The sequence below is a fragment of the Kribbella sp. NPDC056345 genome (assembly GCF_042262745.1).
Taxonomy (GTDB): Bacteria; Actinomycetota; Actinomycetes; order Propionibacteriales; family Kribbellaceae; genus Kribbella.
Genome location: NZ_JBHJQQ010000003.1, coordinates 745563 through 803233, shown reverse-complemented (window position 1 = coordinate 803233; position 57671 = coordinate 745563). Strand labels below are relative to the sequence as shown.

The 57671-nt window shown below is 69.2% G+C and carries 49 protein-coding genes (2 of these 49 cut by a window edge); 37 read left to right on the top strand and 12 right to left on the bottom strand.

Features of this window, described 5'->3' with window-relative positions; all coding sequences use genetic code 11:
- From ACFCV3_RS14455 to ACFCV3_RS14435, 5 genes are all read left to right on the top strand, one after another.
- Positions 1 to 644 carry the 3' portion of a DUF2330 domain-containing protein gene (locus ACFCV3_RS14455; RefSeq protein ID WP_376030231.1) on the top strand. It extends 400 nt beyond the left edge of the window, so the window shows 644 of its 1044 coding nt (coding positions 401-1044); its start codon lies beyond the left edge, outside the window; it ends in the stop codon at positions 642 to 644.
- Positions 634 to 1344 carry a prepilin peptidase gene (locus tag ACFCV3_RS14450; protein WP_376030229.1) on the top strand — a complete coding sequence of 237 codons (711 nt, stop codon included), beginning with the start codon at positions 634 to 636 and terminating at the stop codon, positions 1342 to 1344. Before ACFCV3_RS14455 ends, ACFCV3_RS14450 begins: the two co-directional genes overlap by 11 nt.
- Before the next feature lie 89 nt (positions 1345 to 1433).
- The gene (locus tag ACFCV3_RS14445) at positions 1434 to 3029 is read left to right on the top strand and encodes an FAD-binding protein (RefSeq protein ID WP_376030228.1); all 1596 of its coding nucleotides are present in this window, start codon (positions 1434 to 1436) and stop codon (positions 3027 to 3029) included.
- A gap of 80 nt (positions 3030 to 3109) precedes the next feature.
- Positions 3110 to 3583 (top strand): hypothetical protein, encoded by a 474-nt coding sequence (locus ACFCV3_RS14440; RefSeq protein WP_376030226.1) that lies wholly within the window; start codon positions 3110 to 3112, stop codon positions 3581 to 3583.
- A gap of 3 nt (positions 3584 to 3586) precedes the next feature.
- Positions 3587 to 4216 carry a hypothetical protein gene (locus tag ACFCV3_RS14435; protein WP_376030224.1) on the top strand — a complete coding sequence of 210 codons (630 nt, stop codon included), beginning with the start codon at positions 3587 to 3589 and terminating at the stop codon, positions 4214 to 4216.
- Between the two features lie 3 nt (positions 4217 to 4219).
- Here ACFCV3_RS14435 and ACFCV3_RS14430 read toward each other — a convergent pair whose 3' ends face one another.
- Positions 4220 to 5293, bottom strand: a complete 1074-nt coding sequence (locus ACFCV3_RS14430; protein ID WP_376030222.1) for an ADP-ribosylglycohydrolase family protein — start codon at positions 5291 to 5293, stop codon at positions 4220 to 4222.
- Positions 5294 to 5415: 122 nt separating this feature from the next.
- Here ACFCV3_RS14430 and ACFCV3_RS14425 point away from each other — a divergent pair, with 122 nt between their 5' ends.
- The 6 genes from ACFCV3_RS14425 to aroB are packed head-to-tail and all read left to right on the top strand — an operon-like array spanning position 5416 to position 9215.
- Positions 5416 to 5628: a hypothetical protein gene (locus tag ACFCV3_RS14425; protein WP_376030221.1), complete on the top strand. Its 213-nt coding sequence runs from the start codon at positions 5416 to 5418 to the stop codon at positions 5626 to 5628.
- Positions 5629 to 5680: 52 nt separating this feature from the next.
- Complete coding sequence (locus tag ACFCV3_RS14420) at positions 5681 to 5959, top strand: type II toxin-antitoxin system Phd/YefM family antitoxin (protein ID WP_376030219.1); 279 nt, start codon at positions 5681 to 5683, stop codon at positions 5957 to 5959.
- On the top strand, positions 5956 to 6375 hold the full coding sequence (locus ACFCV3_RS14415; protein ID WP_376030217.1) for a type II toxin-antitoxin system VapC family toxin: 420 nt from the start codon (positions 5956 to 5958) through the stop codon (positions 6373 to 6375). The genes ACFCV3_RS14420 and ACFCV3_RS14415 overlap by 4 nt, the downstream gene beginning before the upstream one ends.
- A gap of 43 nt (positions 6376 to 6418) precedes the next feature.
- The gene (gene aroC, locus ACFCV3_RS14410) at positions 6419 to 7624 is read left to right on the top strand and encodes a chorismate synthase (protein WP_376030216.1); all 1206 of its coding nucleotides are present in this window, start codon (positions 6419 to 6421) and stop codon (positions 7622 to 7624) included.
- Positions 7621 to 8121 (top strand): shikimate kinase, encoded by a 501-nt coding sequence (locus ACFCV3_RS14405; RefSeq protein WP_376030214.1) that lies wholly within the window; start codon positions 7621 to 7623, stop codon positions 8119 to 8121. The genes aroC and ACFCV3_RS14405 overlap by 4 nt, the downstream gene beginning before the upstream one ends.
- Entirely contained in the window at positions 8118 to 9215 is a 1098-nt protein-coding gene (gene aroB, locus ACFCV3_RS14400) for a 3-dehydroquinate synthase (protein ID WP_376030212.1), read from the top strand. Before ACFCV3_RS14405 ends, aroB begins: the two co-directional genes overlap by 4 nt.
- 13 nt (positions 9216 to 9228) lie before the next feature.
- Here aroB and ACFCV3_RS14395 read toward each other — a convergent pair whose 3' ends face one another.
- Positions 9229 to 10080, bottom strand: coding sequence for an NAD(P)H-binding protein (locus ACFCV3_RS14395; protein WP_376030210.1), 852 nt, complete (start codon positions 10078 to 10080; stop codon positions 9229 to 9231).
- A 27-nt stretch (positions 10081 to 10107) separates the two neighbouring features.
- Positions 10108 to 11343, bottom strand: coding sequence for an SGNH/GDSL hydrolase family protein (locus tag ACFCV3_RS14390; protein WP_376030208.1), 1236 nt, complete (start codon positions 11341 to 11343; stop codon positions 10108 to 10110).
- Positions 11344 to 11461: 118 nt separating this feature from the next.
- Here ACFCV3_RS14390 and ACFCV3_RS14385 point away from each other — a divergent pair, with 118 nt between their 5' ends.
- The 3 genes from ACFCV3_RS14385 to ACFCV3_RS14375 all read left to right on the top strand — a co-directional run bounded on the left by ACFCV3_RS14385 (position 11462) and on the right by ACFCV3_RS14375 (position 15829).
- Positions 11462 to 14317 (top strand): helix-turn-helix transcriptional regulator, encoded by a 2856-nt coding sequence (locus tag ACFCV3_RS14385; RefSeq protein WP_376030207.1) that lies wholly within the window; start codon positions 11462 to 11464, stop codon positions 14315 to 14317.
- Positions 14318 to 14409: 92 nt separating this feature from the next.
- Positions 14410 to 14847 (top strand): type II 3-dehydroquinate dehydratase, encoded by a 438-nt coding sequence (gene aroQ, locus ACFCV3_RS14380; RefSeq protein ID WP_376030205.1) that lies wholly within the window; start codon positions 14410 to 14412, stop codon positions 14845 to 14847.
- A 316-nt stretch (positions 14848 to 15163) separates the two neighbouring features.
- Complete coding sequence (locus tag ACFCV3_RS14375) at positions 15164 to 15829, top strand: response regulator transcription factor (RefSeq protein ID WP_344146331.1); 666 nt, start codon at positions 15164 to 15166, stop codon at positions 15827 to 15829.
- A 68-nt stretch (positions 15830 to 15897) separates the two neighbouring features.
- Here the strand turns inward: ACFCV3_RS14375 and ACFCV3_RS14370 are convergent, their stop codons facing one another.
- Positions 15898 to 21618: a choice-of-anchor D domain-containing protein gene (locus ACFCV3_RS14370; RefSeq protein WP_376030204.1), complete on the bottom strand. Its 5721-nt coding sequence runs from the start codon at positions 21616 to 21618 to the stop codon at positions 15898 to 15900.
- Positions 21619 to 21789: 171 nt separating this feature from the next.
- On the opposite strand from ACFCV3_RS14370, the gene ACFCV3_RS14365 reads away from it, so the two are divergent.
- The 3 genes from ACFCV3_RS14365 to ACFCV3_RS14355 are packed head-to-tail and all read left to right on the top strand — an operon-like array spanning position 21790 to position 27589.
- On the top strand, positions 21790 to 22485 hold the full coding sequence (locus ACFCV3_RS14365) for a DUF4255 domain-containing protein (protein ID WP_376030202.1): 696 nt from the start codon (positions 21790 to 21792) through the stop codon (positions 22483 to 22485).
- Positions 22482 to 24482 (top strand): ATP-binding protein, encoded by a 2001-nt coding sequence (locus ACFCV3_RS14360; RefSeq protein ID WP_376030200.1) that lies wholly within the window; start codon positions 22482 to 22484, stop codon positions 24480 to 24482. Before ACFCV3_RS14365 ends, ACFCV3_RS14360 begins: the two co-directional genes overlap by 4 nt.
- Positions 24482 to 27589 (top strand): hypothetical protein, encoded by a 3108-nt coding sequence (locus ACFCV3_RS14355; RefSeq protein ID WP_376030198.1) that lies wholly within the window; start codon positions 24482 to 24484, stop codon positions 27587 to 27589. Before ACFCV3_RS14360 ends, ACFCV3_RS14355 begins: the two co-directional genes overlap by 1 nt.
- Before the next feature lie 19 nt (positions 27590 to 27608).
- Here ACFCV3_RS14355 and ACFCV3_RS14350 read toward each other — a convergent pair whose 3' ends face one another.
- Entirely contained in the window at positions 27609 to 27965 is a 357-nt protein-coding gene (locus ACFCV3_RS14350; protein ID WP_376030196.1) for a cupin domain-containing protein, read from the bottom strand.
- A gap of 279 nt (positions 27966 to 28244) precedes the next feature.
- Between ACFCV3_RS14350 and ACFCV3_RS14345 the strand changes: the two genes are divergently transcribed.
- From ACFCV3_RS14345 to ACFCV3_RS14315, 7 genes are all read left to right on the top strand, one after another.
- The gene (locus tag ACFCV3_RS14345) at positions 28245 to 29801 is read left to right on the top strand and encodes a phage tail sheath family protein (RefSeq protein ID WP_376030195.1); all 1557 of its coding nucleotides are present in this window, start codon (positions 28245 to 28247) and stop codon (positions 29799 to 29801) included.
- Positions 29802 to 29826: 25 nt separating this feature from the next.
- The gene (locus ACFCV3_RS14340; protein WP_376030193.1) at positions 29827 to 30276 is read left to right on the top strand and encodes a phage tail protein; all 450 of its coding nucleotides are present in this window, start codon (positions 29827 to 29829) and stop codon (positions 30274 to 30276) included.
- Complete coding sequence (locus ACFCV3_RS14335) at positions 30276 to 30737, top strand: hypothetical protein (protein ID WP_376030365.1); 462 nt, start codon at positions 30276 to 30278, stop codon at positions 30735 to 30737. Before ACFCV3_RS14340 ends, ACFCV3_RS14335 begins: the two co-directional genes overlap by 1 nt.
- Complete coding sequence (locus ACFCV3_RS14330) at positions 30683 to 30892, top strand: DUF6760 family protein (protein WP_376030191.1); 210 nt, start codon at positions 30683 to 30685, stop codon at positions 30890 to 30892. The genes ACFCV3_RS14335 and ACFCV3_RS14330 overlap by 55 nt, the downstream gene beginning before the upstream one ends.
- Complete coding sequence (locus ACFCV3_RS14325) at positions 30892 to 33285, top strand: hypothetical protein (RefSeq protein WP_376030190.1); 2394 nt, start codon at positions 30892 to 30894, stop codon at positions 33283 to 33285. Before ACFCV3_RS14330 ends, ACFCV3_RS14325 begins: the two co-directional genes overlap by 1 nt.
- A gap of 4 nt (positions 33286 to 33289) precedes the next feature.
- On the top strand, positions 33290 to 33727 hold the full coding sequence (locus ACFCV3_RS14320) for a phage tail protein (protein ID WP_132401921.1): 438 nt from the start codon (positions 33290 to 33292) through the stop codon (positions 33725 to 33727).
- A 183-nt stretch (positions 33728 to 33910) separates the two neighbouring features.
- Positions 33911 to 34549, top strand: a complete 639-nt coding sequence (locus ACFCV3_RS14315; protein ID WP_376030188.1) for a tetratricopeptide repeat protein — start codon at positions 33911 to 33913, stop codon at positions 34547 to 34549.
- 88 nt (positions 34550 to 34637) lie between these two features.
- Here ACFCV3_RS14315 and ACFCV3_RS14310 read toward each other — a convergent pair whose 3' ends face one another.
- Positions 34638 to 37295, bottom strand: a complete 2658-nt coding sequence (locus ACFCV3_RS14310; RefSeq protein ID WP_376030186.1) for a BTAD domain-containing putative transcriptional regulator — start codon at positions 37293 to 37295, stop codon at positions 34638 to 34640.
- Positions 37296 to 37375: 80 nt separating this feature from the next.
- On the bottom strand, positions 37376 to 40126 hold the full coding sequence (locus tag ACFCV3_RS14305) for a BTAD domain-containing putative transcriptional regulator (RefSeq protein WP_376030183.1): 2751 nt from the start codon (positions 40124 to 40126) through the stop codon (positions 37376 to 37378).
- A gap of 169 nt (positions 40127 to 40295) precedes the next feature.
- Here ACFCV3_RS14305 and ACFCV3_RS14300 point away from each other — a divergent pair, with 169 nt between their 5' ends.
- Genes ACFCV3_RS14300 through hrpB form a run of 8 tightly spaced genes read left to right on the top strand, consistent with a single transcriptional unit; the run spans position 40296 to position 49744 of the window.
- Entirely contained in the window at positions 40296 to 41000 is a 705-nt protein-coding gene (locus ACFCV3_RS14300) for a LysM peptidoglycan-binding domain-containing protein (protein WP_132401903.1), read from the top strand.
- Position 41001: 1 nt separating this feature from the next.
- Complete coding sequence (locus tag ACFCV3_RS14295) at positions 41002 to 42834, top strand: VgrG-related protein (protein ID WP_376030182.1); 1833 nt, start codon at positions 41002 to 41004, stop codon at positions 42832 to 42834.
- Between the two features lie 10 nt (positions 42835 to 42844).
- A complete protein-coding gene (locus ACFCV3_RS14290; protein WP_376030180.1) occupies positions 42845 to 43120 on the top strand; it encodes a PAAR domain-containing protein in 276 nt (91 codons plus the stop codon).
- Position 43121: 1 nt separating this feature from the next.
- Entirely contained in the window at positions 43122 to 43547 is a 426-nt protein-coding gene (locus tag ACFCV3_RS14285) for a GPW/gp25 family protein (RefSeq protein ID WP_376030178.1), read from the top strand.
- On the top strand, positions 43544 to 45490 hold the full coding sequence (locus tag ACFCV3_RS14280; protein ID WP_376030176.1) for a putative baseplate assembly protein: 1947 nt from the start codon (positions 43544 to 43546) through the stop codon (positions 45488 to 45490). The genes ACFCV3_RS14285 and ACFCV3_RS14280 overlap by 4 nt, the downstream gene beginning before the upstream one ends.
- Positions 45491 to 45495: 5 nt before the next feature.
- Positions 45496 to 46041 (top strand): phage tail protein, encoded by a 546-nt coding sequence (locus ACFCV3_RS14275; protein WP_376030174.1) that lies wholly within the window; start codon positions 45496 to 45498, stop codon positions 46039 to 46041.
- Positions 46025 to 47146 carry a zinc ribbon domain-containing protein gene (locus ACFCV3_RS14270; RefSeq protein WP_376030172.1) on the top strand — a complete coding sequence of 374 codons (1122 nt, stop codon included), beginning with the start codon at positions 46025 to 46027 and terminating at the stop codon, positions 47144 to 47146. The genes ACFCV3_RS14275 and ACFCV3_RS14270 overlap by 17 nt, the downstream gene beginning before the upstream one ends.
- 24 nt (positions 47147 to 47170) lie before the next feature.
- Positions 47171 to 49744 carry an ATP-dependent helicase HrpB gene (hrpB, locus tag ACFCV3_RS14265; RefSeq protein WP_376030170.1) on the top strand — a complete coding sequence of 858 codons (2574 nt, stop codon included), beginning with the start codon at positions 47171 to 47173 and terminating at the stop codon, positions 49742 to 49744.
- A 90-nt stretch (positions 49745 to 49834) separates the two neighbouring features.
- On the opposite strand, the gene ACFCV3_RS14260 is transcribed toward hrpB, so the two are convergent.
- The 3 genes from ACFCV3_RS14260 to ACFCV3_RS14250 form a co-directional block, all read right to left on the bottom strand.
- Positions 49835 to 51169 (bottom strand): hypothetical protein, encoded by a 1335-nt coding sequence (locus tag ACFCV3_RS14260; protein ID WP_376030168.1) that lies wholly within the window; start codon positions 51167 to 51169, stop codon positions 49835 to 49837.
- A 73-nt stretch (positions 51170 to 51242) separates the two neighbouring features.
- Complete coding sequence (locus ACFCV3_RS14255; protein ID WP_376030167.1) at positions 51243 to 51878, bottom strand: NAD(P)-dependent oxidoreductase; 636 nt, start codon at positions 51876 to 51878, stop codon at positions 51243 to 51245.
- A 2-nt stretch (positions 51879 to 51880) separates the two neighbouring features.
- The gene (locus ACFCV3_RS14250) at positions 51881 to 52789 is read right to left on the bottom strand and encodes an EamA family transporter (RefSeq protein WP_376030165.1); all 909 of its coding nucleotides are present in this window, start codon (positions 52787 to 52789) and stop codon (positions 51881 to 51883) included.
- An 86-nt stretch (positions 52790 to 52875) separates the two neighbouring features.
- Between ACFCV3_RS14250 and ACFCV3_RS14245 the strand changes: the two genes are divergently transcribed.
- Both ACFCV3_RS14245 and fxlM read left to right on the top strand, forming a co-directional pair.
- Positions 52876 to 53373, top strand: a complete 498-nt coding sequence (locus ACFCV3_RS14245) for a MarR family winged helix-turn-helix transcriptional regulator (RefSeq protein WP_376030164.1) — start codon at positions 52876 to 52878, stop codon at positions 53371 to 53373.
- Between the two features lie 2 nt (positions 53374 to 53375).
- Complete coding sequence (gene fxlM / locus ACFCV3_RS14240; protein ID WP_376030162.1) at positions 53376 to 54209, top strand: methyltransferase, FxLD system; 834 nt, start codon at positions 53376 to 53378, stop codon at positions 54207 to 54209.
- Here fxlM and ACFCV3_RS14235 read toward each other — a convergent pair.
- Positions 54175 to 55008, bottom strand: a complete 834-nt coding sequence (locus ACFCV3_RS14235; RefSeq protein ID WP_376030161.1) for a hypothetical protein — start codon at positions 55006 to 55008, stop codon at positions 54175 to 54177. The two genes, fxlM and ACFCV3_RS14235, sit on opposite strands and share 35 nt — an antisense overlap.
- 129 nt (positions 55009 to 55137) lie before the next feature.
- Between ACFCV3_RS14235 and efp the strand changes: the two genes are divergently transcribed.
- Positions 55138 to 55701, top strand: a complete 564-nt coding sequence (efp, locus tag ACFCV3_RS14230; RefSeq protein ID WP_344146243.1) for an elongation factor P — start codon at positions 55138 to 55140, stop codon at positions 55699 to 55701.
- A 6-nt stretch (positions 55702 to 55707) separates the two neighbouring features.
- Positions 55708 to 56118, top strand: coding sequence for a transcription antitermination factor NusB (gene nusB / locus ACFCV3_RS14225; protein WP_376030158.1), 411 nt, complete (start codon positions 55708 to 55710; stop codon positions 56116 to 56118).
- A 264-nt stretch (positions 56119 to 56382) separates the two neighbouring features.
- Here the strand turns inward: nusB and ACFCV3_RS14220 are convergent, their stop codons facing one another.
- Positions 56383 to 56898: a transcriptional regulator gene (locus ACFCV3_RS14220; protein ID WP_132412303.1), complete on the bottom strand. Its 516-nt coding sequence runs from the start codon at positions 56896 to 56898 to the stop codon at positions 56383 to 56385.
- A gap of 207 nt (positions 56899 to 57105) precedes the next feature.
- Here ACFCV3_RS14220 and pyrR point away from each other — a divergent pair, with 207 nt between their 5' ends.
- Positions 57106 to 57671, top strand: the 5' portion of a protein-coding gene (pyrR, locus tag ACFCV3_RS14215; RefSeq protein WP_132412306.1) for a bifunctional pyr operon transcriptional regulator/uracil phosphoribosyltransferase PyrR. The gene runs 1 nt beyond the window's last position; 566 of the gene's 567 nt are visible here — the first part of the coding sequence; it begins with the start codon at positions 57106 to 57108; only part of the stop codon is in view: it crosses the right edge, with 2 bases visible at positions 57670 to 57671.

The window sequence follows — 57671 nt, the reverse complement described above, 5'->3', positions numbered from 1 at the left end:
TCAGCGTTCGTGAGCAGATGACGCTCGGCCCGTTCGAGATCGCCCGCCTGGGTGGCAACAGCGCGACCGCGGTGACGGACTGGCTGCGGACGAACGAGTACGTCGTACCGGCGACGCTCGGTGCCAACCTGACGCCGTACCTGCGGGAGGGCTGGGAGATCGTCGCGGTGAAGCTGGCCCCGAAGTCGGCCGGTGAGAGCCTGACCGGCGCGACGCCGCCGTTGCGGCTGACGTTCGCGTCGGACAAGATCGTCTACCCGATGCGGTTGAGCAAAGGCGCGACCACAACGCAGTCGGTGACCGTGTACGTCGCGGCTCCGCATCGCGTCGACACCACCGCGCTGCCGGTCGCGGGCCTGCAGCCCGAGCTTCTGTACGCCGGTCGCGCCAACGACCCGGCGCTGCTGGCTCCGGCCGACTACCTGACCGCCTTCACGGTGATCTACCACGAGCCCGGCCAGATCACCTCGGACTTCACCTTCGCCAAGGCCGCGACCGACGAGCCGTTCCAGCGGGTCGTGTACGTCACCCGCAACGAGGCCGAGTTGAGCACGATCGGCATCCTGGTCGCCGTGGCGCTGCTGATCGGTGGCGGTTTTGTGCTGTTCCGTCGGCGGTCTAGGCTCCAGGACCGTGCCGGCTGACAACGCGTTGCTCGCCGCAGGGGCCGGGGTAGTCCTCTGTGGGCCGGCGGCGTTCGTCCTCGGCCCCTGGCTGATGCGGCGGATCCCCGAGCCCGCGCTGGAGGAGGGCGACGATCCCAAGATCCAGTACGCCGACCTCGCGGGCCCGCGCGCGGCGTACTGGTGTGGTGGCCTGGCCGCCGTCTCCGGCGGACTGCTCGGCTGGGCGCTTGGCACTTCCGAGGGGCTTGTGGCCTGGTTGCTGCTCGCGGTGGCCGGTGCGGTGCTCGGGTACATCGACGCGCGGACGCGGTATCTGCCGTCGGCGATCATCTGGCCGTCGTACGGCGTGGTTGGGGCGGCGCTGGTCGCGGCGGCGCTCGTGTCGGGGGAGTGGGGCTCGTTGCGGCGGGCTGCGATCGCGGGACTGATCGGGTTCGGGGTGTTCTACCTGCTGTGGTTCGTGTTTCCGCGCGGGGTCGGATTCGGCGATGTGCGGTTGTCCGGGTTGCTGGGGATCGCGCTCGGGTGGCTCGGCTGGGGTGAGTTCGCCAGCGGTCTGTACGGCGGGTTCTTCCTCGGCGCGGTGGTCGGGATCGTGCTGATCGTGGCCAGGGTGATGACGCGGAAACAGATGGTGCCGTTCGGCCCGTTCATGCTGATCGGCGCGCTGGCCGGGGTGTTCGTGGGGGCTCCGCTGGAGCGGCTGTACACCGGATAGGGGATGGCACTGCTCCACCGGATGGCTGATGTGGGCGGACCTTGAATCTTCGTAGGTTCTAACCAGCCGAACGAAGTGGGGAGAACGTCATGCCAATCAGCCGCCGAGGCTTACTGGCCGGCACCGCCGCAACCGGAGCCGGACTCGCGGTCCCGATCACCAGCGCTTCCACCGCATCTGCTGCTCGGAGTGCTGTTGCTGCGGGAGAGAAGATCCGGCCGGGCGACGTGCGCTACGCCGACCTGGTGCAGCGCGGCCAGAACAAGCGGTTCACCGCCAAGCCGGAGTACGCCCGGGTGATCCAGTCGACCGAGGACGCGGTCCGCGCTGTCCAGGACGCCGTACGGGCAGGGAAGCGGATCGCGGTCCGCAGTGGCGGGCATTGCTTCGAGGACTTTGTCGACTCCAGCGAGGTCCAGGTGCTGCTCGACATGTCGACGTACGACGACGTCAGCTTCGACGAGCGCTATCGCGCCTTCTCGATCGGAGTCGGCGCGACGCTGGAGAAGGTCTACAAGGATCTGTTCTACGGCTGGGGTGTGACGCTTCCGGCCGGAGGTTGTCTCGGCGTGGGAGTCGGCGGTCACTTCGCCGGGGGCGGGTACGGGCCGTTGTCGCGGAAGTACGGCTCGGTGGTCGACCACCTGTACGGCGTCGAGGTGGTTGTCGTCGACAAGCACGGCCGCGCTCGCTCGGTGGTCGCGACCCGCGACAACGCCTACCAGGACCTGTGGTGGGCGCACACCGGCGGCGGTGGCGGGAACTTCGGTCTGGTCACCCGCTACCTGATGCGGTCGGCCGGCGCGACCGGCCGGGACCCGTCGGAGTCGTTGCCCAAGGCCCCTTCCGAGCTGCTGTCGAACCTCATCGTCTACGACTGGAAGACGATCGGAAAGGCCGGGTTCGTCCGCGCGGTCCGGAACTTCTTCGACTTCTTCGAGGCCAACAACGGCGCCGATTCGCCGTACGCGACGTTGTACAGCCCGTTCATCCTGTCGACGGCGTCGACCGGTGGCTTCCTGATGTCGAACCAGATGGACGCCTCGGTCCCGAACGCGGCCGGCCTGCTGAAGAAGTTCACCGACGCGATGATCGCCGGCCTGGACCCGGCACCACAGGTGTACGGCGGCGCGGCCGGACCGTTCATGCTCACCACGATCCAGCGTTCGATCGCGGCCGGGCCCAGCACGACCCGCAACAAGTGGAAGGCCGGCTACCTGCGCAAGGGTTACACCGACGCGCAGATCGAGACCATGCACGCGCGGCTCAACGACGCGAACAACACCGCCGCGGAAACCTCGATCCTGCTGATCCCGTACGGCGGCAAGGTGAACACGGTCGAGCCGGACGCGACCGCCACCGCGCAGCGCGACGTGATGGCCAAGATGGTGATGACCGTCAGCTGGAACGACGCGGCCGAGGACGCCAAGCACCTGGCGTGGGCCCGGAAGACGTACGCCGACATCTACGCCGGGACCGGGGGAGTGCCGGTGCCGAACGCGACCAACGCCGGGTCGTACATCAACTATCCCGATGTCGATCTGGCCGATCCGGCGTACAACAAGTCGGGCGTGCCGTGGCACGACCTCTACTACCTGGGCAACTACCCGCGGCTGCAGCAGGTCAAGGCCACCTGGGATCCGCGGAACGTCTTCCGGCACAAACTTGGGATCCAGCCCGCGTGAAATGGTCGTGAGAGACCGGTGAGATGTCTCCCCCGGAGAGTGGCAGGACGCGAAGACCACCCTCGGGGGAGACAACTCTCATGACGTTTCGACGTATCCATCCGGCCGCCGGCGCGGTGCTGGCCGGCCTGGCTCTGACACTGAGCGGCTGCTCGGATTCCGGTCCGGCCGCTGCCGGCAAGCAGCCGACCATCCAGCAGCCGACCACCCAGCAGTCCGCGCCGAAGGCACCGACCGGTGACGGATCGGCGGAGGGCTTCTGCGCGGCCGTCGAGACCGGTGGCGGGGTCGATCTGGGCCAATGGAATCAGCCGCAGAACGACCCGGAGCTGCGGGCCAAGCTGATCAAGCGATTCGAGGCGCTGGCGGACGCGGCCCCGGCCGACCTGAAGCCCGCCATGCAGGACGTCGCCGCGGGCTACGGGCTGGTCTCGTCGGGCAAGGTGTCGGAGGGCGACCAGGCGACGATCACCAAGTTCGCCACCGCGATCCAGACGCTGAACAAGTGGCTGCAGACGAACTGCCCGAACCTCAAGCTGCCGACGGCGGGCTGAGCGATGCGGATCAGAGCGCTGCTACTGGCCGGGTTCGAGCTCGGCCTGCTGGTCCCGATCCTGGCCGCCTGCTCAGGCACGACGGCCCCGACCGGGAATCCGGCCCTCTCGACCAGACCGCCCACTCCGACCACCGGTTCGGCGACCGCCTCCACCACCTCCAGCGGCCCATCACAGGGGAACGGGCCGTTGCCGGCGGCGTGTGCGGCGCAGTCGGTGCCGGCGCTGTGCGTGACCTTCAACCTGACAGGGGCGACCACGGTGACAGGGTCGAACTGGGTGTACGCCGAGATCCCGGACGCGAATCTGCCCGATTCGACCTGCCCGGAGTACGGCGCCAGCACGCTGGAGTCGGACGAGCCCGGGCTGCCGAAGGTCACCAAGGTGATCGGCAGCCAGTCGGTGGAGGCGACATTCGGCGCAGACAAGGCCGGTGACGGCGCCGGCCTGACCGGCGCCGCGGCCGGCGGATCGATCGTGGTCGACGACGTGACCTACGAGGCCGAGGACGGTACGGCGAAGATCGACCTCAACCGGGACGGCTCCGGCAAGCTCGTACTGCCTCGGCTGGTCGGCGGCTCCGGCAGCCTCTCCGGCAGCATCAGCTGGCGCTGCATCGACCCGAAGGAGTAGTCCCTACGAGCTCGGGTAGCGAGCCGCGAACCCTGGGTGCGGCTCCGTCCGGCTGAATTCCTCCACGAAGTCGTCAGCCAGCTGGAGGATCACCGCACGGCCCTCGACGGTGGAGGCGAGCTCCGCGGGCAGCGCCGCCTCACCGTGCAGGGCACCCAGGATGTTCCCGCAGATGGCTCCCGTGGAGTCGCTGTCCCCACTATGCGTGACCGCCAACGCCAGTGCGTCCAGGAACTGCTCCGGCGCCGGGTAGGCGAGGGCGACGTAGACCGCGATCGCCAGTGCCTCCTCGGCCACCCAGCCGCCACCCAGGTCCTCCAGCCGCACCGGCCCACGCCGAGCCGCGGCGAGCGCCGTACTGGTCTCCTCATGCCCTTCGTGGCGAGTCAACAGGTCGGCAGCCGTATCAAGCGCCGCATCCAGCTCGGCACCACCGCAAATCTGATGGATGATCGCGGCCAGTGCGCCGGACGCCAACTTCCCGGTCGGATGACCATGCGTGTACCCCGCCGCCTCGGCCGCCGCATCGAACACCCACTCAGTGCTGAACGTCTCCGGCAGCAGCCCGAACGGCGCCACCCGCATCACGCCGCCGCAGCCCTTCGAGTTGTTCACCGCCTGGACGCCGTACTGCGTGATCCGCGGCCCGCCATGACGCGCTCCGCGCAGTGCGCCGAGGCAGGTGTTACCCGGGGCGCGGCGGGCGTACAACCACTGCTCCGCCTGCAACCAGCCGTCGCGCTCGCCACTCGGTGCGGATCGCTGCTGGGTGTCCAGCCAGCGGTCGTAGGCGTGGTGGACGGGAGCCAGAGTCAGCCCCAAACCGCGGTCTTTCCGGACGCCGGCCCGAATCAGCCCTTCGATCGTGAACAGCGTCATCTGGGTGTCGTCGGTCACGGTCCCGGGTGGCCAACCGGCGTCTCCGGTCACGAACGTCCGCAACAGCTGTGGATGCTTCTTGAGGATCTTCCGCCCGCTCTCGAACTCCACCGGAGCCCCCAGTGCGTCCCCGATCGCCCCGCCCAGCAGAGACCCCCGCACCCGGCCCCGCCACGTCTCCAGCGCCTCACGATTCATGTCAGGACCCTATCGATGGTGGTGCCAGCGCTACCCCCAAGACGGGTTTCAGCGCCAGTTCGCAACCATTCGCGCGCTCCTAGGGTCGTTAGTACCAACAGACGACCGGCAAGGAGCGCACGATGACCACCAGATTCCGTCGGAACGCCGCCCGCGTGGCCGCCGCGGCACTGGCCACCACCGCGCTCACCGGCGCCGCTCTCGCCGGCGCCTCCGCCGCCACCGCCACCACCGACTGCGCCGCGTCCCCGATCGTGAAGACCTTCGACACCGTGCTGAAGTTCCGCAACGGCTTCACCTCGGACTCCACCACCGGCACCACCACCTGCCCCTGATTTGCGGATATCTGTCCAGTCTGTCTAGACTGCTGTCTCGAGGTGATGGGTGATGGGGTTCGGGATCGGGAGACTGCGCCAGAGTCACTGGCAACTGCAGGAAGCGAAACAACAGTTCAGTGAGTTGATCCGGGCCGTCCGAGCCGATGGCCCGCAGTTCGTGACGAAACACGGCGAGGAGGTTGCTGTCGTGCTGGACATCGCCGAATACCGGCGGTTACTCGGGGAGGACCAGATGAGTTTCAAGGATTTTCTGCTGACAGGGCCTGACCTGAGCGTGCTCGAGATCGACCGCTCCGACGCTCCGGCGCGGCAGGTCGACTTCGAATGAGTTGCTTCCTCCTCGACACGAACATCGTGTCCGAGCTCCGCCGTCCACGGCCGGACACCGGGGTGGTCGACTGGATCGACGCGGTCCGGTCGAGCGATCTGCGCCTCAGTGTGCTGACCGTTGGTGAGATCACGCAGGGGATCGAGCGCCTCGCCCTGCGGGACGTGCGGCAGGCGAAGGCGATCGCCGAGTGGCGCGACCGCCTGGTGAACGGGTACGGCGATCGCATCGCCCCGGTGTCCCGCGAGGTCGCGGAGGCCTGGGGCCGGCTGAATGCCTACCGCCCGTTGCCGGTGATCGACGGGTTGCTGGCGGCGACGGCCGTCGTCCATGGCTGGACTCTCGTCACCCGCGACTCCGACGCCGTGACCGGCATCGGCGTGAAACTGCTGAATCCGTTCTCCGCGCCCAGCTGAGACCGGCGTCCGGCGGGCGGGGCGGGCGTGGGAGGATGGCGGCATGCTGCGCTGGCTCACCGCCGGCGAGTCGCACGGACAAGCGCTCGTCGCCGTACTCGAAGGTCTTCCCGCCGGGGTTCAGGTCACCACCGATGATGTGGCCGATGCTCTGGCCCGTCGTCGGCTGGGTTATGGCCGTGGTGCCCGGATGAAGTTCGAGCGGGACGAGGTGACGTTCCTCGGCGGATTCCGGCACGGGGTGACCATGGGTAGCCCCTGTGCGATCCAGGTCGGGAACACCGAGTGGCCGAAGTGGCAGCAGGTGATGAGCGCGGATCCGGTGGATCCGGCGACGCTTGCCGACCTCGCCCGGAACGCGCCGCTGACCCGGCCGCGGCCCGGTCACGCCGACCTGGCGGGCATGCAGAAGTACGGGTTCGACGAGGCCCGGCCGGTGCTCGAGCGGGCCAGCGCGCGGGAGACCGCGGCACGCGTCGCACTCGGCGAGGTCGCGGCCCGCTTCCTGCGCCAGGCGTACGGCGTCACGATCGTCAGCCACGTCGTCGAGCTCGGCACGGTGAAGGCGCCGTACGGCGTGATCCCGTCGTACGCCGATGTCGCCAAGCTGGACGAGGATCCGGTGCGCTGCCTCGACCCCGACGCGAGTAAGCAGATGGTGGCCGAGATCGACGCCGCCCAGAAGGCCGGTGACACCCTCGGTGGTGTCGTCGAGGTCGTCGTGGACGGTCTGCCGCCGGGGCTCGGCAGCTACGTGCATTGGGACCGGCGGCTGGATTCGAAGCTGGCCGGCGCGCTGATGGGCATCCAGGCGATCAAGGGTGTCGAGCTCGGCGACGGGTTCGAGCTGGCCCGCACCCCGGGATCGAAGGCGCACGACGAGATCGTCGCCGAGGACGGTGTGGTCCGGCGCACCAGCGGCCGCTCCGGCGGGACCGAGGGCGGGATGAGTACCGGTGAGACGCTGCGGGTCCGGGCCGCGATGAAGCCGATCGCGACCGTGCCGCGGGCGCTGCGCACTATCGACACCAGCACCGGCGCGGCCGCGGCTGCGCATCACCAGCGCTCCGACGTGTGCGCCGTACCGGCGGCCGGGATCGTCGCCGAGGCGATGGTGGCGCTGGTGCTCGCCGAGGTGTCGCTGGAGAAGTTCGGCGGGGACTCGGTGACCGAGACCGCGCGCAACCACCAGTCGTACCTGGCAGCGCTGCCGACCACGATCACGCCGCGGGAGTGGACCGAGCAGTGAGCCCTGTCGTTGTTCTTGTCGGTCCGCCCGGTTCGGGCAAGTCGACCATCGCCGCTCTGCTGGCCGAGCGGCTGCAGGTCGCGCACCGCGACACCGACACCGATGTCGAGACCGCTGCGGGCAAGCCGATCTCGGACATCTTCGTCGACTCCGGTGAAGAGCATTTCCGTGCCTTGGAGCGCGCGGCGATCGTCGCCGCGCTGACCGGTGACGGTGAGGTGCTGTCGCTGGGCGGCGGCGCGATCCTGGACCCGGCAACCCGCGCGGACCTGGCCGGGCACACCGTGGTCTTCCTCGACGTCAGCCTCGGTGAGGCAGCCAAGCGGGTCGGGCTGAGCGTCGCCCGCCCGTTGCTGCTCGGCAACGTCCGCACGCAACTCCGCACCTTGATGGAAGCTCGCCGTCCCCTGTACGCGGAGGCCGCCAAGCTGACCGTGCTCACCGACGGCAAGACCCCCGAGCAGATCGCAACTGAGATCCTGGAGCACCTCGGATGACCGATCACACCCGGATCCGCGTTGCGGCGGCGGCGCCGTACGACGTTGTCATCGGCAACAATCTGCTCGGTGAACTGCCCGGGCTGCTGGGCGAGGGGGTCCAGCGGGTCGCGGTGATCCACCCGCGCGCGCTGCGGACCAGTGGTGACGCGATCCGCGACGACCTGGTCGGTTCCGGGTTCACCGCGCACGCGATCGAGATCCCGGACGCCGAAGAGGCGAAGTCCGCCGAGGTGCTGGCGTACTGCTGGACGGTCCTCGGGCAGGCCGGGTTCACCCGGTCGGACGCGATCGTGTCGATCGGCGGCGGGACGACCACCGACCTGGCCGGGTTCGTTGCCGCGACCTGGCTGCGCGGCGTCAAGGTCGTGCACATCCCGACCACTCTGCTGGGCATGGTGGACGCGGCCGTCGGCGGCAAGACCGGCATCAACACGGCCGAGGGCAAGAACCTGGTCGGTGCCTTCTGGGAGCCGGCCGGTGTCCTCTGCGACCTCGCCGCCCTGGAAACCCTGCCCCGCAACGACTACGTGAGCGGTCTGGCCGAGGTCGTGAAATGCGGCTTCATCGCCGACCCGGTCATCCTCGACCTCGTCGAGAAGGACCCCGCCGGTGCCTCCACCCCGGCGTACGACGCGACCGCCGAGCTGATCGCCCGCTCCATCCAGGTCAAGGCCGACTCCGTCGGCGCCGACCTCCGCGAGCGCACCACCACAGCCGGCGGCGCGATCGGCCGCGAGGCCCTCAACTACGGCCACACCCTCGGCCACGCCATCGAGCGCGCCGAACGCTACAAGTGGCGCCACGGCGCCGCCATCAGCATCGGCATGGTCTTCGTCGCCGAACTGGCCCGAGCCGCCGGCCGCCTCGACGACCCCACCGCCGACCGCCACCGCGCCGTACTGGAGTCCCTCGGCCTCCCCACCAGCTACCGGGCCGATGCCTGGCCGCACCTCCAGGACGCGATGAAGCTCGACAAGAAGACGCGCGCCGACCGCCTCCGCTTCGTCATCCTCGACGCCCTGGCCAAACCCGCCATCCTCGAGGCCCCCGACCCCAGCCTCCTGATCGCGGCGTACGGCGAAATCAGCTGACGCACCGGACCGCCTACTGGCCGGCGACGAAGTCCGCCTGGTAGTCGCGCGCCCACTGCAGGTACGAACGGCTGGGCCGGCCGGTGAGCTTCTCGACGGTGTCGTTCACTGGCGCTGGATCGTCGATATGCCGGGCCCAGTCGTCGAGGAGCGCGTCTGCCGGTGCGTACGGACCCATTGCCTCCCGGGCCGCGTCGATGGACAACTCCTGGTACCGCAACGGCCTTCCCAGCGCTTCGCCGAGCAGCTTGATCTGCTCCGCGTGAGTCAGGGATTCCGGGCCGGTGATCCGGTAGATCTCGCCGGCGTGCCGCTCGTCGCTCAGTGCCTCGATGGCGACGGCAGCGAAGTCGGCCGGGTGGATCGGCGCGTCGGCGGCATCGGCGTACGGGCCCCGGACGACGTCACCGGTCTTGACCTGCGCCGGTACGTCGAAGGCCCACTGGAGCGCGTTGGACGCGGACAGCTCCAGCCGCAGGAACGTCCACTCCAGCCCGGACTCGCGGAGCTGCTGCTCGATGGCGTGATGGAACTCGGCGACGGCATGCGGCTGCTCCGGCGCCTCGTCGCTGACCGATCCGGACGACTGGAAGACGATCCGGCCGACGCCGGCGTCCTTGGCGGCGGCGATGAAAGCCGGCGCGAACCCCGGGACGACCGCCAGCAGGAAGATTGCCGACACGCCCGCCATCGCCGATCGCAGCGCGGCGGGATCGCCGAGGTCGCCCGCGACGACGTCGGCGGCGGCCGGGAGCCCGGACTTCTCCGGGTCGCGGGTGAGGGCACGGACGGGCCGGCCCGCGGCGACGAGTTGCTCGACGATCGAGCGGCCGACGGGAGCGGTGGCGGCGGTGACCAGAATCATGATGTCTCCTTGGCTTGCAGCGGTGGCTTACAGGGAGGTGAGATCGATCGCGGCGGCCAGCGCCGCGAGGCCGGCGTCGTTGGGGTGCAGGGCGTCCCCGGCGTCGTAGCCGGCCCGGAGCGCGGTGGGGTCGGCCGGGTCGGCTAGGACGGCGGCGAAGTCGACGACCGCGTCGTACTCACCACTGGTGCGGATCCACCGGTTGACCTGCTGGCGGACGAGCTCGCCGCGCGCCGAGTCGAGCATGGAGCCCTTCATCGGCGTGATGGTGCCGCCGACGATCCGGACTCCGTGCCGGTGCGCGGCGGTGATCAGTTGGCGATGCCCGGCGATCAACTGGGCCGCGGTCACGTCGGGGTTGAAGCCGAGATCGTTGAGCCCCTGGCTCACGATCACCGTGCGAACGCCGGGCTGGCTGAGCACGTCGTGGCGGAACCTGTGCAGCGCGCTGACGCCGCAGCAGTCCGAGTCCGCGAGCAGCCGATTGCCGGAGAGCCCGGCGTTGACCACGCTGAGCCGCCGCCCGGAGGCCGCCAGCCGCTCGGCGAGCTGATCCGGGTAGCGGTTGTCGGCGTTCCGGGTGGAGCTGACCCCGTCGGTGATCGAGTCGCCGAACGCGACGACGGCCGATCTGGTGGAGGTCCCGGCGACGTCGACACCCGTCAGGTAGTACGACGAGTGGCTCTCGTCCTGGAAGGCCCCGGCACTCGGGTCCGCCCGGTGATCACCTGACGCCCGGTACGTCGTCGCGGCGGCGGACTCGTGGAAGGTGGCGGGCCCGGTGGGCGTCGCGAAGTACAGGGTGATCGTGAGGCGTTCGAGCGCGGTGGTCCGCAGCGGGGTGGCGTCGCTGACGGCGTCCTGGCCGGCCGGTACGGCGACCGAGGGCACGTGCCGGAACGTCAGATTGCGCGTCGTGCCCGGCACAGTCGAGGCGCCTGGCCCGGCCTTGGCGACGGTCGCGCCGGTTAGCCGCAGCGGGCCCGTTCCGTACCGGTTCGACAGGCGGACGCGGAGTTGGGAACCACCGGCGCTGATCCGGACGACCTGCCGGAGCGAGGAGTTCGCGAAGCCGTCGAGCGACCAGTTGCCGCCCTGCCAGGTCGCTCCCATCGGGCGCTGGACCGCGCTGGCCCAGGTGCCGGTCCAGCGGTCGGTCCGGGCCGCGCCGTCGGTGGCGGTGGCGGTGGCGGTGGCGGGAGCGGACAGGGCGGCGAGGATGCCGGTTGCGAGGAGGGAGCCGGTCAGACGGTGGATTCTCATACCGGCAAATCTGCCGTGCTCCGGGCCGCCGGACATCGACAGAACTGTCAGGTTCGGCCGCCCTGCCCTTTACTTTGCCGGCCGCTGCTCTTTACGCCCGGGCTGGCATCATGACTGCGTGACCACCCGCGCAACGAGCCCCGTCCTCATCGGGCGGCACACCGAATCGGCGGCGCTGGCGGCGGCATACCGGGTCGCGGTGGCGGAGGCGGCCACCTTCGTCGTCGTCGCCGGGGACGCGGGGATCGGGAAGTCCCGGCTGGTCCGCGAGTTCGCCGCCGGTCTGGAGGGCGCCCGCCGGGTCACCGGCGAATGCTTGGAGCTCGGGGCGGACCAGTTGCCGTTCGCACCGTTCCTCGCCGTACTGCGGCGACTGCGCCGCGACCTCGGCGTGGGGGCGATGCGGGAACTCCTCCCGCCGGGTGATCTGAGCCTGGCGCGATGGCTCCCGGACCTGGGACGGGCGGCGGTCGACCTGGATCCGCTCGAGGGCAGGACGCGGCTGTTCGAGGAGCTGCTCACGCTGCTCGAGCGACTGGCGGCGGACCGGCCGCTGGTCGTCGTACTGGAGGACCTGCACTGGGCGGACCCGGCCAGCGTCGATCTCCTCGCGTTCCTGGTCCGCAATCTCGACCAGGCCGGCCTGCTCGTCATCTGCACCTATCGGTCCGCCGACGTCGGGGCGACCGACCCGCTGCGCCCCGTCCTCGCCGACCTCGCCCGGCGGCCAGGTCATCACTTCATCAATCCCGGGCCGTTGAGCGCGGCCGAGACTGCCGAGCTGCTGACCGGCCTGCTGGGCAGTGAACCCGACCGGGGCCTGGTGGCGCGGATCCACGATCGGAGCGACGGGAACCCCTTCTTCATCGAGGCACTGGCGGCGGACCCCGCCGGCGGCACTCCCGCTCCGTTGCGAGACTGGGTGGCTGCGGAGCTGGCGAAGCTCCCCGACTCCGCCCGCTCGGTACTGCGCGCCGCCGCGGTGGCCGGTCACCTCGTCCCGCATGCCCTGCTGATGGCCGTGGCTGGGCTGACCGTCACGGACCTGGAGCCGGCCCTGCGCGAGCTGGCCGAAAAGCAACTTCTGGTGGTCGGAAGCGACGGGTACGCCTTCCGCCACTCGCTGCTCCGGGAGGCGGTGGTGGACGACGTACTGCCCGGCGAATGGCAGCGACTCAACGCCCGGTGTGCCGAGGCGATAGCAGCGGACCGTTCCTTGGTAGCTCAGCCCGACGCGGAGCTGGCGGCTCGTTGGGAGGCTGCGGGCGAGCGTGCGCGAGCTCTGGATGCCGCCTGGAACGCGGCCGCGGAGGCCGAGCGGTCTTTTGCCTACGAGCAGCAGTGGCGGATGCTCGAACGGGTGCTGAGCTGGTGGAACGAGGTCTCGGAGCCGGAGACGCGGCTCGGGGCTTCGCGAGCCGAAGTACTGCAGCAGGCCGCGGAGGCGTGTGCTTCGGCGGGTGCCTTCGAGCGAGGCATCACTCACGCGACTGCAGCGCTCGCCTCGACCGGGCAGAACGCGCTGCGCGCCCGGGCACTCGCCACCCGTGGCTTCCTCAGTCGGCGAGTTGGTCGCGACGGGGACGCGGATCTGGAGGCTGCGCTGGAGGTGCTGCCCGCCGATGCGCCGGTCGAGTTCCGCGGACGACTCCTGGGCTCGCTGGCGATCAACGCGAGCCGGTGGAACGGGGATCCGCAGCAGAGCGCGCAGTACGCCGCCGAGGCGCTGCGAATCGGCCGCGAGCACGGGCTGCTCGGCGTACAGGCGACGGCGTTGCTCGCCTCTGGGCGGACTGCTGGGCTCGCGGGTAACTCCGCCGAGGCACTGCGGCTGTTTCGGAGCGCCGGTGAGCTGGCGAAGGCGGCCTCGTATCACTACACCGCCCTGACTGCGCTGCTGTCCGAGGCCTACACGCTGATGCTGTCCGGCGACTACGCACAGGCGGCAGTGGTGGCCGGGGAGGGGCGCACGCTGGTCTATCGGGTGGGGCAGGGGCGTTCCAGGGGTGCTGATCTGGCCGCAGTATTGGCTCAGGCGCTGTGGCTGTCGGGCCGGTGGCCCGAGGCGAAAGAGGTTATCGACGACGCGCTTGCCGAAGACCCGCCTGCGGCGATGGCAGGTGTGCTGCTCGACCAGGCGGCGGAGATTGCTCTCGTTCAGGGAGATCTGATCGCGGCCCAGCAGGCTGTGGAGAAGTCGACGCCACTGCTCACCACTGCGGCCGGGCGGGAGACGTTGCCCGTGTACGTGGCTGCGGTCCATTGCCGGGTCGCCCTCGCACAGGGAGATCTGGTCACCGCGGACCGGATCCTGACGGAGGCTCTGGCCGACCCCGCCATTTCCGTGGACCCCTGGTCCGTGCTACGCGCAGGAGCGGAACTGCTGCGCAGGCTGACCGGCCGGCCGGACCAGCTCGCGTCACGCTGGGCGGAGCTCGACGCGCTGGCCGGGAAGTCCCCGACCAACCGTCCAGCACTACTCGCCCACCACCTGACCTTTACCGCCGAGCTCACCGGTGATCTGGCTGCGTGGGACGCTGCGGTCTCCGCGTGGCGGGAGGTCGCGCAGCCGTATCAGTTGGCTTTGGCCTTGTTCGGCATGGCGGAGTCAGCGGTGGCTGCCGGGCAGCGGGTGGCGGCGGAGGAACGGCTTCGGGAGTCCGCCGCGCTGGCCCGTGAGCTCGGTGCGGCCGCGCTCCTTCACGAGATCGAGCAGCTGTCCGTGCGCGGTCGGCTCGACCTCGCCGTACCGGAAACACCTCAACCGGCGGTGGATAGACCATTCGGCCTCACCAGCCGCGAGTTCGACGTACTGCGGCTCCTCACCGCGGGTCGCACCAATAGTCAGATCGCCACCGAACTCTTCATCTCCCCGAGCACAGCAGGCGTCCACGTCTCCCGCATCCTCGCCAAGCTCCACGTCTCCCGCCGTACCGAAGCGGCCGCCGTAGCCCACCGCCTAGCCCTCTTCTAGTTGGGTGGGAAGTTCGCGGGGTTCGGCGTCCAGCCGCGCTGAGAGAGGCAGAGAGCGCGTTCCAGCGGATCAGGCCTACTAGGCTGAGGCGCGTGAGCGAGACAGTGCTGGTGCTGAATGGGCCGAACCTCGGGCGGCTGGGGTCGCGGGAGCCGGAGAAGTACGGGTCGGCGACGCTGGCCGATGTCGCGGCCGAGTGCGAGAAGGTCGGGGCCGAGCTCGGGTTCCGGGTCGAGGTGCGGCAGACCGACGACGAGGCGGAGCTGGTGGGCTGGCTGCACGAGGCGGCCGACGGGCGGATTCCCGTCGTACTGAACCCGGCCGCGTTCACGCACTACTCGTACTCACTGCGGGACGCGATCGCGCAGCGCACCGCGCCGCTGATCGAGATCCACCTGACCAACCCCGCGACCCGGGAGGAATTCCGGCACACGAGCGTGGTCGCCGGCGTCGCGACCGGAACGATCGCCGGGTTCGGGCTGGATTCGTACCGGCTGGCGCTGCGAGCGCTCACCAACCTCGGGGACTGATCACTGCCCGTGCGCACCTGACTCCGCAGCGAGACCGGCATAACCGAAGTGCCCTTTCGTGCATCGAAGGAGTGCAGGGCAATTCATTCGGCCTGATGGGGATGTTTCATCCGGTGCCAGGCCAAGAGATCGGGGTGAGACGCCGGTGAAACGCCGGTGCTTCACGCTAGGCGTTGGATCGTGATACCGGCCGTCACCGGCTCTTAAGGCTGGCTGAAGGTGCAAGGGCACGATCGGAATCGAAACGATTTTGGGGGTTCGTGTGACTACGGATTCGATCCGTTCCGTTCAACAACGCTCTGGGGGAGTGACAGGCATGACGACGCAACAACGTATTCCGGTTTGGGTGAAGGCGCTGGACCCGCTCTCGCAGTTCGGGCTGGTGCACGCACTCAGGCAGCGGCCGGAGATCGCCCTGATCAGTGACGCCGAACTGACGGCACTGCAGGCGCAGCAGGATCAGCGAACCGCCCCGCCAGTGGTCGCGCTGATCGCAGTGGATGCGCTGGACGCGGGTGCGGTCCAGGTTCTCCGGTCCGCAACACAGCGGGGCTGCCGCCGTACCGTGCTGATCGGCAGCACGATCGACGACGACGCGCTGATGACCGCGGTCGAGCTGGGGGTGTCCGGAGTCCTGAGGCGGACCGAGGCGACGGCCGACCGCATCGTGCACCTGCTGCAGACTGCCGCCGCGGGCGACGGCAGCCTGCCGGCAGATCTGCTGGGCCGGCTGCTCGGGCAGGTGTCGCGGATGCAGCGGCACGTGCTGGCACCGCGTGGGCTCTCCCACACCGGGCTGTCCGACCGTGAGACGCAGGTACTGCGTCTGGTGGCCGATGGCAAGGACACCCAGGAGATCGCCCGGGAGCTGTCGTACTCCGAGCGGACGGTGAAGAACGTCCTCCACGACGTGACCAGCCGTCTGCAGCTGAAGAACCGCTCGCACGCTGTCGCTTACGCGCTGCGTGAGGGCCTCATCTGATCCACCAACTACTACCCGCCGGCCCTCGCACAAGCGAGGGCCGGTTCTTTCTGTGCCGGTACGGCGGATCACCAGCGGAGCACGAAGTTCGGTGGCTGGTAGCTGAGCGGCATCACCAGAACGGGCTGGCTCTTCACCGGCAACGGCCGCCCGGAGGATGACACCAGCCCCGGCACGGTCGCGGTCATCACCCGCTGGCCCAGCACGTCCCGCCGATACACGAGCACCGGAGCCACGAACTTCCCGGTCTTGTCGGCCACCGCAGGCTGCCCACCCAGACCGACGTCCCAGCCGAGCACAGCCGCCCGTCCCGGCGGGAAGTTGGTCCCGGTCGCAATCACGATCTGCCCAGGCCGCGCCACCGGCGGCTCAACCACGAGCGTCGGCGTCAACGTCGTACCCGAAACCTTCACCGGCACCGGGAACGGCGCCACCGCACCGGTCGCCGTCGCCGCCACCTGGACGGTCCCGGCCCGCGCGCCCAGCAACTGCGGCACGAACCGTACGGCGATCGCACAGGTCTTACCCGGTTGCAGCGAAGCGCAGCCCACGACCGGCCTGAAGTCGGCCAGCGACGACACCCCGGTCACCTGCAGCGGCACCGTGCCCGTGTTGGTGACCACGATCGACTTCGGTGCACTCGGCACCGTAAGCACCTGCGGCCCGAACACCAGTGCCTGCGGCGCCACCGTCATCGAGGCCACCGCAGCCCCCGGCGTCCCGGACCCACTCAAGCCGACCGTCACCGCAGCCGGACTCTTCACCGCCGGATCCGCAGACGTCGGCGTGAACACGATTCCGCCGGTCCGAGTCCCGGTCGCCCGCGGCACGAACGTCACCGGTACGTCGCACGCCGTCCCCGGCATCACCGTCGTACAAGAGCCGAGCTTGATGCCGAAGTCCCCGGTTCCGTTCACCTTGGCCGCCACGTTCAGCGGCACGTCACCGGTGTTCTGCAACTTCACCGACTGCGGTGACGAAGCCTTCCCGACCTCAACCGCCGGGAACGTCAGCGCCGCCGGCGCCACGCTGAACCGCGCACCCGGAGGCAGCGGCGAACCGGTTCCGGTCAACCCGACCGCGACAGAAGGTCCGGCCAGGTAGCCCTGCTTGCTCGGCAAGGTCAGCGTCCCGGTCGCCGGCCCGGCGACCGTCGGCGCGAACCGCGCATCCACCGTGCAGCTCTGCCCCCGGTGCAACGTCTGCGTGCACAAGTTGCTCCCAGCAACGAACGGCGCTGCCGCAGTGACCGGCCCGGCCGTCGTAGGCCCGTTGCCGATGTTCTTGACGACAACCTCTCGCGCGCTTGACGACTTGCCGATCTGTACGGCGCCGAAGTCGGCACTGGCCGGTGTAGCCACCAACTGTGCCGCCCGCCGCCGGACGAAGATGTCGAACAGCCCGTCGTCGACCGCGCCGGCGACCAGATCCGAGTCGGACTCGAATGCGGTGAACGCCCCGTCCGCGCTCAGCGACGGCCCCGTGCTCTCCCCGTCCTCGGGCACCGCGCCCTCCTCGGTGAGCGACACCCGTTCGCCGTACCGGTCACCGCTCGCGGCGAAGTCCGGGTCGATGTAGCGCACATAGACGCTGTCCTCCTCGGTCCCGGGCTGATCCACGAGGTCCGTCGCCTTCGATGTGAACCCGACCGTGGTTCCGTCGTCCGAGATCGACGGCTGGCTGCTCCAGCCGTTCGCGTCCACACCGGGTTTGCCGTGCGCGGACGAGACCAGGACCGACGTCGAACTGGAGAGGTCGCGCACCCAGATCTGGCTCACCCGTGGATCCGGGAAGTCCGCCTTCGCTTTCGCCGAGTCTTTGCGGGCCGAAGTGGGGATCGAGTACCCGTCGACATGGAACGCGACCCGGTCGCCGGAGGCAGACAGCGACGGCTGGTCCGCGTCGTCGTTCCCGATGTTGCCGTCGGCAAGCTTCGAGACCAGTGCCGTCGTCTTGGCGGTCCGGTCCCGGCGGAACACCTGCAGCGTGGCGGACGGCGGGTCGCCGATCCTGTGGAGCCCGGTGAAGGCGAGGTAGCGGCCGTCGGCCGACAAGGACGGCTGCATGCCGACCGTGATCGCGCCGTCGGCGTCGACACTTGCGATCTCCGGCGTACCGGCGAACGTGCCGTCGCCTGCAGCGTCCGTCCGGGTCAGGACGACCTGCCGGGTCGCGTTCCCTCCGAACCGGAACGACTTCGAGCTCGACTCACCGTTCGTGGTCAGGTAGGCCGACGCCGGTACGACGTCCCGCGGCCGGTACCCGACAACCGCCGTACAACCGGTGTTGGGCGGCAACTGCTGGCCCTGCACACACGTGGGGCGTTCGGGGTTCGTCGAGGTGGGAGTTACGAGTTCGAAATCGCACCCGGACACGAAGTTGATCCTCTGCGCGGTGCTTTGCGCCGGTACGTCGACCGCCAGGTAGGCCGTCGCTCCGACACCGACCTGCTCCGCCTCAGCGACGACGTTGCCGGCCGACGTGGTGCCGGTCGACGCCGTCGGCGTGTAGCTCGGCGGCGTGATGGGCGCACAGTCGGCCGCAGCTGCCTTGGCCTTGCGCGGCTCACTTTTGATGATGATGCACGCGTTGTTCGCGACCAGGGCGATCGCGGCCTGGGCTTCCGGTGTTGCGCCGTTCAGCCGCAGTACGCCGTTGCTCGCACCGCCGCAGGCATTGAACCGGATCTCGATCGTGCAGCTGGCTCCAGCGGCCAGGTCGCCCGCACACGTGGTCTGGCCGACGCTGAACCCGGTGCCGCTGTCGACAGTCGGCTTTTCGGTGAACTTGATCGCCCGGCCGGTCGTGACCGTCAGGGTCTTGGAGCCGCCGTTGCCCATGTCGATCAGGGACGTGATCTCATGCGCCGTGCCGTTGTCCTGCAGCTTCAGATCGAGCTGATCACGGGGCCGGGCGTCGAGCTCGGCGCCGAAGGCAACCGTCTTGCCATCGCCGGAGATCGACGGCCGGCAGTCCCGGTCCTCGAACCCGCTGCATTCGCGCTGGTAGCGCAGATCACTGGTCAGCCCGGTGATCTCGCGCTTGCTGGTGCCGTCGGCAACGATCACGTGCGGGTTCGGCCCGTTCCGGTCGTTGTCGCCGGCCTCGTACGCGACCCGGCTGCCGTCCGCGGAGATCGAGGGCGGACCGACCGAATAGTGCTGCCCGAACAGCTTCACCTCGCTGTTCGCCTGATTACGCACGTTGATCTGGTTGTACCCCGAATCGCCGGTACCCGTCCGGGTCCGATAGGCGACGTACTGCCCGGAGTCATTGATCGCCGGATCTCGATGCTCCGCGCTGTTGGTCGACGCGTGCTTGGTATCACCAGCCACCTTGACGTCGCTACTGCCCCGGCCGGTCAGGTCGGCGCTGCCCGAGTTGACGGATGCGCCGCCGACGCTGTGGGCATAGACGTGGGCCTCACGCAGACCGATGACGCTTGGGGTGAACTTGAGGAGGAAGGCGCAACTCTGGCCGGGCCGGATCACCGTGCCGACGCACTGGTCGTCGGCCGCACTGAAGTCGTCGTCGCCGGTGAAGACAAGCTTGTCGTGCTGCACCGGGGTGGTGCCGTCGTTGGTAACGGTCATCGCGACGGGCCCGGCAGACGTACCGACCTTGGCGGTGCCGAAGTCGACCGGGTCCGGGGCGGTGGTCGTGTGACCCCAGCGTCGGGCGTGGTAGAGGTCCCGCTCGGTGTCGAAGTCGTTGAACGGGTCCAGTCTGTCCGCACTCGCGAACGTCGCCTGGGTGCCGTCCTGGCTGAGCGCGACGTATCTGTCCGTGACGTTGGATCCGGGGGCGCCGTCGGGGCGCGGCGAGAGTAGTTCGTTGGTGCCGCGGCCGCCGGCGAAGTCTTTGGTGAGATCGCGGCCGATGATTCGCTCGGCGGGCAGGCTCCCGAGGCCGAGGTCGAAGGCGTCGGACACGTAACCAACTGTGTAGCCGTCGCCGGAGAGAGCGGGAGAATGGGTGTAGCCCCTGCTGCGGTCTCCCTCCGGGGTGGCGGAGGCGTTGACGGTCTTGTTCGTGGGGATGTCGCGGACGTAGATCTGGTCGGCCAGGTCACCGGTGTCGGCGCGGAAGGCGACCCGCGTGGCGTCGTCGGAGATCGATGCCTCGTTCGCGGACGAGGAGACATGGCCGTTGTTCAGCGAGACCAGAGTGGTGGCACCGGAGCGGTAGGTCCGGTCGCCGGCGGAATCGGTGTCGTGGAGATAGATCTGCGTCTCGTACTTCTCGGTGCTGGGATCGGTGTCCGGACGGCCGAAGGGGGTGCTCGAGGTGTAGCCGACCCAGCGGCCGTTGGCCGAGACCGTCGGGCCGATGCCGTCCATCGCCACCTCGGCCGGGCCGGTCACGCTGACGATCCGCGCCGGTCCGAAGGCGCCGGTGGCACCGGCGTCACGCCAGGCGGCGATCACGTTGCGCGTGGCGTGTCCGCCGATCCGGTAGACCGTGCCGCCGAGGTCGATGCCGGCCGAGAACGGGGCGACCTCCGGGAAGTTGTACTCGACGTACGCGGTGCAACTCGTCTGCGGGGCCAGCGGCTGGCCGGGCTTGCAGGCCTCCGCCGGGGCGTTCGCGGGGAGCACGAGTTTGAGGTGACAGCCGGGCGAGGTGAGCCTGGGGATCAGCGGGGTCGTCATCGAGTTGCGGATCGTCAAGGCCGCGATGTTGAGCTGGCCGGCGTGCACCGCGCCGAGCGGGAACCAAGGCCCCGAGTGGCCCTCGTCGCCGGGACGCGGCTCGTCCGGCGTGGGCAAGCCGTAGGTGTACTGGCTCGGACCCGTGCAGTCCGGGGTGGCCGCAGCTGGGGCGACGCGCGGCTGCAGGGCAGACAGTGCCGGGCACTTGCCGCCACCGGTCAGCTTGATCGCGGTCTGGCCGGGCGCCGAGGTCGCTGGGAAGCGCAGTACGCCGTTTGCCTCGGCCGTGCAGTCCGGACCGACGACGAACTTGATCCGCACCGAGCACGAGGCGTCCTTGGCAAGCACGCCCGCACAGGTGCTGGAGGCAACGGTGAACTGGGCGTCGCCCGCGAGCACCGGCCCGGTCTCGGGGTAGACGATCGGCAGTTGGCCGACGTTCTTCAGCGTCACTGTGAGCTCGCCGCCGGCGGAGAACGCACCGAAGTCCAGCAACGGGTACAGCCCGCGGTCCGTCTCGATCCCCTCGCCGTTGGCCGTCACCTCGAGATTGCTCGCCTCGATCGACTGCTGGACCGGCGCCACCAGGGTGGTCCCGTCGCGGGACAGCTTCGGCGCGCACTCGTCGTCGTCGCCGTCATCACTGAGTCGGCACGGCATCATCCGCTGGTAGGGCAGGTCGCCCGAGTTCCCGGTGACCTGCTTCAAGACGGTGTTGTCCGGGTCGCGCCGGTTCAGGGCATAGAACTGCCCGTCGTACAGCGGATCCTCCAAGGTCCCGCCGAAGCGGCCGCCTGCGAACGCGATCAGCCCGGCGTCGCCGGACATCGTCGGTGTAATCGCGGTCAGGTCCTCGATACCTGGCAGGACCTTGAGGCTGTCGACGTTGTTGATATCGCGCAGCCAGATACTCTGGGTTTCGCCTTTCGGCGCCTCGAACGCGACCCACTTACCGTTGCTGCTCACGCTGGAGCGGCTCGACACTCCCATGGTGGCGGGGTCTGACACCAGACCGACACTGGCCGGTTGCTGGTCGGCGGCGGAGGCACCGCGACCTAAGGTGAGTACGGCGAGACCCGCCGCTAGCAGGGCTGCGGCGGTGATGATGGCGGTCGGGACACGCGGGATACGGCTCACGCCGTCCAGCAAACTGGGTGCAGGCGTGGAGCGGCAGAGCGTGACGTGCGGCTTGGGGGGCAGTGCGTCCTGCCCTAGCGCGCAACGTGCCTGAAGGGGCAGCCCCAAGGGTCCTCGGTACGGCGCGTGCGCACCTGCCGGAGGCGTTGGGGGCGACTTTACCGTGGCACGGTGATCTCCGAAGCCGATGCCGCCCTCGCCGCGTTGCTGCGCCGCGAGCTGCTCGACGCGTCCCGGGTGCAGGTCGTGTTCGATGCGCCGACGAAGGAATGGGCGGCCAAGCGGAACGGCCCGGCGGTGAACCTGTTCCTGTACGACATCCGCGAGGACACCCGGCGCCGGTCCAGTGGACTGGTACCGCGGTTCGGTGATGACGGGCGGGTGGTCGCGCGGCAGACACCGCCGCGGATCTTCCGGCTGTTCTATCTGTTGAGCGTGTGGGGTCAGCGGGCCGAGGACGAGCACCGGCTGCTGGGGCAGTTGCTGGACACGTTACTGGTGCACGACCTGGTGCCGCCGGAGCTGCTGCCGGACGCACCCTCGCCGGTGGGGTTGTCGGTCGGTCTACCGCCGGAGGACGACCGGTCGTTTGCGGATGTGTGGTCCGCGCTCGGCGGTGAGCTGCGGCCGTCGATCGATGTCGTGCTGTCGCTACCGATCGAGGCCGGACGCTCGAGAGACGCCGGCCCCGAGATCGTGGAACCGCTCCAGGTCGCCCTCTCCGACATGGACGCCACCGCCCGAGAGAACGGTTCTCCCGAGAACCCCTCTCACAAGAACCCCTCTCGCGAGAACGCGTCGCCTGAGAACGGTTCTCTGGAGATCGGGCGGAAGCGGGCAGGTCGCAAGCGGCCAGATCGCGGATGAGCTCGCACCTTCGCCACCTGCTCGGGCGCCTGAGCCTGGTCGAGGACCGGGTCCGCGTCCTGGTCGAGCTGCGCCGCCGTACCGACCCAGCGCCGGATGACGCATTCCGCGGCCTCTACCTGAGCCCGGCGGTGATCGACGGCATCCTGGACGGCCGCCCGACCGCGCCACCCGACCTCACCGAGCGGCTGGCCACGATCGAGGCAGAGGCTGACACCGCCGAAGTCGACGGGTCGACACCGCGATTGCGCCGCCTCGTCCACGCCTTCGGTCTGACCGACCTCGACACCGAGATCCTGCTGACCGTCATCGCACCCGACCTCGACGCGCGATTCGAGCAGCTGTACGGCTACCTGAACGACGACGTCTCGCAGCGCCGCGCAACCGCGCGCCTGGTGTTCGACTTACTCGGCCTACCAGCCGCAGATCCCTTGGCCCGTGGACGATTCGACGTCTCCGCACCCCTCATGGCCGGTGGGCTGATCGAGATCGAGTCGCCGACCCGCCCGTTCCTCGGCCGGGCCTTGCGCGTCCCGGACCCAGTCACGGCGTACCTGGTCGGCGGCTACGCGACCGAACCGCTGCTGCTCGACGTCACCGTCCCACCGCCCCTGATCGTGTACGGCGAACTGGAGGAGCGGATCGTCCGCGGCCTCCAACCCGGCCGACCGGTCTACCTCCGAGACCGCCCCGGAAGCGCCGGCCCCGGACTGGCCGCGGCCGCGTTCTCCAAACTGGATCTCGGCGTACTGGCGCTCGATCTGACCAAGCTGTCCAAAGACACCGACCCGATCGTCTTCGCCCGGACGGCGGCTCGCCAGGCGCGACTGCGTTCCGCCGGGATCCTGGCCGGACCGGTCGAATCCGCGCCGATCGACGTACTCCGGGCCCTTGCTGTCGTACCCGTCCAAACTGTCCTGACCGGCGTCCCGACCTGGGATCCAAGCTGGGCATCGGTCGTACCGGCGACCCTCGACCCACCACTGCTGACGGAATCGCAGCGCGGCACGCTCTGGCACGCGTTGTTGCCCACGGCAACACCAGGCCTGGATGCAGCTGCAGAAACCAGCACTTTCCGGCTCGGCGTCGACCAGATCGTCCGCACCGCCGAGGCCGCGACCACCCGCGCCGAGGTCGACGGCGTTCTGGTCACGGGCGACGTACTGCGGGCCGGAGCACGCTCGCAGAACGGCGCAGGGCTGGAACGGCTCGCCCGCCGCATCCAACCGGCTGTCTCCTGGAATGATCTGGTGCTGCCCGAAGAACAGCTAGCGAGACTAAAGGAACTCGCGATCCGCGCCCGCCACCGCGAGCAGGTGATCCGCGGCTGGGGAATGCGCCCCGGCGGCGGCCGCGGCGCCGGCGTCTCGGCGTTGTTCACCGGCGAGTCCGGTACCGGCAAGACGCTGTCGGCCGAGGTGATCGCGGCCGAACTCGGAGTCGACCTGTACGTCGTCGACCTGGCGACCGTGATCGACAAGTACATCGGTGAGACCGAGAAGAATCTCGAGCGCGTGTTCACCGAGGCGACCGGAGTGAACGGCGTACTGCTGTTCGACGAGGCCGACGCGATCTTCGGCAAGCGCTCCGAGGTCTCCGACGCCCGCGACCGCTACGCAAACGTCGAAGTCGCCTACCTGCTCCAGCGGATGGAGAGCTTCGACGGCCTCGCCATCCTCACCACCAACCTCCGCGCCAACCTCGACGAGGCATTCAGCCGCCGGCTCGACCTCATCATCCACTTCCCCCAACCCGAAGAACCCGAACGCCTACTCCTCTGGGACCGCTGCCTTGGCCGCAACGTCCCCCGAGACCCCGCCCTAGACCTCGCCGCCGCAGCCCACTTCGAACTGTCCGGCGGCGACATCCGCTCCGCCGCCGTGACAGCGGCGTACTACGCCGCGGCCGGAGCGCGCGCAGTCACGCTCGAGGACCTGCTGACCGCGATCGAGCACGAGTACACCAAGCTCGGCCGCCTGCCACCGGGAGTGCGCTGATGGAGAACGACTACGCCGACGGTCCTGCCGGGCCGGTGTCGCGGCCGGCGGGCCCGGACGGGCCGGCGCCGGATCCGGGCGCGGGTAACCAGGCGTTCGTCGAGACCCGGCTGCAGGCTGAGGCGTTTCGCGGCAAGCTGATGGACGAGCGCAAGGTTCTGCAGCTCGATTACGACACCCATAACGCGGCACTCCAGCGGCTCGAAGAACTCGAGGCGGCGGGCGAGATCAGTGAGAAGGGCATCGCGGACCGGACTGCCCTCACTGCGCGCAGGGACCAGCTCTTCAAGGACCTGAACGTCACGAACCAGGACCTGCTGATGCTCGACGACGCCTCGATCGGCCTGGGGCCGCTGAACGACATGATGGTCCGCCGCGGCACCAAAGCCTATGTGCCACAGCAGAACGAGACCACCGAGGGCGGCACCCAACTGGGTCCGGACGGCATCGTGACCAAGAAGCCCGGCTGGGTCGAGACCGGCGTCACCAACGGAGTCTCGACCACCAGCAGTCACTCGACGACGAGCACGATCGACACCTCCGGCTGGTCGACCAAGACCACTGACAGTTCGTCGACGCTCAGCAAGGCCGCCGACGGCACCCTGAACTCGAGCAGCAACTCGAAGACGAGCGGCCTGGCGATCGGTCCCGGCGGTATCACCGGGAGCTGGGGCGAGCAGTCCGGCAGTTCGGCGACGACCGCGGCCGGTGTCACCACCTCGAGCAGTACGTCGACCTCGCAGACCCTCGGTACCGGCGGCTACACGAAGAGCACCGCGGTCAAGGACGACAAGACGACGCGCAAGGACACGTTCGGGGTCAGCCGTGGTGGTGGTCAGCTCGGGGTGAACTCGAGCAGCTCGACGACCACGGACGGTGTAGAGAACAAGACCAGCAAGGGCGGCGGCCTGCTCGCCGGACCGGACGGCGTCGGTGCGACCGGCAACGTCGGCAAGTCGACGAGCACGGAGAAGGACGGCGTCAAGTCCACCAGGACGTCCGGGCTGGACGGCAAGTTCCTGATGGATGTTGCCAAGGTCGAGGGGGAGCCGCTGCGCTACCAGATCACGATGACGATCAACCTCGGCGGCAAGGTCGGTGCGACCGAGAGCCAGGAGAAGGAGTCGGCCTCGACCGGCGCCAAGGGATCCGTTGGTGCGTCCCTCGGCGCCAGCCTCTCCGGTACGGCGACCTTCGTGCACATCTACACCGAGGAACAGACCAAGCGCTATCTCGGTGCCGTCGATGCCAAGACCGCCGGCTCCGAGAAGGAGCTGCAGATCATCAAGCTCGTTGCGGAGAACAAGCTTGACGCCGCGAAGGCCCTGATGACCGGACTGAACTCGGCGTTGTCGCCCGAGTCCGCCTCGCAGCTGGACGACGGCGGCAGCGCGTCGTTCGAAGTGGCGGGCAGCATGGAGGGTGGTGGCGACGCCGGCGCGAGCGGTGGCGGGTTCGGCGTCAAGGGCGGCCTGTCCGGCAAGACGAGCAAGAGCCTCAAACGCAGCGTGTCCCGCAAGGGCGACAAGATCAGCATCACGACCGCGGAGACGGACACGGAAAGTGTGACGGGGACCGGGTCGGTGACCGCGGGGGCCGCGTCGATGGGGGTCAGCGGGACGACGACCGGCAAGCAGGCCGACGCCGTGACCTTCGAGCTGGACCGGACGGATCCGGCGTACGCGCAGCATTTCGCAGAGATCTCGGGCCGGACGACGATCGCCGCGCTGCGTTCGTACGGCGCCGAGCACCCGAAGCTGATCGCCAGCGACACGGCGACCACCGGCACCGAAGGCAGCCAGACCACGACCGCGGGCGTCGGCGGCGTCAATCTCGGTATCTCCAACGTCAGCGGGTTCGAGACGACGACCACCAAGGACGCGAAAGGAACGACCGAGACCAATACCGGTAAGGCCGGCGGTGGTGCCGAGCTCGACGTCGCGGGTCTGGTCAAAATCGGGCACAGCGAGAAGACATCAGTCAGTACGACGATCGACCCGGGCGGCTCGGCCACCGGCGACCTGAGCCGGACCACCTCGGACACCGATCTCGGCGCGACCGCCACGAAGTACGCCGAGAGCTGGAAGAAGAGCCCGATCGCCTCGACTGTCGGGTTGGTGACCGGCGCCTCGAAACCGGCCGAGGAGAAGACCGAGGTGATGGGCATGAAGCTGGCTGACTCCGACTTCGACCGGATCTTCGGCGCCGCCCAGGACCCGGTCGGCTGGGGCCGGCCGGTCGTGCGGCCGCGGGACCGAACCCCCTGGATGGGGTTGCGGTCGCAGATCGTGGCCGCTGGCAACGACCACAAGCAGATCGCCCGGTTGATCGCGCGCTACGGCGACGGCGTCGACGACGCACCGACGTACCTGGCCTCGATCGTGCGCGGTGTCGGGCGGACCGACGGTGGTGCGGTGTACGAGTGGCCGGGGGAGTTGAGCGCGGAGAAGGCGGTCTTCGCGAAGCTGGTCGAGGACGACTCGGTGGCACCGGTCCTGGCGCTGGAGGGCACCGGGAAGAACAAGGACGCGCTCGAACTCGTCACCACGACCACGACGAAACTCGACAAGCTCGCGACCGACATGCTGGCGAAGAAGAACGAGTTCAGCGAGGGTGCGTTCGGCGAGATGATGGTGCGGCTGTCGGACCGGCGCCGGGCCCTGGCCGGGCGTGCGTACCTGATCAACCAGCGGGTCGCGGCCGGCGGTCCGGACGCGCTGGCGGCCATGGGCCCGCCGACCAAGGAGCAGTCCGAGCAGGAGATGGCCGAGGTGGCCAAGGCGACGGCGAAGGTTGCGATCGACGGCCACAAACAGGCGCTGGCCGGGTTCGAGGCGGCGCAGGGCGCGCAGTTCTGGATCATCCAGAAGGAGCTCGCCCGGCGCGACGACTGGTTCGGCAAGCCGAGTGTGATCGACATGGAGGGTGCGTTCAGCAACCTCCGGGACAAGGTGTACCCACCGTGGCGGGACACGCTGGCCAAGATCCGCGAGGCCGCCAGACAGGCCGGCCTCGACGAGAACGAGTCAGCTAAACCCGAGCCGAACAAGCTCTACTGCAACCACCTCCACCAGGAGGCCTTCGGCAACGACATGTTCAAGCTCTGAAGGCCAAGCGGTAGGCCTATTAGCTGGCGGGCTTGGCGTAGCCGGCGATACCGGTGTCGAGGATCACGCACGGATCGTCGCCGACCGTCCACGCGTCGTGTCCGGGATCGAGGTCCACCACGTCACCGGGCCCCACATCGAGCTCCTGGCCGTCGTCGAACCGGACCGTCATCTGGCCCGAGAGACACATGCCGGTGTGGTGGGTCTGGCACGACTCGGTACCGGCCAGTGGCTTGACGTCCTCGGACCAGCGCCAGCCGGGCTCGAAGACCCCACGTCCGAGCGTGAACCCGCCGACGGTGACCACGTCCAGATGCCCGTGGTCCTTGAAGGAGCGCTGCTCGTGCGGACTGTCGATGTTCTGCTTGCCGGACATGATGTCTCCGTCTCTCGGTCCTTGCCTCCTGCATCAAAGGTGGTCGGCGCTCCCCAGGCCGACCATCGTCCCCGCCACAATGCTTCTCCTCACAGAGGACGCCGGTTGGTCCGTCATGTCAAGAACTGCCCTCGCTCAGCAGGCCTTACCAACCGATGACGGGGCCTGCCCGATGGTGCACCGCTTCCTTCCCCGGGCCTCGTCCGGGCGGACGTACCGCGCAAGCCCGCGAACCAGGACGCTTGACTGCGAGACCCAGACCAGCTCGAAGGAGTGAAAATGCCGACCTACCTGTCGCCCGGTGTCTACGTCGAGGAGGTGGAGGCCGGGCAGCGGCCGATCGAAGGCGTCGGTACCGCGGTCGCCGCGTTCGTCGGCTTCGCCGAGAAGGGCCCGCTGAACACCCCGACGCTCATCACCAACTGGACGCAGTTCACCCAGACCTTCGGTGACTTCGTCGAGGGTTCGTACCTGGCCCATGCCGTCTTCGGCTACATCCAGAACGGCGGCTCGGCGGCGTACATCATCCGGATCGGTGCCGAGCCGGCCGGTAACGGCCAGGCGCCCAAGGAGCTGCCGGCCGGTGCGCCGCAGACCACCCTCGGCCACTACAAGGTGACCGCGATCGAGAGCGCCAACGGCAAGAGCCCCGACGTCACCGTCGAGGTCGCCGACAGCGGGACCGAGAACGCGCCCGAGGGTGCGATCAAGCTGACCGTGCGCGCGAACGGCCGCCCGACCGAGGAGTACGACCCGGTCGTCCCGGACCGGCGCGCGGACAAGACGAACAACGTCGCGACCGTGGTGAACGCCAAGTCCAAGCTGGTCAAGGTCGAGGAGCTGGCCCCGTCGGCCGCTCTGGAACCGGTTGCCAAGGGCAAGAAGTCGCTGGTGGCCCCGCCGTCCGCGGCCGCGACCGGCGAAGGTGTCGGTGCCGCCGACTACGTCGGTGACGTCGCCGACCGGACCGGATTCTCCAGCCTGGAAGCGATCGAGGACGTCACGATCGTCGCCGTACCGGATCTGATGAGCGCCTACCAGCGCGGCGCGATCGACCTGGAGACCGTGCACTCGGTCCAGCAGGCCGTCATCACGCACTGCGAGCTGATGGGCAACCGGATGGCGATCATCGACCCGCCGCCCGGGCTGAACGCCCAGCAGATCAAGGACTGGCGGATGAACCAGGCCGGCTACGACTCGCGGTACGCCGCGCTGTACTGGCCCTGGGCGAAGACCTTCGACCCGGCGTCCGGCCGCAACATCCTGGTCCCGCCGTCCGGTCACGCAGCCGGCATCTGGGCCCGCACCGACGAGTCCCGTGGTGTCCACAAGGCCCCGGCGAACGAGGTCGTCCGCGGTGCGATCGCGCTCGAGACCACGATCACCAAGGCCGAGCACGACCTGCTGAACCCGGTCGGCGTGAACGCCCTGCGCGCGTTCCCGGGCCGCGGCATCCGGATCTGGGGCGCCCGCACACTCTCGTCGGATCCGGCGTGGCGCTACATCAACGTCCGCCGGCTCTTCAACTACATGGAGGAGTCGATCCTCAACGGCACCCAGTGGGTGGTCTTCGAGCCGAACGACGATGCGCTGTGGGCGCGGGTCCGCCGTACCATCAGCGCCTTCCTGGTGAACGAGTGGCGCAAGGGCGCGCTGTTCGGGCTCACTCCGGACGAGGCGTTCTACGTGAAGTGCGACCGGGAGACCAACCCGGCCGAGGCGATCGACGCCGGTCAGGTGACCTGCCAGATCGGTATCGCGCCGGTGAAACCGGCCGAGTTCGTGGTGTTCCAGCTGTCGCAGTTCTCCGGCGGCACCAGTCTCGTCAACGAGTAGTCACGCTTAGAAGAGGGAGAGTTCCATGCCACTCGCTGACGCCATGGATATGGCGACCGCGTATTCGTTCAGTGTGTCGATCGACGGGGTCGAGGTGCCTTATGTCATGGAGGTCTCGGGCCTGAAGGCCGAGGTCGACATGATCACGTACTCCGAGCAGTCCAAGGACGGCAAGTTCATCACCCGGCAGGTGATGGGCAAGAACAAGGCGGGACAGTTCAAGATCAAGCGCGGCCTGACGGACTCCAAGACCGTCACCGACTGGCTGAAGTCCGTCATGCAGGGCGACATCAAGGGCGCCCGGAAGACTGCCGAGGTCTGCATCTACACCTCCGACGGCCAGCCGCTGAAGCGCCTGAACTTCCGCAACTGCTGGATCAAGGACGTCGAGCTCGGCGGCACGCTGAAGGCCGGTTCGACCGAAGCGCTGACCGAAGAGTTCACCGTGTGCTGGGACGAGATGGAGTACGCGTGATGCGTCGCGCCCACACGAACACGCTGGTGGCGGACGCGGCTCCCTCCCCGGAGCCCGCGCCCGCCCCGGCGGCGGTCGCTCCCGCGCCGACGCTGCGCACCGAGTTCGACTTCGAGCTCCCGCGCGGCTACGTCGACGCGGACGGCGTCGTCCACAAGTCCGGAACGATGCGGCTGGCAACAGCCCGCGACGAACTCCTGCCCCTGTACGACGCCCGCGTCCAGGAGAACCCGGCCTTCACCACAGTCGTCCTGCTGGCCCGCGTGATCACCCGCCTCGGCGACGTCTCCCGGATCGACGCCCAGCTGGTGGAGAACATGTTCGCCTCGGATGTCGCCTTCCTCCAGGACCTCTACCGCCGGATCAACTCCGAGGGCCACACCCGGGCCGCCGTCACCTGCCCGTCGTGCGAACAGCAGTTCGCGGTCGACATCGCCGGTGGCCGCCTGGGGGAATCCTGACGTACGCGACCGGCCGTCTGCAGGAGGAGATCGCGTACGTCGCCTATCACTTCCACTGGCGCCTGGACGACATCCTCGACCTCGAACACCCGCAGCGGCAGGCGTTCGTCACTGAGATCTCCAAGATCAACCGCCGGATCACCGAGGGGAACTGATGATCGGCCAGCTAGCCCAAGGCGCCCCGTCCACCCTGCGCCCACCGAGCGGCGACTGGATCCCGTCGTGGCGCTCACCGGCGTTCACCGGAGACATGGCCCACCAGCTGGACCCGGCCGGCCCCGGCGGCCTCCTGACCGACATCGTCAGCACCGGTCAGCCCCGCTTGTACGGCGGCGACTCAGCTCTCGACGTCCGCCCGTACAACTCCTTCCCTGGCGCCCTGACCGGCGAGCCCGAAAGCCCCGCCGAGCCCTCCGCGGGCCCCATCGGCCGCGTCATCCAGGCAGTCCGCAACGCCTTCACCAGAAAACCCCCCGGCAGCTCCGGCGCTGCCGCAGCGCTAGGCGCATCCGCTCCCACAACCTCAGGCTCCACCCTCAGCCCCGGTGCCGCGGCAGGCTTGGGCCCTGGCTCGAGGGCTGGCCTCGGCTCCGGTACTGGGGCGGGCTTCAGCTCTGGCTCGGCGGCCGCCCTCGGCGCCGCGGCGGGCTTGGGCTCTGGGGCGGCGTTCGCCCTCGGTGCCGCGGCGGGCTTCGGGTCTGGCTCGGGGGTTGGCCTCGGCTCCGGCGCCGCGGCCGGCTTCGGGTCCGGCGGTTCGGTCGGCCTCGGCCCGGACTCTGCGGCCGCATTCGGCTCTGGTTCCCTGCCCGGCGCTGGACCGATGGCCGGTGCCCTTCCCACGGCCGGCGCGGGCGCCAGCTCCGCGTCCGGCGGTGCGCCCACACCCATGGGTGCGCTCCTAGGCACCTCGGGTTCGGCCGGCTCCGCCGTGTCCGACGGGCAGCTGCCTCTGGCCCTTGCAGCACTCATGAATGAGCCCACCTTCAGCGAAGTCCTGGCCGGCGGCGGAGCAGCAGCAGCCAGTTCCGCCCCGTCTCTCGGAGCGGCGCCCGCATTAGCCTCGTCTCTCGCTTCCGCTATCGGCTCGCGCTCCACACCAGGCCTGGATGCTGTCGGCAACTCGGATTCGGCCGGCTCACTGCCTCTGGCCGGACCCGCGTCTGCAGGCTTCGGACCCGGTACGGCGGCCGTAGCCTCAGCGCTCCTGGGCACCCCGGCGCCGTCCGACGCCCGCGGCATGTTGCCCCCAGCAACCAGTTCACCTGTCGGACCAGGGCTGGAGGGGTCGGCCGGCTCCACCACAGGTGCCGGTACGGCGTCCGCGGCTTCGGCTCTCCTCGGCGCGCCCGGTTCAGCAGACTCGCTGCCGGTGGCACGGCTTGCTGCCCCAGGATTGAGCCAGGTCACCGCGGCCCTTCCAGCCGACGCGCGGAGAGCGCTCTCTGTCCCGACGCTCCAGAACATGTTCCCGAGCCTCACGTCCTCGGCCGGGATCGGAACCAGCCCAGCCGAGGAGATCGCTCCCGGCGCAACCGCTGCCGATCTGCCGGTGGCCACTCAATCGGCCGGCCCGGTGGCTCCGGCAGGGGCGCCTGCCGGTCTCTCCCGCCGCCGGGCCGGCCTCGGGGCCCCGCTCGCCGGACCGCTCCCGCCCCAGACCCTGCCGGTCGCCGCCCCGCCCGCTGGTACCGGCTCATCCGCCGTCCCCTCAGCCGCGGACCTCGCCGCCGCCGGTTCCACCGAAGTGGCGATCCCCAGTTCGCCCGCTGCCGCCGTACCGGCCATGGCATTGGCTCGATCTGTTGCTGGTGGCAACCAGATGCTCTCGGGGCCACCGGTCGTCGCCGGTGCCTTCCAGGACGTGACCGGCGCCTCGGGTGCGACCGTGCCGCTGCTCGGAGATCGCGCTCTCAGCTCCGATGTCAGCGAGATGCTGTCACCCCCGGCCGGCGGTGACGGTGCATCACCGGCGCAGCCGATCACCTACCTCCCGCCACACTCGGTCGACAGCGCAGGGCCATCTGTTGACAGCAACGGTCGCCAGTCCAGCGCCGCGGCGCCCGGAGGCCACGGGAACGGCTCCGGTTCCACCGCTGGTCTCGACAGCCTGCCAACGGTTTCTGCCGCCCCGCCGAGCATGGCTGCGAGTTCCGGATCTGCCAGGCCGACCAGTTCGGCAACCCAGGGGAGCATGACCACCGTCAGCAGCTCGGCCGGTGACGCCGGGCGCCCGCTGGCGGTGGCCAGGCCGCCCGCTGCGGGGTCTGCCGCGGCGGGTGGTCTGGTCGAAGGCAGCGTGGTCGAGAGCGTCAGCGCCGACGACGGCGCCACCTCGGTCGCGATCCCATCCGCCGCACCAGCAGCCGCCCCCACAACAGCCAGTACGGCGGCCGCCGCGGGAACGCCATCGGGAACCGGGGGAGCGCTCTCTGCCGCCGACGTCGACGGACTGGCCCGGCGGCTGTACGAACCGATTGCCCGCCGCCTCCGCGCAGAACTGGTCGTCGATCGCGACCGAACAGGCACCCTGATGGATCGGATGTGGTGACGCGATGAGTGGTACCGACGTGATGCCGGCGGTCGGTGTCCGGTTCATGGTGCAGGTGGACGAGGTCGACCTCGGCCTGTTCACGAGCTGTGAAGGACTCGGCGTCGAGGTCGTGATCGAGCAGCGCAACGAAGGCGGCAACAACGCCTACATGCTGCAGATCCCGTCCCGCCTGAAGTTCCCGAACATCAAGCTCACCCGCCCGCTCACCAAGGAGACCGAGCGCGTGGCCAAGTGGATCTCCGGTCTCGCCGCCGGGGTCCAGCGCCGTACCGGCCAGATCACCGCCATGACCGCGGACGGCACAGTCGTCGCCCGCTGGGGCCTCATCGACGTCATCCCGGTCCGCTGGACCGGGCCTACCTTCTCCAAAGGCCCAGCCGACGTCCTCACCGAAACCATCGAGATAGCCCACCACGGCTTCATCGACACCGGCTCCTGACCATCCGTCGACCGAAGCCAGCGGGCGCGGTCCCACCACGCCCACGGGGCGGACCGGCAGGCCATCACAACTGCACCTCGGCACCCACGTTCAGGCGTACGCCGGCCCGCATTCCCCAATTGTGATGGCCTGCGCGTCCGCGGGATCGCGAGGGCTGAGCTTGGTGCTGGCTAGGTTGGTGGGGTGGATGAGCGTGTGGGGCGGGCGTGTGAGCAGTACGAGCGGGCGATCTTCCAGGGGGACGTGACAGGGCTGGCTGGTGTGGATCGGGAGCTGAATGCGGCCGAGGCGGAGCTGGCTCTGGCTCGGGGCAAGCTTCTGCATGCTCACTTCCTCGACGGGCGGGAACAGGAGGATCCGCGTGAGCTGGAACTGTTCCGACGATCTCTCGAGCTGTACGAGGCGCTGGGGGACGAGCGCGGCCGCGCGGAAGCGCTGTTCTGGATCGGTTGCTTCCACCAGGTCGTCCGGGACGACGCCGAGTCGGCGCTGGCTGCGTTGGAGTCGTCGGCCGCGCTGGCTCGTCAGAGCGGAGACCAGCTGATCTTGTCGTACGCTCTCCGGCACCTCGGCATCGCTGCCCACCGGGAGGGTCGCGCCGACGAAGCGGCTCAGCTGCTGGGGGAGTCCACCGAGCTCCGCCGGACGCTCGGGTTCACAGCAGGCGTGGCGGCGAACCTGGTCGGTCTCGTTCACCTCGCCATCGACCAGGGCCGGTCAGCCGACGCAGAGGCTCTGCTGGCCGAGGCGACCACGCTCGCCGAGGCAGCCGGCGCAACGGCCATCCTGAACCAGCTCACCGCAGCCCGCGGGCGCCTCTGACCTCAACGGCTCCCGCGTCGCAAAGCCAGCACAATGTATCTTGCACAAGACTTCTTGTCTAATTGCCAGGGCGCCGCGACCTGGCAGTTCACAGGGCGAGAAGCTCAGCAGCGAGGGGCTCAGGGGCCTGGTGGCGGGCGAGGGCGGCGAGGCGGTCGGTCTCGGGCCCGAGTGCGGCGCGGCACTGAGCCCACGCGGTGACTTCGGCCTGCCGCCGGTCGGCGAGCAGGACCGGGGCGCCGATCTCGGCGCGCTGGTGGTCGCTGACCGCGAGCAGCCGGACGGCGAGCTCGTACGAACCCTCGGCGGCCGCCAGGATCGCGAGCAGCCCGAAACAATCCAGTACGCCGGTCGAGTACCCGATCCCGCGCGCGATCCGGAGCGCTTCCAACGCTCGAGAACGCGCGTTCTCGTGATCACGGGCCTGGATGTCCAGGAGAGCGAGACTCCCGATGGCCAGCACCTTGCCCTGTTCGTCGTTCAGTTCCGCCCAGACGTCGTACGCCTCGGCGATGTAGGCCCGGGCTTCGACCGGATAGCCGAGTTGCCGCAGCGCCATCCCGTTGCAGTTCAGCGCAGCACCCAGTACGACGCCCATCCCCAGTTCGCGAGTGAGCAGTTCGGCCTCGCGCCCGAACTGCAATGCCGCGTACACGTCATCAAGCGCAAGACTCGTTAACGTCAGCCCTTGGGAAGCGATCGCCAGCCCACGCTTGTCGCCGAGCGACCGATAGATGGCCGCGCTCTCCAGCCCGGCCTCCAGCGCCTCGGCAAACCCACCCGCGAACCGGGTCTGCGCAGCCAACCCAGCCAACGCGGCCGCGCGCTCGACAGTCGGCTCGGTGAGCCCGGCCAGCGACGCCCGCAACCACGCACGAGCCTGGCCCATCAGACCGCGGAACAGCCAATGCCACGACAATGGCGCGACGATCTCACCGACCCGCGCCGGATCGTTGCCCTCGGCAAGGCACCAGTCGATCGCGGCCACCAGATTCGGCTCCTCGAGCCGCAGTACCCGCCCGGTCACCTGCTGACGTAACGCGAGCCGCTGATGCAGCGCTGCCGCATGCCGGCTGAACTGTGCCAGCTCCACACACCAGCGAACATGCCGATTCCGTACGGCGGTCTCTTCGCCGGCCGCCCGGAGTTGTTCGAGACCGTACTCGCGCACGGTCTCCAGCAAACTGAACCGCTCGTCCGCGTCCATCGTGATCAGACTGCGGTCGACGAGGACCGCGAGCAGCTCGGCGACCTCGTCAGTCTCGATGCCGTCACCGGCGAGCACCTGTTCGGCCGCGTCCAATGTGCAGCCGCCGGCGAAGACCGCCATCCGCCGCAGAACCGTTCGTACCGGTAGTTCCAGCAGTTCGTGGCTCCAGTCCAGAGCTGCCCGCAGACTCGAATGGCGAGTCCTCGCATCCCGGAATCCACGGATCAGCAGTCGCAGCCGGCCATCAATCCGTGCCGCGAGCTGCTCGACGGACAGCGTCCGCGTCAGACCCGCGGCCAGCTCGATGCCGAGTGGGAGCCGGTCGACCGCGGCGCAGATCTGTTCCACCGCAGGGCTTGGCTCGGTACCACTTCGGTCGCAGAACAACTGAGTCGCATCCGCAGCCGGCAGCGGCCCAACACGTCGTACATGCTCGTCCGGCAGTCCCAGCGCGCGCTGCGAAGTGACCAGAATCGACAGGTCGACCGCCTTGAGCTGCAAAGCCTCGACCATCGGTACGACGCCGTCCGCGAGGTGCTCGGCGTTGTCGACGACGAGCAGCGCGCCGGCCAGCAGTTCGGCGGAGTGTCCGAGTGACTCGCCACCGCCGTCGGCTCCGACGGCACCAGCCAGTGCGGCGATCAGGTTGTCGCCTTGACGCAACGGGGCGAGGTCCAACCACGCCACGGAGCGGCCGTGCTCGGCGGCTTGCGCGGCGACCTCTCGGGCCAGTCTCGTCTTGCCGGCGCCCGGTCCGCCCAGCAGCGTGATCAGCGTCGGCCGCCGGAGTTCGCGCAACAGGGAGGCCAGTTCGCGATCGCGGCCGACGAAGTTTTTCGCTGCCGTCGGCAACGGAATCCGCGGTGCCGGTGGGCGGTGACCGCGCAGATCGTCCTCGAGTGCGACGGTCTCCGGAGTCGGATCGATCCCGAGTTCGTCGGCGAGGCGGGATCGCAGTCCGCGCAACCGATCGAGGGCCTCCGCCTGGCGGCCGGCTCGGGTCAGGGCGAGGGCGGACAGCCCGACCAGCCGTTCGTGCAATGGGTGGACGGCGATCATTCGCTCGAGCTCTGGCCCGACCGCTCGGCCGAGCGCCAGCCCGGCCTCGGCCCACGCGAGCTGCAGATCCACCTGGAGCGTCTGCATCCGCCGCCGTTCCGCGTCGACGAACGGAATGTCCTCCAGCCCCGCCAGCGGATCCCCGCGCCACAGACCGATCGCGGCCGCGGCCGTGGTGAACACTCGGGCCTGATCTCCTGAACGCCGTACTGCGTCGACCGTAGAAAGCGCTCTCTCGGCGGCGCTCAGATCGGTGGGTTCGGCCAGCAGGCTGAATCCGGCCGGGCTGCGGCGGAGCGCGGTCGAGTGTTTCCCCAGCGCGCCACGCAGCCGTGAGGCCAGGACTCGCAGCCGGGCGGCCGGTCTGGCGGCCTCCTCGTCCGCCCAGAGATCGCGGATCAAGATGTCGTCGGCAACGGCTTCACCGCGGGCGAGCGCGAGCCGCACCGCGAGCGCCTGAGCGAGCGGCTGTCGCACCAGCAACGTTTCTCGGGACGCAGACAAGATCTCGGGTGGCCCGAGAACATGCATCTCGAGAACGTGCGTCTCGAGACGCATCAGCCGGCCAGGATCTCGGCGGCGAGCGTCTCCGGCGACTGACGACGCGACAGCTCCGCGAGTTGATCGGCCTCGGCACCGAGCGCTTGACGGCACATCGCCCAGGCGGCGGCGAGAGCGCTGGCCTCATCGGCGACCTGGATTGGGCTGCTCAGCTCCTCGCGCTGGTGCTCGACCACGGCGATCAGCCGGACTGCTTCTTCGTGGTTGCCCTCGGCGGCCTCGACGGTGGCGAGCAGGGCGAGACCGTCCAGGATCCCGAGCAGTCCGCCGATACCGCGTGCCATCCGCAGACAGAACAGTGCCCTGCGCCGCCCCTCAACGGTTTCCCCGGCCTGGACAGCCAATACGCCGAGATGGTTCGACGCCAGCACGAGACCCTCGTCGTCGCGGACCGCGGCCCAGATGTCGTACGCCTCCTCGAACATCTCCTTGGCCGCGTCCGGATAGCCGAGCATGCGCAATCCCAGGCCGCTGCAGTTGAGCGAGGCACCGAGCACGATCGGCAGATCCAAGGCCCGGGCCATCGTCCCGGCCTGGTGTGCATAGTCGAGAGCGGAGTACACGTCGTCGAGTCCGAGACAGGTGAGCGTCAGCACGTGGTACGTCCGTGCGAGACCGCGGTCGTCACCCAGCGCCCGCTGGATCTCCAGACACTCCAGTCCGGCCTCGAGCGCTTCGGCGTACCGGCCGACGCTGCGGGCTTGGAACGCGAATCCCCGGAGAGCGTTCCCGCGCTCCGCTGTTCCCGCGGCCAAGGCGGGCAGCGACGCGCACAACCACTCGCTGGCCTGGGCCATCATCCCGCGGGACATCCAGTGCCAACCGAGTGGTGCGACGAACTCACTGACCCGGCCGGGGTCATCGCCCTCACCCATGCACCAGTCGATGGCGGCGAGCATGTTGGGTTCTTCCAGCCGGACCAGGCGAGCAAGCTCCGGTTCCCCGAGGAGCAGACGCTGATCTTGTGGTCCGTACGCTCCGCCGAACTTCGCGAGCTCCACACACCACGCAGCGTGCCGATGCCGGAGCGCACTCTCTTCCCCCGACGAACGCAGTTGATCGAGCGCATACTCACGAACCGTTTCCAGCAGCCCGATCCGTTCGTCGCCGCTGGTGATCAGACTCCGGTCCGCCAGTTCGGCCAGCAACCCGTCGACCTGCTCAGCACCAATCCCTCCACCGGTGTCGGTGAGGACGAAGGCGGCGGCTTGGGGGGTGCAGCCGGCGGCGAAGACGGCTAGGCGGCGGAGGGCTACTTGTTCCTGGGGGCTCAGGAGTTCGTGGCTCCAGTCGAGGGCTGAGCGGAGGCTCACGTGCCGGGGCCCGGCGTCTCGGAGGCCGCGGACGAGTAGGCGTAGGCGGTGGTCGATTCGCTGGGCTAGCTGGTCGACCGAGAGCGTTCGGGTCAGGCCGGCGGCGAGTTCGATCCCGAGTGGGAGGCGGTCGACCGCCGTACAGATCCGGTCGACTGCCGCGCTCGGTTCAGCACCGCTGCGGTCACAGAACAACCGCGTCGCCTCCGCGGCGGTCAGGGCGGCGACCCGGTGGAGCTGTTCGTCGGTCAGGCGGAGTGGGCGCTGCGAGGTGACGAGGATCGACAGGCCGGTCGCCTTGAACCGCAGTACGTCGATCATCGTGGCGACCTGCTCGACCAGGTGCTCGGCGTTGTCGACGACGAGGAGTGCGTCGGTCAGCAGTTCCGCGGAGTGGCCGATCGAGTGGTCGCCGCTGGTGGCCCCGGCAGCTCCGGCGAGAGCGCTCTCTAGGTCGTCTCCCGGCTGAGCGGGAGCGAGGTCCAGCCAGGCGACAGAGCGGCCGCTCTCGGTCGTCCGGGCGGCGAGCTCCCGGGCGAGGCGGGTCTTCCCGGCGCCGGGGCCGCCGAGCAAGGTGGTCAGGCCGGGCTGCTGAATCTGCTGCAGCAGCTCGGCCTGCTCCTGCTCGCGGCCGACGAACGTCCGCGCTGCAGTCGGCAGCGAGGTCCGCGGCCTGGGCGCGGCCGTGAGTCGGGTGCGCAGGTCGTTCTCGAGAGAGACCGTCGCGGGCGCTGGGTCGATGCCGAGCTCGTCGGCCAGCCGCACTCGCAGCGCGTGTAACCGGTCCAGCGCATCGGCCTGACGGCCGGCGCGGAAGAGCGCTTGCGCGGAGAGCCCGACCAGCCGTTCGTGCAACGGGTGGACGCAGATCAGTCGCTCAAGCTCCGGCTCGACGACCTTGCCGAGAGAGAGGCCGGACTCAGCCCAGGCCAGCTGTAGCTCCAGACGCAGGGATCCCAAGCGTTGCCGTTCTGCAGCAACGAACGGGATCCCGTCCAGATCGGAGAGCGGATCTCCGCGCCAGCGCGAGAGCGCAGCGGCGGCGGTGTCGAACACCCCGGCCTTGTCTCCGCTGCGCCGAAGGGGCTCGAGCTCAGAGAGCGCTCTCTCAGCGGCGTCCAGGTCGGCCGGCTCGGCCTGCAGGCTGAAGCCGGCCGAGGTCCGCTGCAGCGCCCCGGCGTGGTCGCCGAGCGCACCGCGCAGCCGGGAGGCCAGCACCCGCAGCCGGGCCAGTGGCCGGGCCGCGTCGTCGTCGCCCCAGAGATCGCGGATCAGGATGCTGTCGGCAACGGGTTTGCCCCGGGCCAGGCTCAGTCGGACCGCGAGCGCCCGGCTGAGCGGTTGCCGCAGCGGCACCGGTTCGCGGGCAGGCGTCAACAGCTCGGCCGGCCCGAGAACGCCGATCTGCAGAAACGGATGCCCCGTCGCTCTCACCCCCAGCGGAGAACGTTGTCAGGGAATCCTAATTCGCCCTGCCCTTTCGGGAAGAGGGGAGGTCCCTCGGTGCGGCGCTGGTGCACCTGCCTGACCGGCGGCCGCGTCCCTAGCCTCGACAGCAAGGTCCGGTTGGAGAGCCGGCCGGTGATGAGGGGTGGTGCGGGCGGTGGCGCGTGGGAATCTGGCGAAGGCCTACCTGGAGATCCACGAGGCGATGCCGAACAAGGGCGCCGGCGCCACGCTCGGCGCGACCAAGGGCACGATCGCGTTCCAGTTCAACCCGAACGAGCTCACCGTCAAGAAGGCCGCCAAGTGGAACAGCGAGCCGGCCCGCGGATCGAAGAAGGCCGCGCCGCCGGAGTTCCAGGGGCCGGAGCCCGGCAAGCTGACGGTGGAAATGTTCTTCGACGCCACCGACACCATGAACGACTCCGTGGTGAAGGCGGTGAAATCGCTCTTCGAGTGCTGTGCCCCGACAGACAACAGCCTGGGCAAGAACAAGCCGGTCCCGCCGCTGGTGGTCTTCCACTGGGGAGCGCTCGACTTCTTCCCGAGCTTCATCACCTCGGTCACCGCGAAGTACACGCTCTTCACCCCCGAGGGAACGCCGGTCCGGGCGACCTGCACGGTCGATCTGCAGGAGATGCCGGCGATCACGCCCAAGCAGAACCCGACCTCGGGCAGCCTGACCGCCCGCCGTACCCATGTGTTGCTGGAGGGCGAGACGCTGGCCGCGGTCGCGTACGCCGAGTACGGCGATCCGGCGATGTGGCGGCCGCTGGCCGCGGCGAACGACATCGACGACCCGCACCGGGTCGCACCCGGCAGCACGCTGCTGCTGCCGTCCCCGGACGAACTGCTGGCGGGCTGAGATGGCCAATGCCAATATCACCAGCACGCTCGGGATCAGCGTCGCCGGGGGAGCGCTCTCTGAGGATCTGCTGGCGCTCGTGGCCGGGGTCTGGGTGGACGACAACCTGCATCTCCCGGACATGTTCACGCTGCGTTTCCGGGATCCCGACCGCCTGGTGCTCGCGAAATCGCAGATCACGATCGGTGCCGAGATCAAGCTCTCCGTGCATGCGCTCCAAGAGAGCGCTCCCCGAGATCTCCTGATCGCGGAGGTGACCGCGCTCGAGATCGAGGTGGACAGCACCGGCACGTTCACGGTGGTGCGGGGGTACGACGCGGCGCACCGGATGCTGCGCGGTACCCGGAGCATGACGTACCAGCAGTCGACGATCAGCGACATCGTCCGGAAGGTTGCTCAGCGCAACAACATCCGGACCGCGAAGATCGACTCGACCAGTACGGTGCACGACCTGGTCAGTCAGGCGAACCAGACCGACTGGGACTTCCTGCGCGCGCTCGCCGACAGCGTCGGCTACCACCTGGCCGTCGAGAACAAGACGCTCGCCTTTACCAAACCGGTCGATGCCGCGACCGCGCCGAGCGGTTCGGACGGCACCCAGCCCCAGGCCCTTGAGCTCGGATCCGACCTCCTGAGGTTGCGTACGGCGGTGACCGCGGCCGGCCAAGTGCCCTCGGTCGAGGTCCGTGGCTGGGACGACGCCAGTCAGAGAGCGGTTTCTGCGACTGCGCCGGTCCAGACGAAGACCGCTGAGATCGGCGCGAAGCCCGCGGAGCTGGCCAAGTCGTTCGGAGCGCAGCCCTGGGTGGTGACTCATGTTCCGCACCGCACCCAGGCGACTGCGGAGGCCGCCGCCAAGGCGCTCGCCGAGCGTGTGGCGGGGACCTTCGCGGAGCTGGAAGGCGTATGCCGGGGCAACCCGAACCTGCATGCCGGCTCGGCCGTTGCCCTCAGCAACCTTGGTGCGCCGTTCGACGGCAAGTACACGCTCTCCCGGGTCCGGCACGTCTTCGACAACGACAGTGGCTACACCACACTGATCTCGGTCACCGGGCAGCAGGATCGTTCGATGCTCGGTCTGAGCGGCGGCTCCGGTTCCGAGCGGCACGGCATCGTCACCGGGGTCGTCACCGACATCAAGGACCCCGACAAGCTCGGCCGCGTGAAGGTCCGGCTGCCGTGGATGCACGACGACTTCGCCACCACCTGGTCGCGGGTCGTCCAGGCCGGTGCCGGCAACAACCGCGGCGCGATGGTCATCCCGGAGGTCAACGACGAGGTGCTGGTCGCGTTCGACCACGGTGCAATCGACGCGCCGTACGTGCTCGGTGGTCTCTACAGCGCCAAGAACCTGCCGTACGCCGCTCAGTCGGACAGCGTGGACGCGGGCGCGGGTCAGGTGAGCCGGCGCGCGATGGTCAGCCGCACCGGACACTCGCTCGAACTGCTCGAGGCGGCGGCGCAGAACGGGATCTGGCTGCAGACCGGCGACGGCAAACTGAAGGTCTCCATGGATGCCGGGAACGGACCCGTGATCACCGTTCACAGCGACGGCAAGGTCGTGGTGGAGGCCAAGGACAGCGTCGACATCACGGCGCAGAACGGCAGCGTGAAGATCAGCGGCGGCGACAAGATCGCGCTCTCTGCGCGGACCGGGATCACGCTCGACGGCGGGACCGGCGACGTGAACGTCAAGGGCGTGAAGGTCGCCCTGCAGGGGACCGCGGAGGCGACGCTGTCGGCCGCGAAGGTCGGCGTCAAGGGGCAGGCCGCGACCGAGATCACCGGCGGCGCGGCGCTCACGCTGCAGGCCGCACTCGTGAAGATCAACTGAGGAGCGGGGTATGCCAGGACCAGCAGCCCGGGTGGGCGACCCGACCGCACACGGCGGCGCGCTCGGACCACCGGGAGTGCCGACGGTACTGATCGGCGGGATGCCGGCCGCGACGGTCGGCACCCCGCACATCTGCGCGATCCCGCTGCATCCGCCGTCGGCCGTCGTACCGCCGGGGTCGATGACTGTGCTGATCGGCGGCCTGCCGGCCGCGCGGCTGGGGGACATGACCGCCTGCGGCGCACCCATCGCGATGGGCGCGCCCACTGTGCTGATCGGAGGATGAGGTGAGCTCGGAGTTCGTCGGTGCCGGCTGGGCCTTCCCGTTGCGTACGGACGCGACCGGGCGGGTCGCGCTGGTCCGGGCCGACCGGGAGATCGAGGAGAGCATCAGGCTGATCCTCGGGACCGCACCCGGTGAGCGGCCGATGCGGCCGGAGTTCGGGTGCGGGATCCAGGACCACATCTTCGCGCCCGCGAACGCGACCACGGCCGGCAAGATCGTCGCCGACGTGCGGATCGCGCTGGACCGCTGGGAGCCGCGGATCGACCTGCTCGATGTCCAGGTGCACTTCGACCAGGTCGACGAGGGAGCGCTCTATATCGACCTGCACTACACGATCCGCGGCAGCAACAACCCCCGGAATCTCGTCTTCCCGTTCTACCTGATCCCCGAGCACATCGAGATCGACGCCGCTGGAGCTACATCATGACCTTGACCGCGCCGAATCTCGACGACCGCAGATTCCAGCAGCTGGTGGACGACGCCAAGCGGATGATCCAGCAGCGCTGCCCGGAGTGGACCGACCACAACGTTTCCGATCCTGGGGTCACCCTCGTGGAGGCGTTCGCCACGATGGTCGATCAGTTGATGTATCGGCTGAACCGGGTGCCGGAGCGCAACTACCTGCGCTTCCTGGACCTGATCGGCGTGAAGCTGTTCGCGCCGGCCGCGGCCCGGGCCGACGTCACCTTCTGGCTGTCCGCGGCCCAGCCCGAGACGATCACCGTCCGGGCCGGGACCGAGGTCGCGACGCTGCGCACCGAGCACGACGAGGCAATCGGGTTCAGTACCGTCGACGACTTGCCGATCGTGGCCACCGCTCTGCAGACCGTTGCTACCGGCAACGTTGGTGGCGGGGCGATGGACCGGACCGTCGAGCTGCAGGACGGAGTCGGGTTCGACTGTTTCCCCGAGCCGCCGGCGCCAGGGAGCGCTCTCTACGTGGGTCTCACCGAGGCAGCGCCGTCCTGCGCGATCCTGCTCCGGATGGACTGCGAGGTCGAAGGTATCGGCGTCGATCCGCTGGATCCGCCGCTGCGCTGGGAGGCGTGGAACGGTGAGGACTGGGCTCCCTGCGAGGTCGACCGCGACGGTACCGGTGGTCTCAACCGGGCCGGCGACATCGTGCTGCACGTTCCGCGTGATCATGTCCCGTCGGTGATCGCGCAACAGCGGGCCGGCTGGCTGCGCTGTGTCCTGACCGAGCCGGACGTCGACCAGCCGTTCTACAGCGAGTCGCCGAAGCTGCGCTCGGTCGAGGCGTCCACGATCGGCGGTACGGCGACCGCGGAGCACGCCGAGGCCGTCCTGTTCGAGGAGATCGGGCGCAGCGACGGCAGCGCCGGTCAGCGCTTCGTTCTCGAGCGTCGCCCGATCGCGCTCTCTGCAGATCCCGAGATCTTGAGAGTCGGGACCGACGACGGCTGGCAGGAATGGACGCTGGTCGACAGCTTCGCCGCGTCCACGGCCGACGATCGCCACTTCGCACTCGACCGGCAGACCGGCCAACTGCTGTTCGGTCCGGCGGTCCGCCAGCCCGACGGCGCACTGACGTCGTACGGCGCGGTCCCGCCGAAGGGCGCCGTACTGCGGCTCGACCGGTACCGGATCGGTGGTGGCAGCGCCGGCAACGTCGCCGCCCACGCTCTCCGGGTGCTCAAGAGCTCGCTCCCGTTCGTGTCCGAGGTCGACAACCGGCGCCCCGCCATAGGTGGCGTCGACGGTGAGCAGGTGGCCGATGCGATGCAGCGTGGACCGCTCTCGTTGCGTACGGCGTCCCGCGCGGTCACAGCCGAGGACTACGAGCTGCTCGCGCGTGAGGCGACTCCCGAGCTCGGTCGCGTGCACTGCGTCCCGGGAGACGAGAGTGAGCCGAATGTCGTTCGCCTGCTGGTGATTCCGCGACTGTCCGGCGACCCGGAGGCCCAGACCGATTTCGGCGCTCTGCGGCCCTCGGACGAAGTGCTGCAGCGACTGGCCGAGCACTTGGAGCCGCGCCGGATGCTCGGCGCCCGCCTGCTGATCGAACCGCCGTACTACCGAGCAGTGACGGTGGTAGCTCGGTTGACGGCAGCAGCGGACGCATCGTCGGAGCGTGTACGCCCAGCAGCGCTCTCAGCGGTCTACCGCCTTCTGCACCCGCAGGTCGGCGGTCCGCGCGAAGACGGCTGGCCGCTCGGCCGCGCCGTACAGACCGGTGACATCCACGCCGCCCTGCAGCGTGTGCGCGGTGTCGAGTCAGTGGAGGACGTGCGGCTGTACCTGGCGGATCCGGTCCTCGGAACGCGTAGTGAGACGCCGGTCGAGCGGATCGACCTGGCCCGGACGGAGCTGGTGTTCTCGTTCGAGCACCAGATCCAGGTACGGAGGTAGTACCCATGCGCGGCCTGGTCGACGGTCTACACAACCCCCACCCCTTGCTGGCGATCCTGCCCGGCCTGTACGCCGAGGACGATCTCGCGGCGCGGCTGACCGGAGTCTTCGACGATGCCCTGGCGCCGGTGGTGTCCACGCTGGATAACTTCCCGGCCTACCTGGATCCCGCCCTGGCACCCGAGGACTTCGTCGAGGTGCTCGGCTCCTGGGTGGCGGCGTTCACCGATCCACGCATCCCGGCGGACCGGCAGCGGTTGCTGGTGGCGGCCGCGGTTGAGCTGCATGGCTCCCGCGGCGCAGCTTCCGCGCTGCGCGAGACCCTGCGGCTGGCCTGTGGGATCGAAGCCGAGATCACGGAGTCAGGTGGTACGGCGTGGTCCGCGCAAGCGCAGTCCGCGCCACCGGGCTCCGATCTGCCGCGCCTCGTCGTACGGGTGCCGCACGAAGCAGACGGGGCGGTCGTGCACCGCGTTGTCGAAGCGCTACGGCCGGCGAATCTGCCGGCCCGGATCGAGGTCATGGAGGTCGGCAATGATCCTGTGCAGTGATTGTGGAGAGCAGAACGAGGACGGCACTGTCTTCTGTGCGCGCTGCGGGGTCTTCCTGGAGTGGGAGGGCGAGAAGGTCGAGAAGCCGGGTGCTGTGCCGACGCCGGTCGTCGTACAGCCGCAAGAGGCTGTCGCACAACCCGCAGCGGAGGTACCGGTAGTCGCACAACCCGCAGCGGCAGCAGTGGCGACCGTGCCGGCTCAGGAGATCCAGCGGCCCGTCCCGTTGCCCGCACCGGAGCAGGTGCCCAGGCAACCGGAGCCACAGCAGCCTGCGCGCCAGCCGGGCTCACGGCAGCCGCAGACGGTCAAGCGGAAGATGCCGCGGCGGTCCAAGTCGCCGGTGATCATTCCGACCGGCTCCCGGATCTGTGGCGGCTGTGGGATGCCGAACGAGGGCACCCGGCGGTTCTGCGCCAAGTGCGGGTTCAGCCTGGTCGACGCGAAGGTGATCCGGAAGACCGCCTGGTGGCGGCGCTTCCTCGGCCGCGAGCGCGTCTATGCCGCGGGCACCCGGTTCCGGCCGAGCAACGCGCGGCGCCGGTTCCGCGGTGCGACCCGGATTGGCGTCGTACTGGCTCTGCTGGCTGGTGGCGGCATCCTCGCGTTTCCCCAGCGCCCGCTGGTGATGCGGGCAGTACACGCCGTGCAGGACATGGTGACCGATCCCCAGCCAGTGCATTTGACGAACATCAAAGGCAGCGGAGCGGTCGGCAAACAAGCGCCGGCCCTTGCGTTCGACGGTGCGAAAAACACCTACTGGGGAGCGCCGAAGGTCGGCAAGAACGCGGTGGTCGGGCCGTACGTGACCGGGACGTTCCAGCAGCCCGTCCGGCTCACGCAGTTCGGGATCTATGCGGGGGTCTCGGACCAGACACCGAAGTTCGTCGCGGGACCGCGGCCGGCCGAGCTGGAGATCACCGTGTTCACCGGAGACAAGCCGGTGATCAAGAGGTTCCGGCTCGCGGACAGCTCGAAGTACCAGAAGTTCAAGCTGAAGGTCGACGACGCCCGCGGTGTCCAGATCGCCGTCGTCCGCAGCATCAACCCGAGCCGCGCGACCCTGACCGCGATCGCCGAGATCGAGCTCTTCGGGAAGCCCTGAAACCCGGTCGGCTAGCGTCGGGGCGTGCTGCTGCCTGAAACGTCGGTACCTGGAGCGGATCTGCCTGTCCGGGCGGTGCTGCCGGCAACAGTCGATGCGGTGCGCTCGCACGGTACGGCGGTGCTGGTGGCGCCGCCTGGATCCGGGAAGACGTCGCTGTTGCCGCTCGCGCTGGCCGACGCGCTCGGGGGCACCGTCCTCGTCGCCGAGCCTCGGCGGATGGCTACCCGCGCGGCGGCGGCGCGGCTGGCGATGCTGGTCGGTGAACCGCTCGGGCAGCGGGTCGGCTATGCGATGCGCGGTGAACGCAGCGGCGGTAACGGGCTCCGGGTCGAGGTGGTGACGACAGGCCTGCTGGTACGGCGTCTGCAGCAGAACCCCGAATTGCCGGGCGTGGCGGCGATCGTGATCGACGAGTGTCACGAGCGGCACCTCGATGCCGATCTGCTGCTCGCGTTCTGCGTCGATATCCGGGCGAATCTTCGTGACGACCTCGCGCTCGTTGCGACCTCGGCCACGGCGGACACGGTCAGGTTGAGTCGCGCGTTGGGTGAGGCGCCGGTGATCACCGCGTCGGCGGCGCTGTTCGACGTGGCGGTCGAGTGGGCGCCACCACCGGTCCCGGTGCCGCTGCTTCCCGGTGGGCGGGTCGATCCGCGGCTGCTGGATCACGTCGCGGACGTCGTACGGCGTGCGTTGCTTGAGAACGATGGCGACATCCTCGTATTCGTTCCGGGGGAGGCCGAGATCAACGGTGTGACGCGGCGGTTGGCGGGTGAGAACGTCCTGCCGTTGTTCGGTCGGCAGTCGCGGGCTGAGCAGGACCGCGCGCTGGCGTCGGCCGCCACGCGGCGGATCGTGGTCACGACGTCGGTCGCGGAGAGTTCGCTGACGGTGCCCGGGGTCAGGGTTGTGGTCGACTCGGGTCTGGCTCGGGAGCCGCGGACCGATCAATCGCGTGGGCTTGGTGCGTTGGTGACCTGCCGGGTGTCGCGATCGTCGGCCGACCAGCGAGCGGGTCGTGCCGGGCGGGAGGCGCCGGGCCGGGTCTATCGGTGCTGGTCCGCCACCGACCACCTGCATCTCGACGATCATCCAGCGCCGGAGATCGCGATCGCCGATCTGGCCGGCTTCGCTCTCGACCTCGCGGCGTGGGGTGCGCCCGCCGGTGACGGTCTCAGCTTGCTCGAGGCGCCGCCGGTGGTGGCGATGAACGCGGCGACCGAACTGCTGCGCCGCCTCGATGCCGTTGACGACGGCGGCCGGATCACTGAGCGGGGGCGGCGGATGGCGGCGATCGGGGCGCACCCCCGGTTGGCTCGCGCGTTGCTGGACGGGACGCCGCGGGTCGGTGCCGATCGGGCGCGCGAGGTCGTCGCGATGCTCTCGGACGATTCCGGCCGCGACTTCGGTGATGATCTGCCGGCCCGCTGGCGAGCCCTCCGCCGCGGCGACGACCGCGCAGCCACCGCCCGCTGGCGAGAAGAAACCAAACGCCTGGGACGAGTCGCGACAACGGGTGCCCCGGCGGACGAAGGCGGAGCGCGGCCGACAGCCAGTACGACGGCTGGTCGGGGGACGGGCGACGCCGTACCGGTTGGGCGGCGGGCTGGTGGTGTGCCGGATGATCTGGCCGCAGGGGTTGTCGTGGGGCTGGCTTATCCGGATCGGATTGCGCGGGTCCGCGGGGCGGACTCGGCGACGTACCAGATGGCTGGTGGGACTGGGGCTGCGTTGGATCCGGCGTCGCCGTTGCGGAGCACGGCCTGGCTGGCGATCGCGGTTGCGGACCGGGCGCCTGGTCGCGCTGACGCGAGGATTCGTTCTGCGGCGCCGATCGACGAGCAGACCGCGCGAGACCTCGCCGGGGATCTCGTCTCGACCACCGACCAGATCCGTTGGGACGACGGCCGGATCGTGACGCGGCGTGTCGAGGCGCTGGGCGCGATCGTGCTCAACGACGTTCCGCTGGCCAAGCCTGATCCGCTGCTCGTCCAAGCGGCCGTCCGCGACGGCATCCGGCGCAGCGGTCTGTCTGTACTGCGCTGGTCAGAGGCCGCACTCGCGCTCCGGGAGCGGCTCGCGTTCTGCCACGCGCACCTGGGTGCCCCGTGGCCGGCGGTCGATGACGACGCGCTGCTGGCCGATCTCGACGACTGGCTGGGTACTGAGCTCGGATCGGTGCGCGGTGCGCGCGATCTCGCCCGCATCGACGTGGCTTCGGCGCTCCGGCGACTACTGCCCTGGCCCGCAGCAAGCCGGTTCGGCGAACTCGCACCGGAACGGCTCCAGGTTCCCTCGGGGTCCGACGTACGACTCGCTTACGACGGCGTCGAGCCACCGGTCCTCGCCGTGAAGCTGCAGGAGGTATTCGGCTGGACGGCCACGCCGACCGTCGCGGACGGGCGGGTCCCAGTCGTCCTGCACCTCCTGTCGCCGGCCCGCCGCCCGGTCGCGATCACGAGCGACCTCGCCTCGTTCTGGAAGCAGGGCTATCCCCAGGTCCGAGCCGACCTGCGTGCCCGCTACCCGCGCCATCCGTGGCCGGAGGATCCACTCACCGCCGTCCCGACCAAGCGAGTGAAACCTCGGCAGTGAACCGAGCGCCGCGCCCAAGGAGAAGCCCGGGACCTCGTGGGGGAGGCCCCGGGCTTCTTGGTGGGGGAGGAATGCTGCTGGTCCGGCGGGTCAGCTGGTGGTCGCGGGCTTCGCCGGCGGTAGGCCGACCAGGTTGCCGCCGACCATGATCGCGTTCTCGCAGATGGTTGCCCCCGGCGCCGGTGCGGTGCACTGCAGGTGGACCACGACCTTCTCGCCAGGCTGCAGGATCGCCAGCGGCGCGATGTAGCGGTAGTCCTGGATGTTGCGGAAGTACTGCGGAGCGACGCCGCCCAGCGACTCCTTGCCCTTGCGCAGGTCGAGGTAGCCGGTGCTGCCCTGGGACTCGAAGTTCACGTCGGTGATCCGCAGGATCTTGCCCGCGGGGACCGTGAACGTCGCCTGATCGGACCCGCCCGGTTTCGCGTTCAGCGCCCAGCGCTGGGCGAACGGCGTACCGACGGCTGCGGCGGCTGCAGCGGCCGCCTCCTTGTCACGCTCGGTCTGGGCCTTGTCCTTGTTGTTCTGGCCCTTCTGGGTGTTGTTGGACTGCTCCTGCGCCACCTGGGCCTTCTCCTCGGCCTTGACGGCGACCTCCTTCGCGACCGCGGTCTCCTTCTTGATGGCTGCGAGCGGCTTCTCGACCGCGTCCTGCGCGGCGGACTCCACCGAAGGCCGCAGTACGGCGAACCACAGGCCGGTCAGCAACGCAGCCGCGGCCAGTGCGCCGACGATCGCCTTGCCGGTCCAGGACGGCAGGATCGGGTCCTGGACCATCATCCCGTCGACCTTGGTGATGGTGGCGCCGGGATGGCTGCCCCGCGCGACCTGGGTGACGACGATGCTGAACTGCCGCGTCTTCGACGTACCGCGCCAGATCCGGTCCAGCGGACGCGCCTTCACCTTGGCGAAGGCAGCGGCACCGGGCTGCACCTCCAGCGTGCTGGGGGAGAAGCGGAGCTCCATCACGGCGTCCGGGTCCTTGCCGGTCAGTTCGACCGTCACAGGCTGGTTGCCGCGGTTGTCGATGGACACCGTGTGCCGTCCGACGCGCGAACCGTGCGACGTCCGCGGCGTCAGCTCCGCAGACAGGTCACTGAACGGCTCCACATGAACCATGGCCTCAGGAACCGCGGTGTCAGCCGGGTGCTCCTTCGGCTCGACCAGTACGCCGAACGGCACGTCACCGGCCTGTACGACGGCCTCCTGGGGGACGGTGATCGTCACCGTGGCACTGCCCTCGGCGTCCGGGTACAGCGACAGCACGGCCGGTTCGATCACCGCGTACGCAGCCAGATCCCCGACCGGCGTCAGCGTGTAGGCCTCGACCACAGAGCCGCGGTTGGCCACCGTGACCCGGCACTGAGCCGCCACACCTGGCACCACGACGAGTTCCGCAACATCCAACCGCGCTGAAGTAGACACCCCATAAGGATCGAGTCAGACGCGCCCGAGCACAGCGAGCCGCAGTACAGCCGATCGGGCAACCCGAATGGCCCTAGTAGCCCAAGGTGAAGCGGCGGGCGCGGTGCTGGGGCCGCTCTGCCTCGTCAACGAGCGCTATGGCGAAGTCTTCCATCGAGATGGAGGAGGTACCGTCCGCAGCGATCACCAGCTCGTCGGTCCCCAGCCGATAGTTGCCTGTCCGAGGCCCTGGTTCAAGGAGGTCCGGGGGACTGACGTAGGTCCAGTCCACCTCGGTGGATGCTTTGATCAGCTCGAACTGTGCGTTGCAGGCGTCCGCGATCGGACGGTACTCAGCGGGGAATCCTGGCTGCTCGACCAGCGTCCGACCGGTGCCGGGGACGGTCAGACTGGCCGCACCGCCCACGACGATGAGACGCGGGCCGCCGGAGCGCAGTCCGTCCAGAAGGCCTTTGGCGGTATGGGCCAGCTCGTCTTCGTGACCGGCTCGCGGCCTGGTCGCACTGATGACCACGTCATGGCCCTGGGCCAGCTCTGCCACGGCGGCGGCGTCAGAGGCGTCGCCCTGTCGCGTGTGGACGGTGGATGGGAACGTGTGGGCGCTTGGTGCCGTGCGGCTCACGGCGGTCACCTCATGGCCGCGGTTGACGGCTTCGTGGATGACGCGGCTGCCGACTGCGCCAGTGGCACCGAAGACGAGGATGCGCATGGTCAGCACCTTCCAGTAGCGGGGACGAGGACCGGAGTGGCGGTCTGGACTGGGCGCTGGCGCCTGCGGAGTTGCCCGGCCACGAGAGCGACCAGAACGATCAGGCCGCCGGTGAGCTGGGCGGTGGAGAGACGCTGGTCGAGCACGAGCCAGCCGAGCAGTGTTGCGACCACTGGGCTGAGCAGACCGAGGAAGGTCGCGTCGGTCGGGCCCAGTGCGCGCAGTCCGCGGAACCACAGGGCGTAGGCCAGTGCGGAGCCGATGATGGTCAGGTAGGCGTACCCGCCGAGGTTTGCCAGGGTCAGGTGCGCCGGGGGCGCGCCCTCGACCAGGTAGGCGACCGGCAGCAGCACCAGCCCACCGGCCACGAGCTGCCAGCCTGTCGTCGCCAGCAGGGGAGCGGGGGACGTCCAGCGCTTGCTCAGTACGACGCCGAACGCCATCACGACCGCACCACCGAGAGCCGCGAGCACGCCCCACATGTCGAGCCGCGCGTCCGCCCGCAGCACCAGCAGGCTCACTCCGAAGACTCCGGCGATCGCAGCCAGCACCTTCCGCGTCGACAGCCGCTCCTTGAGCAGTCCGGTCGACAGCATCATCACGACGAGCGGCTGGATCGCACCGACCGTGGCGGCGACGCCCCCGGGCAGCCGGTAGGCGCCGACGAACAGCAGGGCGAAGAAGGCACCGATGTTCAGCGTGCCGAGCACGAGCGAGCGCCACCACCAGTCGCCCTTCGGCAGCGTCCGGGTGATCGCGATCAGCAGCAGACCGGCCGGCAACGCACGGATGACGGCGGCGAGCAGCGGACGGTTGGGCGGAAGCAGCTCCGTCGTGACCAGATACGTCGTACCCCACAGCACCGGCGTGATCGCCGTGACGAGGAGGAGAGCCAGTCGATTGTTTAGCACTAAGATAAAGTACCTCACCGCTAAGCTACTTTCAACCCCACGCCCACCGATCGCTCAGCGCTAAGGGACTGGATTAGGCTGGAGGTATGCCCGATCACGTCGACCTGATCCTCGAGCAGTGGGGTGAGCAGCGTCCGGACCTGGATGCCTCGCCGATGGCCGTGCTCGGCCGGCTCAAGCGACTGGCCCAGCTCGCCGACAACCAGCTCCGCGCGAACTTCGCCCGGCACGGTCTGGACTCGGCGTCGTTCGACGTGCTGGCGACATTGCGCCGGAGCAACTCCGAGCACCGCCTCACACCGGCCGGTCTGATGCGGTCGTCGATGGTCACGTCCGGGGCGATCACCCAGCGACTCGATCGGCTGGAGGCACGCGGTCTGGTGACCCGGACGCCCAGTGAGACCGATGGGCGCGGGGTGCACGTGACGCTCACCGCTAAGGGACTCCAGCTGATCGACGGAGTCCTGCCGGGGCATCTGCAGACCGAAGAAACTCTGCTTGCCGCCCTGTCCAAGACCGAGCGCGAGCAGTTGGCGGACACCCTGCGGACACTGCTCGAATCGCTCGGCGACAGAACGGACTGACCATGGCTGCGCGCAGAGACGACCCAGGTCGGGCCGTCTCGCTGCGCGCCAATCTCACTCGGCATCTCCTGGCCGAGGGTGCGATCCGGGACGAGCGGGTGGCAGCCGCATTCCGGGCGGTGCCGCGACATCTGTTCGTTCCACGGGTACCGCTCCGGATCGCGTACGCCGACGACGTGGTGCTGATGAAACGTGACGCTGGAGGCACAGTGATCAGCTCGGTCTCGCAGCCGAGCATCATCGCGGTCATGCTCGAACAGGCTGAGATCCGTTCTGGAGATCACGTTCTCGAGATCGGTTCCGGCGGCTACAACGCAGCTCTGCTCCGTGAGCTGACCGGCCCGGACGGCCAGGTGACCACGGTCGACATCGACCCCGAGGTGGTCGGCCGGGCTCGCGAAGGACTCCTGCGAGCCGGGTACGACGATGTCCACGTCATCCAGGCGGATGGCGAATTCGGTGCACCCGGCAACGCGCCGTACGACCGGATCGTCGTGACCGCGACCGCCTGGGACATCCCGCCGGCCTGGGTCGACCAACTGCGGCCCGGCGGGCGCATCGTCGTACCGCTGCAACTGGGGGCGCAGACGCGAGCCGTTGCATTCGAAGAAAGTAAAGGCCACCTGGAGAGTAGGTCGGCGGTCATGTGCGGCTTCGTCAACATGCAGGGCGCCGGAGCCCACCCGGAGGACGACGTGCCGGAGTTGGCCGCCTGGCTCGGTGCTGAGTTGTCAGTGCAGGCGCATCGGATCGGTGCCGAACTGCCGCCGGGCTTCCATCTGGTCCGGCGGCATCACGTCTTTACGGTGCGCCGGTTGGCCGGGGCGGGTTACTGACGGTCTGCCAGAGCTCGTCGATGTCGGTGCGGTCCTCCGGCTCCGGAGTGTCCACCCAACCGCTGGCCCAGGTGTCCTCGTCCGGGTCCAGGTTGAAGATCGACTCCGCGAATGCCGCCGAACCGATGTACCGCGACTCTTCCTCGACGGTGGCGGTCTCGGCCGATGTGGCATTGGTAGTCGTGGCGGGGGCGACCAGACTGCGCGCGTACTGCTGGGCTTCGAGCAGGCCCATGTCCCGCTCGTCCGACAGCAGCCGGACCGCGCCCACCTCGTTACCGGCCTGCATCAGCTCGCGGACCCGGTTGTCGAGGTTCGGCTTCGGTGTCGGCCCCCGCTGCTGGAACGACTGCTGCTGGTAGGACGGCTGCTGATACGAAGGCTGCCCGTGCGTCGGCAGCCAGGTCGCCGGCGGCTGATAGCTCGGCTGATAGGGGCCGGGTTGATAAGGACCGGGCTGGTACGGCGCCGGTTGGTACTGCTGCGGTGCGGCCGCCTGCCCCGGAGTCGTCCACTCACCGGGGTGCGCGTGCTGGCGCCCGGCCTGCATCAGCGCCTGCAGTGCCGCCCCGGCCTGCTGGCTGCCGGAGACCTGCCCCTGAACCGGCCCGGGCCCGCCCTGCGGCTGGGTGAACTGGCCCTGGAACTGGATCGGCTGGTTCCCGCCCTGCTGGGCCTGGATGCGCTCGATCAGCTTCTGCACCCGCGGACTGGGAGTGCCGTCCGTGCTCTGCCGATTCTTGGCCGCGCCCACGATCGCAAGGACGATCATGATCACGACGACGATCGCGAACTCCACGCCCGGCCTCCTGTGCTCAAGGACTTCCGTACCCAGCGTAAGTGCTGCGAGTGGCGCGAGTCGGAGGAAACGGCTGGTGACCGCTACAATCCGGTGTTACCGCTGATCGATTTCGAAGGGTATACCCGCGTGGCTTCGACGAACGACCTCAAGAACGGCATGGTGCTCAACCTGGATGGGCAGCTGTGGTCTGTCGTCTGGTTCCAGCACCACAAGCCCGGTAAGGGCGGTGCGGTCATGCGCACCAAGCTCAAGAACGTGCTGAGCGGCAAGGTCGTCGACAAGACCTTCAACGCCGACGTCAAGGTCGAGGTGGCCAACGTCGACAAGCGCGACATGACGTACCTGTACAACGACGGCGGCTCCTACGTCTTCATGGACAGCTCCACCTACGAGCAGGTGCACATCACCCCCGAGGTCGTCGGCGACGCCTCGCACTTCCTGCTGGAGAACCAGGACGCCATCGTGGCCGTCCACGAGGACCTCCCGCTGTACGTCGAGCTCCCGGCGTCGGTCGAGCTGACCGTCGAGTACACCGAGCCCGGCCTGCAGGGCGACCGCTCGACCGGTGGCACCAAGCCGGCCAAGCTGGAGACCGGCTACACGATCAACGTCCCGCTGTTCCTGACTACCGGCGAGAAGGTCAAGGTGGACACCCGGACCGGGGACTACCTCGGCCGCGTCACGTCCTGATCGGCGATGTCTGCCCGGAGCAAGGCCCGGAAACGGGCACTGGACGTGCTGTTCGAGTCCGAGGTCAGGGGGCTGCCGGTCGGCGGCACCCTGCCCGACCGGATCGAGGACAACGACCCCCCGGTGAACGAGTTCACCGTTGCCCTGGTCGAGGGCGTCGCCAAGAACATCGGCGCCATCGACGACCTGCTGTCGGCCCACTCGGTGGGCTGGACGCTGGACCGGATGCCGGCCGTCGACCGCAACATCCTGCGGATCGGCGCCTACGAGATGCTGTACGACGACCAGGTGCCGGACGTGGTCGCGGTGAGCGAGGCAGTGGCGATGGCACGGGACCTGTCGACCGACGAGTCCCCGGCGTTCGTGAACGGGCTGCTGGCCCGGCTGCTGCAGCTCAAGCCGACATTGGGTCTCTGACCCCGGCGAGCATTCTGCGGTACGGAACGAGGGGGGCGAGCCCTCTGGCACTCCTTCTCGGTGGCCCGGTGACCGTCTCGGTACGGTCCCGGGCCGGCGCTTGCGTCCCCGTGATGGTGGCGCGGGGGGAACGGCCCCGGCCTCGGTCGGCAGGTGAGGTGGAGATCCTGCCGATTGGGTACTGCGGTGGTTCCGGTTACGTCATTCGAGCGGAGCGGGCGGCCGCGGGCAAGCTGCTACGAGCCCCGACCGACACTACGCCGCTCAGGCGCCGGCAGCCTCGGCTGCGTCTTCGACGTCACCCTTCGCCTCGGGGTTCAGGACTCCCCAGGAGATGAAGCGCTCGGTCAGAGTCGTCGGCGACTCGTCGTAGATGACCGCCAGGGTGCGCATGTCGTCCTGACGGATCGACAGCACCTTGCCGTTGTAGTCACCCCGCTGTGCCTGGATGGTTGCCGCGTAACGGGTCAGCGGACCCGCCTCCCCGGCGTCCAGGTGGTGCAGGGCCTCCAGGTCGAGGATCAACCGGGGCGGAGCCGCCGCGGCAGCTGCCGCCTTGGCCGAACCCGGAAGCAGTTCGCCGACCGGAACGCCGTAGAAATCGGCGAGCTCGGCAAGCTTCTGGACGGTGACAGCGCGGTCGCCACGCTCGTATGAGCCGACCACTACCGCCTTCCAGCGACCCTTGGACTTCTCTTCCACGCCGTGCAGCGACAGCCCTTGCTGCTGGCGGATGGCGCGTAGCTTGCCACCCAGTGTCTTCGCGTATTCGCTCGGCACTCTGGTTCTTCCCTCCGACTAGTTTCTTATGGTCCGGACCGCCGGAACGGAACCCGGATGGTGAAACCCCCCTCGGTTACACAGAGTAACAATATTCCGGGCCAGAGGCCAGAGTCAAGACGGCGTGTCACATCCGATACCATGTCAAGCGGTCCGAACGTCCTTTAAAGACCTGTCCCGAGAGGCAGGAAAGGAGGAACGGTAGCGATGAGCCCTGCCCCGGTACCCGTACCGCGCACAGTGCTGGATGCTTCCGACATTTCCCGGGCACTGACCCGGATCGCGCACGAGATCCTCGAGCGCAACCGGGGTGCCGACCCCGTCGTACTCCTCGGCATCCCCACCCGCGGGGTGGGACTGGCCGCCCGCATCTCCGAGCGGATCGCGGCCGTCGAAGGGCAGAGTGTGCCCACAGGGTCACTCGATGTGACGATGTACCGCGACGACATCGGCCTCAAGCCGGCACGTGCGCTAGAACACACCGACATTCCACCTGGTGGTATCGACGGCAAGGTCGTGGTCCTGGTCGACGACGTGCTGTTCTCCGGCCGCACCATCCGCGCCGCGCTCGACGCGATCGGCGATATCGGCCGGCCGAAGGCGGTCCAGCTGGCGGTCCTGGTAGATCGCGGCCACCGCGAGCTGCCGATCCGCGCCGACTACGTCGGCAAGAACCTGCCCACCTCACTGGTCGAGCGGGTCACCGTGCACCTGACCGAGTACGACGGCACCGACGCCGTACTGATCGCCGACAAGACGGGAGCGGCGGTCTG

Excerpts from the sequence above, each read along its gene's own strand:
- ACFCV3_RS14445 (WP_376030228.1), top strand. The coding sequence starts at position 1,434 with ATGCCAATCAGCCGCCGAGGCTTACTGGCCGGCACCGCCGCAACCGGA.
- ACFCV3_RS14440 (WP_376030226.1), top strand. The coding sequence starts at position 3,110 with ATGACGTTTCGACGTATCCATCCGGCCGCCGGCGCGGTGCTGGCCGGC.
- ACFCV3_RS14435 (WP_376030224.1), top strand. The coding sequence starts at position 3,587 with ATGCGGATCAGAGCGCTGCTACTGGCCGGGTTCGAGCTCGGCCTGCTG.
- ACFCV3_RS14430 (WP_376030222.1), bottom strand. The coding sequence starts at position 5,293 with ATGAATCGTGAGGCGCTGGAGACGTGGCGGGGCCGGGTGCGGGGGTCT.
- ACFCV3_RS14425 (WP_376030221.1), top strand. The coding sequence starts at position 5,416 with ATGACCACCAGATTCCGTCGGAACGCCGCCCGCGTGGCCGCCGCGGCA.
- ACFCV3_RS14420 (WP_376030219.1), top strand. The coding sequence starts at position 5,681 with ATGGGGTTCGGGATCGGGAGACTGCGCCAGAGTCACTGGCAACTGCAG.
- ACFCV3_RS14415 (WP_376030217.1), top strand. The coding sequence starts at position 5,956 with ATGAGTTGCTTCCTCCTCGACACGAACATCGTGTCCGAGCTCCGCCGT.
- aroC (WP_376030216.1), top strand. The coding sequence starts at position 6,419 with ATGCTGCGCTGGCTCACCGCCGGCGAGTCGCACGGACAAGCGCTCGTC.
- aroB (WP_376030212.1), top strand. The coding sequence starts at position 8,118 with ATGACCGATCACACCCGGATCCGCGTTGCGGCGGCGGCGCCGTACGAC.
- ACFCV3_RS14395 (WP_376030210.1), bottom strand. The coding sequence starts at position 10,080 with ATGATTCTGGTCACCGCCGCCACCGCTCCCGTCGGCCGCTCGATCGTC.
- ACFCV3_RS14390 (WP_376030208.1), bottom strand. The coding sequence starts at position 11,343 with ATGAGAATCCACCGTCTGACCGGCTCCCTCCTCGCAACCGGCATCCTC.
- ACFCV3_RS14375 (WP_344146331.1), top strand. The coding sequence starts at position 15,164 with ATGACGACGCAACAACGTATTCCGGTTTGGGTGAAGGCGCTGGACCCG.
- ACFCV3_RS14360 (WP_376030200.1), top strand. The coding sequence starts at position 22,482 with ATGAGCTCGCACCTTCGCCACCTGCTCGGGCGCCTGAGCCTGGTCGAG.
- ACFCV3_RS14355 (WP_376030198.1), top strand. The coding sequence starts at position 24,482 with ATGGAGAACGACTACGCCGACGGTCCTGCCGGGCCGGTGTCGCGGCCG.
- ACFCV3_RS14350 (WP_376030196.1), bottom strand. The coding sequence starts at position 27,965 with ATGTCCGGCAAGCAGAACATCGACAGTCCGCACGAGCAGCGCTCCTTC.
- ACFCV3_RS14345 (WP_376030195.1), top strand. The coding sequence starts at position 28,245 with ATGCCGACCTACCTGTCGCCCGGTGTCTACGTCGAGGAGGTGGAGGCC.
- ACFCV3_RS14340 (WP_376030193.1), top strand. The coding sequence starts at position 29,827 with ATGCCACTCGCTGACGCCATGGATATGGCGACCGCGTATTCGTTCAGT.
- ACFCV3_RS14335 (WP_376030365.1), top strand. The coding sequence starts at position 30,276 with ATGCGTCGCGCCCACACGAACACGCTGGTGGCGGACGCGGCTCCCTCC.
- ACFCV3_RS14325 (WP_376030190.1), top strand. The coding sequence starts at position 30,892 with ATGATCGGCCAGCTAGCCCAAGGCGCCCCGTCCACCCTGCGCCCACCG.
- ACFCV3_RS14320 (WP_132401921.1), top strand. The coding sequence starts at position 33,290 with ATGAGTGGTACCGACGTGATGCCGGCGGTCGGTGTCCGGTTCATGGTG.
- ACFCV3_RS14295 (WP_376030182.1), top strand. The coding sequence starts at position 41,002 with ATGGCCAATGCCAATATCACCAGCACGCTCGGGATCAGCGTCGCCGGG.
- ACFCV3_RS14290 (WP_376030180.1), top strand. The coding sequence starts at position 42,845 with ATGCCAGGACCAGCAGCCCGGGTGGGCGACCCGACCGCACACGGCGGC.
- ACFCV3_RS14280 (WP_376030176.1), top strand. The coding sequence starts at position 43,544 with ATGACCTTGACCGCGCCGAATCTCGACGACCGCAGATTCCAGCAGCTG.
- ACFCV3_RS14275 (WP_376030174.1), top strand. The coding sequence starts at position 45,496 with ATGCGCGGCCTGGTCGACGGTCTACACAACCCCCACCCCTTGCTGGCG.
- ACFCV3_RS14270 (WP_376030172.1), top strand. The coding sequence starts at position 46,025 with ATGATCCTGTGCAGTGATTGTGGAGAGCAGAACGAGGACGGCACTGTC.
- ACFCV3_RS14255 (WP_376030167.1), bottom strand. The coding sequence starts at position 51,878 with ATGCGCATCCTCGTCTTCGGTGCCACTGGCGCAGTCGGCAGCCGCGTC.
- ACFCV3_RS14245 (WP_376030164.1), top strand. The coding sequence starts at position 52,876 with ATGCCCGATCACGTCGACCTGATCCTCGAGCAGTGGGGTGAGCAGCGT.
- fxlM (WP_376030162.1), top strand. The coding sequence starts at position 53,376 with ATGGCTGCGCGCAGAGACGACCCAGGTCGGGCCGTCTCGCTGCGCGCC.
- nusB (WP_376030158.1), top strand. The coding sequence starts at position 55,708 with ATGTCTGCCCGGAGCAAGGCCCGGAAACGGGCACTGGACGTGCTGTTC.